We start from the raw sequence: 57,671 nt of genomic DNA, 5'->3' as shown, positions 1-57,671 counted from the left end.
TCCACCCGCGTTAGAAGCTGAAAGATTGGTTTCAACGGGCTGAGCGATTGAGAGTTAAAACCGGATCGACACTGTCAGAGAACTGGTTGATTTCTCGCACCCAAGTAATGCACCTGACAGTAGAACAAAATGTTTAGAGTATCCCCCACGCTCGAAACCTCCCCCTCCCCGTCATCTCCCTGAGGCCGAGTTCCAAAACGATCCGCCGCGCCGCCTGCGGCGTCACCTCGAGCGTCTTCGCCACCATCCCGGCCGAAACCAGCGGACGTGCCATCACAAGTTCAACGAGTTCCGGCAATTTCGAAGACGTTCGTCTTCCCGCCAGTTTGCGTTCCATCATCTGCCGGGCCAACGTCAGCCGGTCATGCTCTTTCATGCCGATCTCGGCGGCCGCCAACATACCATGTGCGATGGCCAGCAGCCGGGTTTCGCGATCACGATGCCGGCGCCGATCGACGGCGATGGTTTTGAGGCCAGGATTGATAGCAGCGAGATGAGCGCCGGTGGTAACGCCGGCCTGACGCAGGATCGACGCGGCAAACAGTCGGCCGAGCCAGGGCGCGTGCTGCAGCACGGACAGTTCATTCCAGGCATCGAGGGCGACGATCGCCTGCAGCACCGCCGGCAAGTCTTGAGCCTGCCGCAGGACGCCGCGCCATTCGTCGAGCCGAGCATCCTCATCCCAGTCGAGATCATAGATCATCGGATCTTTTTCTTGAACACGGCCACGGCCGGGCTGTTTGGCACTCTCGATCGCAGCCTCCGATCGGGCGAGAACCGCATCGATGGCCGCATAATCAACGCCGGGCAGATTCTCCGTGTCGTCAGCCGCGTCCCCCTCCGCTTCTGGATCGAGGGCAGCCGCGCGTCGAATGACCCCGGCCGTCTCCACCTCGCCCGCACCCGCCGACGTGATGTCCGATGTTTGTCGCAAAGTTCGGATACCCTCGACCGACAACGCCCAATCCGACGACTGGCCAGAAATCCGCCGGCGGGTGCGGAGCACGTCGCGGGCGATGGTGAGTTCGTGGGTTGGGGTGCGGGTATCGCGAAAGGCGTCGTGGAGGACGAGGTCTTCGAGATGGACGAGCTCGCCGTCGATCCAGAGCGAGGCGCAGGCGTCGGCGAAATTTTGCCGCTCGGGGAAGCCTGCGCCGACCGGTGAGCGTGAAATGCGCTCGTCGAGACGGGTGAGCGCAACACCGGCGTCGAAAGCCGGGCGCATCAGGGCTGTCATGCTGATTTTCGTGAGATCGTAAGCCATTGATATTATGGTAAACGATTTGCTAAACGAACTCTATAGCGATATTGTAGTTCGCCACATGGTATGATTGCTGGTTCGCTTTGTAACCATCGATAACAAACGTTTATCGATGCAAGATTGTTTTGGCGACGGCGGTTGTTTAAATTCGGCTCGGATCACGCTAAGCTCGGGGGAGAAAATCAGGAGGTTGAGCGATGGTTGACAGAGATCTGACAACGCGCGGAAATGGCAGGTCTCCTCATGACCTGTTTGTCGGATGCCTTTGGGCCCTTGCGTTCATCGGACCGATTACTTTCGCGCCATACATTTCGGTCCTCAACTGGATATCTCTCGGCTCTTTTGCGGCGTTGCTGTTCATGATCTTCGTGCTGCTTGCCCTGCTTTCCGACGTCTGGGGCATCATGCCGGCGTTTATTACACGCCTGGAGGCTAACCATCGTAATCGGCACGCGCATGAGGCTTACGATATACCCGTTCGCTTCGCTGTCGCACCGATTCGGCTGTTAGGTTTTTCACGGCTCACAGCAATCAGAACGGATACGGGTCAAGAGCTTGGCCTTTGGGCTCTGAAATCCAAACGCAAGGGCAATGAACACGAGCGGCGAGCCTGATGCCACGGATCGGCACATTAATAACGCCGGAGAGGCCGTAACCCATGGAAGATCGCGTCCATTTCGCTCTCGAAAAGCTGCTCAACGTCGCGCATCGCGATACCGGCCAGAGCTGGCGCGTCGCGAATTTTCTGCTGGCCTGTGGAATGCCGACGTGCATGGCGGTTTCGACCTCGCCGATCTCGATCCAGAAATCTGCGAGGACATGATCACCGTCTTAACCTACATCGCCCGCGAGGAAACGCTGCCCTATCCGGATGCCTACAAGCCGGAGATGGTTGCAATCATCCGCCGCTGGCGGCCGCATGTCGAGATCGACTGATGGCGCCGCCGCGGAAGTCCGCCAGCTTGAGCGGCGTCGAACGTCGCGCCGTCGAGCTCGACACGATTGCTTCGGTTCTGCCGATCGACCGCCGGGATGAACTGGCCGAACTGCTCACCGACAGCGACGTGGAAACGCTGCGCCATCTCGTCAACGAAGGCATGGGCGCCAATACGCTGCGCGCGATCACATCCGATCTCGCCTACATCGAGGCCTGGGCTCTGGCCGCTACGAAGAGATCGCTGCCCTGGCCCGCGCCGGAGGCGCTGCTGCTGAAATTCGTCGCGCAGCATCTGTGGGATCCGCAGAAGCGCGCGACCGATCCCGATCACGGCATGCCAGCCGATGTCGTCGATAACCTGCGCGGCCAAGGCTTTCTGAAATCGACCGGACCGCATGCACCGGCAACCGTGCGACGCCGCCTGGCCAACTGGTCGACGCTGACCAAATGGCGCGGGCTCGACGGTGCCTTCGCCTCCCCTCCCCTCAAATCCGCCATTCGGCTCGCTGTTCGCGCCGTACCCCGGAAGCGAACCCGCAAGAGTGCCAAGGCTGTCACCGGCGATATTCTGGCAAAAATGCTGGCGACCTGTTCCACCAACAGTCTGCGCGATGTCAGGGACCTGGCGATCCTGATGGTGGCTTTTGCTTCCGGCGGCCGCCGGCGCAGCGAGATCGCCGGGTTGCGCGTGGAGCAATTGACCGAAGAGGCGCCGATCGAGGTGGCTGACGGCTCTACCCTCCCCTCACTTGCCATCCATCTCGGCCGCACCAAATCGACGAATGGTGAGGAAGACGATGTCGTTTATCTCACCGGCCGACCGGTCGAGGCTCTCCGTGCGTGGTTGGCGGCAGCGAAAGTTGACAGGGGTAGTGTCTTCAGGGGGATCGGGCGTTGGGGCACAGTCTCGAAGCGGGCGCTCGATCCGCAATCGGTCAATGCGATCCTAAAGCAGCGGGCGGAGCTGGCCGGGTTGGATCCTGGCGAGTTTTCCGCACATGGATTGCGATCGGGGTACCTGACGGAAGCCGCCAATCGCGGCATCCCCCTCCCCGAGGCGATGGAGCAGTCACGCCATCGATCGGTACAACAGGCATCCAGCTATTACAACAATGCCACGCGACGCAGTGGTCGCGCAGCGCGGATGCTTTAATCGTATGTCGGCTCCCAAGATAACAAGCCCGCAATCATCCTAAAAATGAACGTCGCCTTGTTTGATTTTTAGAACGCCACCGCTTGCGTTTCGGAAGCCGATGCTGAAATTGCCCGTCAAACCAAGAGAGAACAAATCAATGCCCGTCCATCCTGATTTGTTGTCGTGGCGATAGGTACGTACTTCCTTGCCGTTCGCGTCAGCAAATACCCAATCGAACGGACCGGCGTTGACGAACTCCACATCCACTCCCCTCGGTCTGGTGAAGACTCGCTTGCTATCGATCCAGAGTTCGCCGGAGAATTCTCCGGGGCCGAAATGGTAGTCATCCATGCTTACCCTCCCTCGTCTTCGATAATGAGTCGAATATGCTCGGCCCTCCGAGAAAGGCCGCGGACCGCATTTGCACTTAAGGCTTCCTCAGACCCAGCCTTTCGAACATCGGGCCAGCATCAGGATCTTTTCCATAAAACTGACGGAAAAGAACGTCGTAGTCCTCGGCTCGGGCCTTGGCAAGAATGAGCTTCCTGAAGCGTTCGCCGTTTGCACGGGTCAGTCCACCATGTTCTGAAAACCAAGCATAGGCATCGTCCGCGAGGAGCGCGGTCCACGGATAGGCATAATAATTTGCGGCGTAGCCGTTCGACCATATGTGTGCGAAATAGGTTGAGTGATAGCGTGGAGGCACTCTTCTGAAATCGGTGTGCGTGTCCCTTAAGGCTACGATCTCAAACTGATTGGTATCTCGTGGCGGGTTATCGGCGGAAATCGAGTGCCATTGCTGGTCGAGCGCTGAGGCCGCGAGATATTCCGAGAGCCAATAGCCCTTATCCCAGCTCTGTGATTTTCGGAATGTGTCGACCAGATCGGAGGGTATCGGCTCGCCGGTCTCAAAATGAGTCGCATAGTTTCTCAAAACTTTGGGCTCGAGCGCCCAATGCTCGTTGAATTGAGATGGAAATTCTACCCAGTCGCGAGCAGTATCGATGCTGGATAAAGAGGGATAGGTATTTTCGGAAAACAGAAGATGTAACGCGTGGCCGAACTCATGAAACAGCGTCGTCACATCGGTAAAGCTCAAGAGAGCTTTTTGCCCAGACGCCGGAGCCGGGAAGTTCGCTATACTGAAAACGACCGGCCGTCTTGCCAACAGCTTTGAGCCTTTGACCAGGTTGCCACTCCACGCGCCTCCCTGTTTACCGGCACGAATGAAGCAATCCAGGTAGACCAGACCCAAAACTGCGCCATCTGTGTCGAACACTTCAAACACGCGAACACTCGAAGCGTAGACGGGCAAATCTTTTCGCTCTTTGAAAGAAATCCCATAGAGCTCCGTCGCCGCATAGAAGAGGCCATTCTGGAGAACATTTTCGAACTCCAAATACTCCCTGAGACGGGCATCGTTCACCGCATATTTCTTGTCTTTCACCCTGGCTGAGTAGTACTGCCAATCCCAGGGCTCGAGAGGGAAGCTCTGACCCGTCTGATCGATCTCTGCCTGGATCTCAGACGCTTCCTCCCCTGCCTTCATAGAGGCCGGCGGAACGAGATCGGCAATAAATCTTCGTACACTGTCCGGCGTTTTCGCCATCTGATCTGCCAGTGCATAGGACCCGAAATCTGCAAAACCCAGCAGTTTTGCCTTTTCCGCTCGCAGCGCGGCGATCTACGTGATGATCTCACGTGAATCGTTGCTGTCTCCCCTTTCTGCCCGCTTCACCGAGTTCGTGAACAGCTGTTCTCTTGTACTGCGATCTGTCAAAGCAGCGAGTGACGGCTGCTGAGTTGTGTTTTGCAATGGAATAAGGAATTTGCCTCGCTGACCCTCCGCAGTCGCCTGCTCGGCCGCCATATCGATCTCGCCCGCACTCAGACCGTCTAGGGCCTTTGGAGAGTCAACGATCAAAGCCCCGGCCTTCGAAGCACCCCTGAGCGCTGCCGTAAATTGCGATTCAAGGTCAGCCAATTGGATGTTAGCTTGCCGGAACTGCACTTTGTTTGCCACCGAGAGCTCAGCACCAGATCGAACAAAATCGAGATAATAGATCTCAAGCAGCCGATTGGCTTCTTCGTCGAGCCCAAGCGTGGCCCGCTTCTCGTAGATTTCGCGAAGCCGTCCAAATAGTTTCTCATTAAGGTAGATCGAATTGTTTGCGTCGGCAGTTTTTTGCGAGACGCTTTTGTCAATTGCCTCCATCGCACTGTCGCCTTGCGCAGCAAAGACAGTGTAAAAGATTGCTTCCACCCTTTGCAGGCTCTGGCCAGCCCTCTCCAGCGCCATGATGGTATTATCAAAGGTAGGAGGCTCGGAGTTGTCCGCTATGCCTGCGATTTCGGCGAGCTTGAGGCGAATTGCCTCTTCGAAGGCCGGTTCGTAATCTGACGTTACGATCTTGTCGAAGGCCGGCGCCTGCAAGGGTAGCGGACTCGGCTCCAAGAGTGGATTTGATAGAGCAAGCTGAGGCATAAAACTCCCCGAAATCGCGATGAAAATCATTGCTGTGATTGTCACTATGCGATGCGTTCCCAAAGACGTCCCCCCTTTGAGTGTTGCCGGCATAATTGTCCCAGCAGAAATCTACAACTGACATCAAACGGACGCTAGTGACCTCCCTACTTTTATTATGCGATTGCAACGCAAGAACTGCGCGGTCATGGGGGAGGGGTCATCGCTCTTGGTGGAGTTGAACAGCTTTAAAACGGCGGTGAAAAATAGAGCGTTGACGCGTACAAGCTGGATTGAGATCCAGAAATGAAGCTCTGCTGTGGGCGCCAGCAGCGTCTACGCAGTTGCGCCCGTTAAAAGGATCGCGATGAGGGTAGGGCGGACAAGAAATGCTTCGCATGTGGTTCTTAGAACCGACGAGGTGACTATCCGGCGCTGGCCTTCCAACTTCTAAGGGTTACGGTCTTAGCCGTTTGAACGCCGATAGATCGTGTCAGCACAATTTCCGCCTTTAAAATCGACATACGGAAAACGCAAATCACCAGTTCTGGATTGCTGTTGGTGGTGAATGGGGATCAATGGGAGAGCAGTTCGCCTCGACGCTTCGCCAAGTAAGCCTTTCCGTCAGCGGTAATATCGAATACGAGTTGTGCCACCATCATTCGTGGCGTGATGAATCCATGGTCGAGGAAGACCTTGACGACGCCCTTGTCCGGGCGCATCTGCTGATCGTCGAAATCAAAGCTGGCGGGGAACGAATTTTCCGCCAAAGCAATTTTTGAATGTTTGGCGATTTCGAGATACAGAGCGAGAGCCGCCACGTGACGCAGACTACCAGGACTTTCGCTTTGCGGGTCTGAAGTCCACCAGGCCAGGCTGTGAGGTTGATCCCCCAGCTTTACCACCGATAGCGGCGTGCTGTCGCCAGAATACAGCGATGAACCCAAACGTTTGGCGAAAGCCGATCGTTGCAGAATCCTCATCTTCTAATCTCCCGAAAGCAAGGTAGGTGCTGATGCCCGGCGTGCGGAAAACTTGTCAGCCGTTTTTTTTCGCATTTTACGTATACAATTCCGATAGTTATGAGGTTTGAGCATGCTTTTTCCGTTCTTTTGCCTTTACGATCTCTCACTCAATCGCGTATCAGCCAAGATCACCGATCAACCCGTCAGCCGCGCACTGTCTCCATTCGCCCTGAGCAAGGCAATTAGCATCGGGCCCAGTGAGAACTCACCGTCCTCGGCCCGCCGTGTCAGCACGCGAAGGTATCCTCCCGGTGACTTTATGTGGTTCGCTCGCTCGAAAATGCAGGCTATTGCCACTGCGGCATTTTCAGGGCCCATTGCGCTGCACGCATCCTCATAAGCGGAAGGACTGACACCCAGCATCGAGCGGATGAGGACAGCAGCGCTCATCAGGTCGCGCCAGTTTGAGATCGCTCCACCCTTTCCATAATCGATTATTTGCGGGCATGCCCTTAGAACCATACCCAGCGGAAAAGATTTGATTGGGTCGACCCTTCGCGGTTTCGCCGTAGGCTTCACATCCAACGGACCTGATCCAACTACCGGCCTTTCGCCCTGCTCTTTTTCAGAGCTCGGTTCAAATTCATGGATTAAGTCGGGTTTTGAATTCTGTATGTGACGGCCATTTTGGTCATCATTGCCATCCGTATTTTCGGATTTAAGCTGCATTTCCAGTCTGTTGACGACTTCTTCGCGTAGAAGGCTCATCTCATCGAGCGTATTTTCAAGTTGAAGGCGGGTAGGGGACCTCGGTAGGCGTCCGACAATGCTAAGATATGTGTTCTCGACAGCCTGCCAATCACCTGCCGCGCCCTCCTCTAATGCGGCAGAAATAAGCTTGCGAACATCGCGTCTGCAGATGGTAAGAGCCTCTTTTATCCGGCGAAACTTGAGATGCTCAGCGGCAACGTTTTGGGCAAGGGCCGCGAATTCTGCCGCGCGTGCCACAAGCGGGGTAAGGGCAAATCCGAAGGCATCCTCGATCGCGCCGTCACCATTGCGATGCGCGTAACGCTTTCCATTCGGGCTGTCTCGACGCTGAACAAGCCCAGCCTCAACTAGCGCCGCCAAATGCCGTCGCAGTGTAGTGCCAGTGATCCCATGAGCACGCACCGACAATTGTGCGTTCGAAGGAAACACGACAAGGCCGTGCTCCGCGTCGAGTTCGGTCTCTGGATAGAATGTAAGCAGGGCGTCAAGGACCGCAAGAGTTCGATCCTGCAGGCCAAGGCGTTCTCTGGCCTGGCAGACGTCGCGAAACACTTTCCACTTATCGACGCGAATGCTGATATTCGCGCCCGATATGTCAAGTTGATCCTTGACCAGCGCAAGCGACATCGCTCGCCGCCCGAAGGGCGTCGTCACATGTCCCGATTGCATCTCTCTCTCACCTTTCTCTAGGCAAAAGAAATACGCTCACCAAATCGGTGCCAAAGACTCTTGACTGTGATTCCGGGAAATGCGATTCTCGATCTTGCTACGGATAACGAGAGAGGCTTCCACGGTTTACCGTTTGGGGGCCTTTTTCTTTTGCGGTTCAGTCTCCGTTTGTATCTGTTTTGGACTGCCTGTACTCGTTGTAGAGTTGGTCCATTCGGCTCGAGAGCCAATCGCCAAACGGTCTTGCTTCGATACTCGTGAGTTCGATTGCAACCTTTTTGGCCTTGGCGTTCATCGATAAATTCAAAGATTGGTCGCTCGAGGTCCACTGCATGGCAGAGCTGCTGACCTTTGGCTTCTTAGCAGACGATTTCTCCTTGTACTTCTTCAGGTACTCATGAAGGTCATCAAACTTTTCATCTTCAGGAAGCGCCGCGAATTTAGCGGTCTGCGCGTAATCAGACGCGACACGCAAAAGGGCAGGGGCGAGCAGCAATTGGCGCAAGCTCAGCCATTTATCACGACCGATTTTCCTGGATGCTCCGAGGGCTCTGACAATTGGGGGAGGGACCACATCGACGACACCAAGCATTTTCGAGAGCATTGCTTCATCGATAGCAAGAGCTGAGCGGACGATCTCTTTCGTCATACCCGTCGCAATCAAGTTCTGCGCGAAGAAAGCACGTTCGATGAAAGACAGGTTGGATCGCGCGGAATTTTCCTGACCTTGGGCAATCGCAGAAGTGATATCATCGAGCTTCTTGACCACCGCCTTGACCGGGATGCCAAGTTCGCGTGCGACCTTCAGCCGGCGATGGCCGAACACGACCATGTAGCGTTGCCTGTCAGTTGAACTCGGCCGAACCAGGATCGGCGTCGTCTGTCCCGCTTCCTTGATCGCCTGCTTAAGTTCTTGATACTCTTGCCCATCGTCGGAAAGACGATCTGCGACGAGGGAGACGTCGAGTGACTGAGGATCCAGTTCGACAATGACCTCACCTTGCATCAGTTTCTTCGTGTTCTCTGCAAGATCCTCGATCGACTTGACGACCGTCTTCGCTGCACCCGTCATACCGTAGCCAGGCTTGGTCGGTGTGTTATCAGCCGTGATCGCTGCCATATCCAATTTTGCGAACGGGTTCTCACGCGCCATAGCGGGCCTCCGGGCTGAACATCAACTGCGACAAGGCACTGTAATACAATGCGAAAGCACCGATAAAAACGGCTGACAAGTCTCTCATTTCCGCCCCCATGCGGTGTGGATGAGTTCCATGATTTCACCATTGGCCGCATTCAGGCTTTCCATTGCGCGATCGTAGGTCGACCGGACAAAATCGCCGCGCTCGACCTCGTACAAGGTCTGCTTCTTGATCGACGCGTCAGAAATGGCTGTCGATTTCAAGACATGATTTCGCAGCATCTGCTGAGCGAACATCGATTGCATGAAGCCGACCATTTGCGTCTGCGGAATATCAGTCGGCTCGTAACGAGTGACGAGATAGCGAAACCAATCAACACGAATTTCTGCACCGGCTTCGGCAACAGGGGTCATGATACCCCCCAGCATCATCAGAAATTGGCTCATCGACATGATGTCCAGCATTTGCGGGTGTATCGTAATGACGATACCAGTCGAGGCCATTAGTGCGGTGATTGTGAGGTAACCAAGCTGCGGCGGGCAGTCGATGACGACAACATCATATTTGGCGTCGACCTCCTTAAGGGATTCAACGATACGCATATGAAAGAGTCGGCCCTCGTCTCCCTTTTTCGAGGAGATCGCGAGTGGTACGTCATACTCATACTCTTGCAGGACAAGATTGGCAGGGACGACATCCAAGCCTGGAATGTTGGTCGCTTGGATCACGTCAGCGATTGATTTGCGCTCATCGTCGAAACGAAGCGCTTCATACAACGAGTCCGTATTGTCGAGTTCTGGCTGAATCCCGAACAACGAGGTAAGCGATGCCTGGGGGTCGAGGTCTATCGCGAGGACGCGATGGCCGGTAAGCGCGAGATATTGTGCGAGGTGAGCAGCCGTCGTCGTCTTACCGCTCCCGCCCTTGAAATTCACGACCGACACGACCTGCATGGGTTCGCCTTCGCGCCGGCGAGGAACGTAGTAGCGCTTGTCTGACTTCTTATTGGCTTCGAGATACTCTCTCAATTCAAGCATCTGGTCCGCTGTGTAGTAGCGGCGCCCGCTGACAGATTCGATCTCCGGCCCCTTGCCCTCCGAATGGAGTTGACGAAGGTGGCTTTGCGTCACCCCCATGAAGTCAGCGACTTCGCCGAGCTGAAACTTACGCAACCCCTTGCGAGCGTCTGGAGGATATTGTTGGCTGCGCAGCATATGCAACGCGTTCGAGATCTTCGAGCCTTGCTGGGCAATCTCTACGTCAAATCGGTTGGGCTGCGGCTGGGTCATTTGGCAAACTAATTCCCGGGTGGCTACACTTTCGAAAAAATGGCCACATAGCCATCAATTGCGAAACTATCATCCGATTCTGCCTGCTCGACAAGGAAATTAAAGTTAACAAGATCTTAAGATGGTATTGCAGCGTCCCGCGCTCAGGGTGAAATCGTTATATTTCAGTAACTTACGGCAAAGCAACCCTGAGATGAGGCCATATCAATCTTGTGAGTCAGTGAACGGCGCAGAACGAAGAGCGGCCGGGATCCGGGCAAAAGTGTAGAATCACCTCTGACAATGTCAGGCTGTGACCCTACACACGACAATGCGGCAGCGTTCTAACGGACCACCATTGGTATCGGTACAAGCTCCTTTTCAGCGCAGCTAAACTTCTGCGCCTCCCGCAATAGTGTTGATAACCGGTAGGGAGGATGGCGCACCAAAAGTCGTGTTCGGTAGCTTTCGGATCTCGTCGATAAACTGCTGCAGGTGATTTGCTGTTGCTTCGTAGATGTCATGGTTTAGGACGACTGCCGCGCTAGACTGTGCCTTGATTTCGCTTATACCAAGCGGAATCCATTTGTCTGGATCCTTGCTGTCGTAATCTTTCGTGTCCACATTCCATTTGTAAATTCCGAACCCGAGATCGGCTGCGACCTTACGCACTGTCGCATCCAGCGCACCTGTTGGCGGGCGGAACCATTTCTTATAAGTCGAGAGCTTGCTGAGTGGGACGTCCGCTTTCGAGATCTCCTCCTTGATCTGTGCTTCGGGAAGTCCCTCCAAGACCCTATGGGTATAGGTGTGGTTGCCTATCAAGTGACCCGCCTTGGCAACTGCTTCAGCGGTGGACTTGTGCAGTTCCGCGAGATTGCCGACCATGAAAAACGTAGCTTTGATGTTGTTGTCCTTCAGGCATTTCAAGACGACTGGCGTCTTTAAAGGATTGGGACCATCATCGAAGGTAAGCCATACTGTGCGTGCCATTGATGTCTTCTCCATGTTAACGGGGAGGGGGTGCCAATCTCGCCCGGCGTATTTCTAGGTTCACCAGGCCGTGACGGCGGCCCTTAAATAATCGATGTCGGCGCAACGGCGGTTGACCTGCTGCCGACTAATGAGATCCAGCCGGCAATATCGGAATTGGTGGCGAAACTGATATTATCCTAGCCTGTGCCTCACTCATTCCGGCAAGACCGGCGGGCGCCACGAGCGCCGAAGCGTCACCCTCTTGCACTGAAAATAACCAGTCGAAATCGAGATCGATCGGTGGACCTGCAGTTGGCGCTGGCGGAACTGCGCCCGCCGCGGCTTGCGCAGTGGTGGGGAATTTTTCCTTGTTACTATGTAGAATGGAGATGTCGGCCCAAAACTCGGGCTCGCCTTTTCCGCCGTCCGTATCGGCATTGATCTCAAGCCAGAACCCCGGGAGGAGGCCAGAGAGGTCGAGGACAGCCGGTTCGGGGTCTGGTATCCGTTTCTCGATACCGTCCGCCTGTGACATCCAACCCTCGATGATCACCTGCTCAGAATTTTGCTGTGATCGCAGGATGAGCTTTGCGCCAGCAGGCGATTTCTCTGCAGTGGTGAAATCAAAAACAACCTCTCCGCCAGCCTTTAAAGGTTGTCCAAGCTTGACCTTGAAGCGTTTGAACTGATCAAGGTGCTGGGAGGACCCAACGAAGCGGATCGTGATGACAATGCACCCGCTTTCGCGATAACCGGTTCGCACGAGATCGAAATACGCGCTTTTATATGTGTTGGGGATGGAAGAGAGGCGACTGTCACATACGATCGACGCAGGTGTTTCAAACTCCACGATCCGGACGGCCTGCTCGTCGCCCTTGAGACTTCCCAAGAGATGCGTGCCTTGACCTCCTGCCAAACCTTTTCGGCAAAATACTTCTACCGGCCGACCCATCTCAGGAAGGGTGCGAGTAGTGATGAATCCAATATGTCGGTGGACGTGGGCAGGATAGCGATTGCCAAATGTCGACGGGCAGATCGCAATCTTCTGATCGCCATTAAGCAAGTCAAAGGTTATCTCGTCATTTGAGATGGCTGCTATCACATCATGGTAGCCAAACGGTTTTGCGACTGGACGATCATCGTCCTCGATGGCCTGACCGATGGCATTAACGACCTCGAAGTCTCGGCTCAATTGCGTCCAACGAAGGCTTGTCGTCGCACTCGCCATGGTCCCAAGGCAACTACAAACGGCACCTTCGATGCGTAGCGAGGACGGTTTCGAGGCAGGGATACGCGCTCCATCGTGCTCAACGTCGATGATGGCGACTGCTTCAGGACCAGACCACTCGAAGCTGGCCAGGACAAGTGGTGCGCCACTTTCACCGTCGGATACGTTAACGGACTGCAGAGACGCGAGAATAGACGTTGAAAAGCGTCCTGCCGCAATTGGTTGATGAAGAATTGAGAGGCGTGCGACCTGTGCCTTCTCAACGCTTGCAATCGGTACATAGAGGGCCGCGTAGCCTTTGACTTTATCGATTGGCTCTTTCCAGGCCGTGACAACGTATCGTTCCGACCCCTTGACGTCTTCAACTTTGATTTCAGCTACCGGGAAGGCTTGGTCACCGTCCTTCGGAAGATAGCTGAGCTTGACGGAAGGGCCGGAAATTTCTGTCAGATCGATCCATGTCGTCTTATCGGCAGCCAGAACCGGATCGGGCGTGTCTGTTTCATCAGCCCCATACAGCCAATGGGGATCAAGATACCGTCGCATGGTGACGGCCATCAAAGCTTCCTCGAGGGGTGGTTCGGCGCCTGTCAACGAGATCGGCCGTAGTGACAACATGCTGTTGACGAACGCGGGTGCGGGCGCGTCGGGCAGGTCGAACGTGAGGCCCAAAGGGCCTTCTCCCTGCAATGTTAAGCCAAGGACTTTTTCGATATCGAAAGGCTTATAGTCAAGTTGTGGGTTTGGACCGATTTCTTTGCGAGAGTCGAGGATTTCGACGGGGGGCGCTGGCCTGTGGGCGGCCTCGTCATCTTCGCTCTGCTTTTCGAAGCCGTATCCAAACCCGGTTTTAAGTTCGGGCGCAATTCTATCGGCGAGGCCACCGCGAGAAAATGGCGGCTCCTGAAGGATAGCGGCTATAGGGGGTATGGGACGTTTTGAACTTTCGCCGCCGGGGGCAGTTGTTTGGGGTATAAGTGCCCGCAGTTGCGGTCGCGTCAGGATCAGCCTGGACGGATCTGCAAGCATTGCGACCCGCATTGTCCAACCGTCTTCTTTGCGTATTCGGGCGCGTTTGGGCAGCCATGCGTCAACACTGCGTTTAGCCCCAGAGCGCAATGCCCCCGCATATCGCGAACGGAGCGTGAAGCGGTGCCTGAAATAGGTCGCCGAAGGAGAATCCCACGGATGCTGCTGCAGGACAGTTGGTGTCCCCAAGGGTGCAACTCTCTGGGTAATTGTCTGGGAATCAATCTCAGGACGATCAAAAAACGCCTCGCTCTCAAACTGGGCTAGACGATTGTCGGCGGCGGTCCATATCAACGGCAGAGCAGGGCCGCTATTGGTTTCATCGAGTCGATACTTTCGCGGTTGCACGAAATGATAGATTGGTCGGCCGCTTATGCGCCAGCGTTGGGTTGTGATGTCGATCTCGCTGATCAAGCGCCAAAGATCGCGTTCGACACCGGCTTTTAAGTTCCGCGTGGTCGCGATGTCGAAGCGACGTACGCCGGCGATCGGAACAGCCTCGATCATCCTTCCGGCAGCCTCAATCCATGTAGGGAGGCCTGGTACTTCGACATAATCGTAGATCGTCTCGATGCGGACTGCCGCGGATGGGAAAAGCAGATAGCCGTCAGTAGTTTTTCGCTTGGCGTATTGCTTCATGCCTTGGTGGATTACACTAACGTCATTCCTCGGTATGAAGTGCAATTCGCTCACTTCGGAATGCATCGAAATCTGAGCGACCGACCCTTCTGGCAACGTGGCGGTCATGACCACTCGACCCGCCGGTGCCTCACTGCCACCGCTGAGCGAAAAGGGCCCACTCGCTATTGTGGTGATCTGAAAGGTGAATAACTCATCGAGCGGCTTGAAGATCTGTTCACGCAATTCGGATGGCGTGCATAGAGGGAGGTCCCGCCGCTGCCCATCCAGTTGCGCATTAAGCCTTGCTCGTCTCCTTGCCTCCCAACCGGCGACGATATTTGGTATCGCTTCTTTGACGAATGTCGCAAGACGTCCGCGAAGGTTGCCGAACCGCTGGACAGCGGCTTCGGCTTGGCCGAAAAGCCTGTCGGTCGTCATCAACTCAACTCTGATTGCATCGACCGCCGGGTCCGGGAGATTGTCGAGGAATTGGGCTAGGCCAGCGTCGAGGTGACGCATGAGATAAGCAAGCAGCAGAATTCTCTCAAACTGGTCGCCGCCGTCCCGATAGGCTTCATCGCGCAACGACGAATTTGACATCCAGCGCATGAAGTCGAGGTAGCCCACCCGGGGTGTTGAGGCCCGCAGTTTCGTTGTATTGGGCAAATCCTGGCGCCATACGTCGTTGTTGGGGCGAAGCAAGAGGAGGGGGGCTTCGTCCTCCGACGGTCTGCGATCCTCGGGCTGATCAAAACTCAATGAACTCGCTTGGCCGGAACTCGAGAGTTCTATGCGGAGCCAGAAATATTCGACATCGTCAGGAAGATCGATGCTATTCGCAGCAACTTCAATGTCTCCAGAATACAAGCGGACGCGACGACCATTTAGGTTGGAAGCAACGACACGCAGGTCACTCAGGCTTTGCAAAGCTGCATTAACGCGAAGTTCCAGCCCTTTGTCTGAAGGATCATCCGGGGCCTTAGAATAAAGCGAGAGAGTGAGTGTGGACGGTGCATCACCGCCCCATTCGAGCTCAGCGAGCCGCCAGTCCAAGTTCCCCTTGAAGTTGTTGGGAATGTACATGCGGGGAAGACCATCGCCGTCCCGAAAGAGATCGATCGTGCCGGGAGCATCCTGGTCAGCGACGACACCGAGCCTTGGGTAATCACCACATAGAGGGTGGACGCCAACGATCGACTCACCAAGTCGCCGAGGCTTGCCGGGGTCCGGCTGCTCAATCACCGACATCCGTGCGATGGCCGTGCGCCGCTCATAGCGCAGGAACAAAATATCAGGCCGCTCCCAAGGACCGTCAAAGGCGCTTTCGATATCAGGCCTGGGCAGCCAAGGCTCGTCATTGCTCTTTTGCAGGCCGGGAGGCAAAACGCCAGCGTTGCTCACCGCGAAACTGAAGCTTTCGAACCCCAGACCGTATGCCAACCGAGGCAGCAGCGCGAATTGATCCTTCACAGGAAATTCGTGCGGCGCGGGCGTATAAAATGGCATCGCGGTAAAGGACGCGTCATCATTCATCCGCGACGCACTCGCCGCGTCGGCGAAGGGAAACCCCTCATATTCGATGAACATCATCGCTCGACCGTCAGCAATAGCCGGCATCATCGGATGGAGGGCGCCGGAGACGTCGGCTCCTTTATCTAAGTTGTGACGACCGGTGACCTGCGGCGCTCTCCACCGAAGATCCGCAAGGTTCGCATAGGCCCACTTCGGATCCTCATCGAGGCGGCGAACGGCGACGCAAATGCCGTTATAGGATTTTGCAAACTCGTCAAATTCGCTCCCGTCGATACCGGATGCGATCTGAATGGGGAGGGGGAGGGGGAAACTGTCCGGCATGAAGCGTTGCCGATCTTTCGGCGCTGCAACTACCGGCGCAATGGCGTCTTGATAGGCCTCTTTGAGTCTTTGCCCCATGCGTTCAAAGTCCGGCCTGAAGTCCGAATCGGTGATCGTCAGCGGAAGCGTCAAGGCATGGAAGCAACTCGCGCGGCGGTCTTCTGGACCGAGTAGCCGCCACCTGAAGAAATTGGCCTCAGCCATCAAGCCGTATAGATTGGCAACTGGGATGGGGATTTGAAAATCACGAGCGGTTTTGAGGAGGGCACTCACGAAGCTCGCGCTGACCGCACGTCGAATGGCCTCGGCTCCGTTAAAGGGACCATTCAGAAGTGCCTTGTAGTTCTCCCAACCGGTGTTGATGGCCCCGACGAGATTGGTATCGGGGGGGCTGCTAGGGTCCTTCGACGGCATTAGGCGTAAAAGAGCGACCGCAATGCGGTGGGCAAGGCGCTGATCAGCCGGGACGGGAGAGTTATTAGGAACGGTGGGCTCGATGCTTTCGAACAGGCGGATCAATGCCCGCTCGGATCCGGACTCGTCCTGCAAAGTCTGCTCTAAGTTTGTCAGCGAGGCCGACAATGTCTCGATCGATTTTCCCATCAGGTCCGCAACCACATGGCTTGCCTCCTCTGGGACTACATCATGCCCAGGCGCACGAAATGCACCCAGCATGCTCGCAATCAGATTGTCCGTATCTGTCGGATTGAGATACCCGTCACGCGTGGTTGCGGGCGAAAGATCGTAAATTTTAAGAAGAGTATCAACGACTGCATCCCTGGTCTTGTTGTCTCCGTAGCGGATCAAGGGGCAAAAATCGATCAACGCATTACGTGTAGCCAGCGCAACAGTTTGCCCGTCTATAACAGCGTAATCGTCGAAATTTTTCAACTCTTCCAAGATAGCAGTAACGAATGGCGCGAGCACCTCCCCCTCGCTTTTTGGATCCGGTTTCCATCCTTCGACGTCGTGGACTGGTTTCAATAGCGACAAGATATGATTATCAAGCGCCGCCAACAAACTGCTGACGACGTACCAGATCGTCTTCCCCCAGTGATAGGTAGCGGGTGACGTGCTCGAAGTAGAGAAGCCCATGAGGGCCTCGAGATCGAACTCTTCATGCGGCCCATTATCGCGTAGTGCATCGGCGCTCGACATAATCGATCCGGCACGCGCTTCGAACATTCGGAGGAAGCGATGAATCTCTTCCGCATCGCGGTTCATTTTCATGAACCCCTCGTCGGTCAACACGTCACTCACAGGAAAGGTCGGCGGGGCAGGGATGATCGGATTCCCGTCAACGCGCCCGATCAGGTTCGTTCTACATGTCCAAGAGCCCAATCCGCCGAGCACGTCGTAAGTGCAATCAATTGCCGCATCATGCCATTGCCCAGGAGTAGTTTCGTGGGTGATGACCTGAATTTGAGGAACATCCAGAACATCGCCGAAGAAGGGCAGGACGACAAAAACTCCATCTTTCTGATGATCCTTGACTTGCAACAGATGCGTGAGACCCTGCATGTGCCCCGCCGGCGCGTTCCAGGCCTGCGCGGCGCGGAGGCGCGAAGAGGCACCAGCTTTTTCTGCATCAACTGTTAAATCAGGATCGAAAGCATCGTTGCGAGAGGTCCAATAGGCCGCCCCCAAGCTCGGCGTATGCTTTTCCAACCAAGCAATGACATCTCCCTCGTCCGAAACGATCTGGGGTGCCGAAATCGTGCGAGGTTCGAGTTCCACATCGGCAGGTGAAACAGTTCTAGGCGCCGATGCCAAATCGATCTTGAACACATGCAGGCTGGTTGATGACAGCGCGGCCAGAATGTTTCTGAATTTTGCGTGTGCGTCATCCTCTTCCGCTTGATCGAAGGTCGTTAGATCAGTCTGGACTTCGAACGAAAGGTTTACTGCATAGGTGGCGGTCAGATCCACCGCATGAAACGCCTGGGGCTCTGGATCGACCAGGCAATGAATGATCGGGTTCAGCGTCATCTTACTTCATTGCCCCCTGTAATTTGTTGGCTGCTTTCTCGATCTCCGCTGCCTTGCCTTCCAGCTCGGCAGAGGTCGAGGTGCTGACTGAGGATTCTGATTTCCCACCACGCAATTTGTAGTTGGCCTGAGCACGCGCGCGCAGGGTGAAGAACCGGCTGATCCGGATCGATACGGTTAGCGTGCCATCGGCGTCGATTTGACCGGATTCCCTGTAGGTCATGCGCAGAACCAGTGTGATCCCGACGGTCGCAATCCCAGCTACGTCGACATGACCAGCAATGACCAGGACAACTGCGATCGACAGGCCGCCGCCGGACTTTCCGATGGTTTTGCGGTATGACAACACGCCTGACAGCGTGATGAACACCTGACCGGATATCGGGCCGAACGCAAATCCGAGTTGGGCCGACCCGCCAGCCCCTGCTTCGACCAAGACAGTCAACTCGCTGTTGATCGGTTTGTACTCGGCCTCAACCTGCATATAGCCGGTACCACCGATAACAAAAATTGAGAAAATGAACGGCCGCTCGACGGTTGAAAGATTGAAGCGGTTCGCCAACATGAAGTCGGGGAATGCGACGAGCTTGAAATGGTTTTCCAACGATATGTTGGAAACGCCGCTCGTACCGAAATTCAGCGACAGATTCGGGATCGCAAAATCGTGCTGGACACCAATTGGCACGCCGTTTTCGCGAATCCACTCCAGACCTCCTGGCAACTCTGGGAAGATCGACGACAGGAAATCCTGAATGAACTTAAACTGTGGATTGAGCTTGACGTTCTTCGGATCGAACTGGATATCAAGCCCGCTCTCCTTCGTGAAAGCCAGACCAAAATTGTCGAACCGGACCATCGACTGGCCGCTGACGACCACGTCGATCGCGGTGCCAATTCTGCCAAAACCGGTAACCGCCACTTTTTCCTGGTCTTTTGATGCGTCGAGGCGAACCCGCCCCGTCAACTGCATATCGACGAAGTCGGCCTTGAACACACCGAGAGAAAAAAGACTGCGGCGCCCAGGGAAGGGGGCATTGATATCTACCTGCACCCAGGCCCGCGCCTGCTTCTCGTCGAAGTCATGGGTGACCTTGATGGCGTCAGCGACGCCTTGAGGAATCTTGTACCCCTTGAACAGGTTATCGAGTTTGGCCCCGCCAAAGTTTCGAAAGACGCTCCCGATATCGAAATCATTCAGATTGGCCGGCAAGAGGCTTTCACCAATCTTGTCGAACGGCAACGACAATCCGATCGCCTTCAATTCGTCACTCAGACGGTCGAAAAGGGCATTGGCCTTCGTTGTGTCGATGATGTCACTGAGTTCATCATAGCCGGACCGGATACGATCGATATCTGCTTTAAGAGCGGCGAGTTCTGGCGCACTGGTAACTGCGGAATAAAGCTTAAGGACGTTGTTAGGGGTGGCGAGAACCCCGCCTTCGGTCAACTTCCCGGCAGAATCGAAGACCCGATCCGCATAGGCGCTCGCTGTCTGTTCTACGCGGCCAAGGTCATTGTATAGACCACGAACCGTTCGATCGAGATTGCCGACCGCTGCGATCAACTTCTGCGCGGCATCGACAGTCTGACCGTATTCGTCGTAGACCTTCTGCAGTGCTTCGCCGGCAGCCGTCAGTTTCCCCTTGAGATAGGCTTCCGCATCGTTTGCCAGTTGAGCAAAATACTGGTCCACTTCGGCGACGCCTTGGGACACTGCGCTGCAGGCGTCGGTCACCTCTGCCAACGCTCCGAGACCCGCAACACTGAAATCTTCAATCTGTTGCTCGACCTCACTGACAACAAGCTGAATGCGGTTACGAAGGATCTTGATCTGACCGGTCACCGCGACCGGATCGATCAGCTTCGTGTCATCCAAGGGGCCTAGGACAATTTCTAGGCCGTTGTCGATGAACCTAGAGACATATTTCTCAAGCAGAGCTTCCGGCGCCAATGCGTCTTTAACGCCCTTGAGCGTGCTCTGCACGTCATCGATGACGGGCTGCATTTTTTCTGGGATCGCTTGCAGCGCCTCGTTTGCCTCAACGAACTGTTCGTCGAGCCAACGGCGAGTTGGTACCAGGACTGCATCGACTGCGTTCCCAATCCCACTCAAAAGATCATCGATCTCCTGGACAGGACCATCGAAAGGGACTTTTGCAAGAACATTGGCAATCGCCGAGACATCAATTTGAAGCTCGAGAAATTCCGCGTCCGCCAGCTTCTGGGCGACATCGACGAAGTCTTCCGTTGCTTGTTTTAATACAGCCGCCGCATTCGTAATCCCTGTCATAAGGTCTTCAACGAGTGTGGTGACCTGATCAACTGCGCTGTCGATGGCTCCATCAAATTCAACAGCACGATTGGCGAGATCGCCAATGTCACCGACCGCTTCCTGAGCCTGTTGCAAAACTAGAATTACACGCGCTTTGAGCGCAGGATCCTTATTTCCGAGATCTTGATTTGCTTGAATTTTCGCGAGGAGGTCGGGAAGCTTCCCGACAGGCGGCAATGTCCCGTCAGGGGGTTGTGGGAGCGTCTGCAGATCGGACAGTGCGACGATGAGATTTTGCAACACGTCACGAACCGCAACGCCGATGCGGCTAACTTGATCTGCGGCCATGCCTCGAAAAGCATTGACGTCCTGAAGAAATTTTGTGACGTGTCCCGCAATCGACTGACCGGCGTTATTCAGTTCAACTGCAAGCCTTTGCGCCGCCTCATCGATTGCGGCATCCACATCGGCTTCGACGCTTGCAATGCAAGCGACCAATCCGGCCCTGTAAGCCTTGCGTCGTTCGGCCGACCAAGGTTTGTCCTTTTCGTAACCGGCATTGAATTGGTCAACGCGCTGATGGGCGCGCTTTATTACCTGCTCGAGTTCAACCTCAGTGTCGAGCAGAATGGCTTTTGCTTTTTCAACACCCTCTTCGACGCGCGTGACATCCTGAGAAGCCTCAGCGAACAAGGGCCGTAGATGGCTGATGATCTCCGTCGTGAAGCGATTTCGTAGGTCGGCTTTGCTTTGCCCAAGAGCCTGGCCAGAATCTACTTCCCATTGAGCAAGGTCGTTACTAACGTCGGCGACCCAATCTCGCAAAGCTGTGGAGACCAAATTTTGCTTGCGCTTGATCACCGCAACGGCATCGATTTTCAGTTTTTCACAAAGAGCCCCAGACGAGAGTCCGGACGCAAAACTCCTCAGTTTTTCGAGCTTTGATTTGTCTATCCCCGCCAATTTTCCCGTTACGGCGGCAGAAACCGTGCCCGTTAACTGTCCTTTCAAATCGGTAATGGCATTTTGGATTGCAACAGGATCATTGCTCTTGATGATATCGATCAGCGTGCCCTGATCGCCGTTGCCAACCTTCTTCGAGAAGTCGAGCAAAGCATCATCAACGCCAGAACCGTCATTCGTCCAGTAATCCAGTTTCGAAAGCTGCCCCAGTTCAAGCGACTGCTTTGCGGAAGTCAGTGCGTCAAACAGTTGGGGCGGCAGACGCTTTTGCGCTTCCTCCGTATGTCCGGCGCGCATGAACGAGATACTGTCTACGCCAACATAGACCGGCTTGCCTGAACGCCCAGCGTTGATCGCCGTCTTTTGCGCTGCCGGCGCCAGACGCCATGTGAATCGGCGGAGTCCTGGTAGCAGCCGGCTTACCGCCCTCCGACGGCCGTCGGATCCGTATTTTCTATCTCCACCTTGCTGCGTATTCGAAGTGACATCATATGAATCTGCAATCGCTTTTGCATTTGGCAGGTTCACATAATCAAGACCGATCAAAGGTGCCCACTGATCAGTGTCGCTGGTGGACGCCTTGAAGTCGGCAAAAAAGTACAGCAGGTCAGGATCCCGGCAATCTTGTGCGACATTCGGTTTCTCGCCCTCCCCCTCAGCGGTACTGACAAAAGCGATATCAGGTAGGGGATAGACTTGGGGGCGCTCCATCGACGCTTGGCGGTTCCACAAAGGTACCTGCCAACCCGTCTTGCCAACTTCACTGGACCAAGCGCTGTCGACATTGATGACATTGGAATTGAAGCGGACGCTTTCGAGGAAACCGGCGCTGCGCTGCGTGGCCCTGTCAAAGTCTGGATACTGGCGCACAGGCTGCAGGAGTTCGATATATTCGCGTACTTTTCGCAGGATTGGCCGGCGGCTCCGAGTTCGTTTGTCATCGTCTTTGAATTTTGGTGCGAACTGCGCCGAAGGATTTACCGTCCGCTCGTAGACGACGACATGTTTGGCGCGATGCCACAGCGCGCAGACGCGCCCGATAACCTCAACCTGCTGGCGTTGCACACGACCATTGCGGGTTTCGCTAATGATCGCAAATTTGCCGCCGAGAAACTCGGCTTTCTGAACAGCGTCCCCGCCAAGGGGCGATAACGCGATTTGTTCAATTGTCCCACCATCGGACTCCGGCTGGTCGAGAAGCGCCCTTAACAAGTTGAAGGATTCGACCGGCCAAAGCGCGCCTCCGCTCAAGCCCTGCGGATGATGTCGTGGTTTACGCGGTGTCGCGGTGTCGACCAAGGAAATAATCTGCGGTGCCGCGAGACCCAGCCGTGGCCAATTTTGGAAGTCAGGTTCATCTTCCGCAATAAGGGCGTCGTCTGAATGATCGATCACCGGCGGGCGGTGAAGAGCGCTGCCGCGCAAGGCGAAGCGGACGCCATCCGAGAACCGGGCTGGTGTGAACTCTGTTGTCGATTTAAGGTCGCGCGCCCAAACTTCGAGCCGCTCTGGCCGGCGCGCAGCAGACGACCGGACTGCGTCCCAGCGGCTGACGAGTGCCCGGTCATTATCTGTCTCGCGCGCAGGTCCGGTCAGCCGCCCAACAAGAGCTTCGATCTCCGCGATACGGGCACCGCGGGCAATACCTGTTTCCTTGGAGACGTCGATGCCAACTGGCAAACCATAGAGAAATTCGGCACGCAAGAAAGAGAGAGCGGCCCCGAGACCGTAGGCGCCTGCCTGGCGGAAGATTTCGTAGCTGGTTGCTTCGGGCATGAAGTAACCACGCTCGACGTCACTTGGAGCAATCCATATCTCAGCAGGCGGCGTCAACGCCTGTTCGACCGCACGTCGCCTCAGGTTGGATCTTAGCTCATCGTATTTCTTGTCTTCGCCATGTTCCTCAAAATTGCTTTGAAACGGCCTCGGCGGCATCTCCACTTCGTCAACGAGATCATGGATCTCTAGTCTTCCGGGCTTATCAGCACTTTCCCCGATGGCCTGTGCAGGCAACATATAATGGTAGTACGGGGCGACTTTTCTATACTGCCAGATCCGGTCGTCGCCGGAATAGACAGCCACGGCCGCAGTGTCGTCCCTACCGCGATTTGCGAGTGGTTCTTGTCTAAACCTAAATACGCTGAATGGCTCGGACGACAGAACGACATAATCGTTTTTGTCTTTACCATCCGGCGTGTTTTCATAAATGCTGGCAGTCAGTTGGCGATCCTGCCGCGCCGATAGAACCTCCGTGGCGTCTAGCCAATACTGGCCAGAGCGAGAATCGGGATTCAGTGGGATGAGAAGCGGGGCGACACGCGCACTTCGATCGAACCGTAAGGTATCAACGCCAACAGGTCGGACGGAAGTGAGCGGAATGACAAGCCTAAACTCCACCGAAATACGGCCCTCAGGATATCTGAGATTTGCGCCGTCCTGGCTGCTTCCGTCGCGCGTGCCAGCACCGCCGATGCGTAGTCGAGCCTCGATTTCGGTTGGCTTTTCGGAATTATCTGGCTTGCCGACAGCGTCGAATTCCAGAGAAGCAAGACGGCCATGCCAAGTGGCCGGTGCATCGACTAGAGTTGCGGTGTAAGACAGAAAAAAGGAAGGACCATCGTCAATAGTGTCCTCTGTGATAGGGACCCATTGCTGGTCATGCTGCAGTTTGATACGGAACGCCGCCTTGGGATCCTCGAAAAAGCTCATCCGTGCCGCTGAGATGACGATCGTTGTGCTGTCACCTTTTGAAAGGTCGTTGCTCATCAGAGCCGTCGGAGAGGCAAGGCTCAAACGGGTCGGTGGGCGCCTCCAAGGTCCGATGAGTTTACCCCGGCCGTCGTCTGGTCGACCCCAGGCAATCAGGCCGGTGTGGGGATCGATTTGCGCTTTGAGTACAGATCCAAAAAGCGTGAACCAAACGGATTGCTTCCTCAGGCTTAACGACGGTAAAAACGACTGGGGTTGACCGGCTTCGCCTGCCACCAACGCTTTGCGGGCTTCTTCGAAGCTGAACTGAGCCATGGAGAGCAACCCGCCTGAAAACAGGGCGTCGCGCTCGACGGAGCTTGCCGCAACCTCACTTATCGTTTCGCGCCAACTCCATTGCAACGCGACATCAGCCGACCAGTCCTTCCGTCGGTCGCCGCTCCAAACGTCATCAGGCCCGATTTTCCAAGAAAGCGTACAATCTGCTGAAATACGATCGCCGAGATGCAGCCATCCGGAGATGAGCGCCCGCTGATCTGCGCCATAGTAAACCGAATGGGCGCGCTTACCGCCAAGTTCTTCGCTGAGGCGCAACCTAAACATCATGATATTCTGGTTGTCGGATACTTTGACGGTGTCGACCTGCAGGTCGTCTTCATCCGCGGAATTTGCGGGGATCTGCGGGATCACGCGCACCCTGTAGGTCAGGCCAGCTACGACACCATCAAGGGAGAAGAACCGAAGGCTTAGGTCTTCAGGTTCGTTGTTTGAAAAGCGCAGCCCGTCTTCTCGTACATTAAAGCCGTAACGGGAAAGCAAATCGTTCGAAAAAGCCGTCGCGTTCTTTGGCCATGTCTTGTTCGGATTGATCTTCGCATTGTCCTGATAGCTTACGAAGCCGGCCGGCTTAGTGCCCCTTTCGGAAAATCCAAATGAACCGAGCTTGAAATTCTTCACTCCCGAATGATTGGACAACTCGACATAATTGTCCTCTTCACCCGGGACCGCGTCGTTGGTTCCCTCATCGGTCCACCCACCGAATAATGTCGCTAGTTGAATCGGATCGCCTTTCAAGCCTTTCGATGTTTGATAGACCGCCGTAAATGGAAACGCCCGCGCCTCAGAAATTTGCGACTGACGGAGGGGCAGGGGCAAGTTGATACGCAGCGCGAACAAATTGCTCTTCAAAAGGCGCAACCCTGAATAGACAGGGTTTATCCCGTCATATGCAAAACCGTTGGCCAGCGGCAATCGAAGGGTCAATGCGCCCTTTTCATACTGCTCGATCAGGAAAGCGCCGCGGAAGGCGAGCCAGTCAGCAGCTGCGACTTGATCCACCCAAAAGGTCTTCGTTTCTTCCCCGTCGCCCAGAAATTCTATCACGTCTTCGGGACGTACGGTTGGTATAACCTCTAGTGCTGGATCGTCCCGAGAGGGTATTGACCTTCCAGACGACCAGCGAAGGGCGGCGCGCTGGGTTTTCCCATCAGAGATGAAGAATAGATCGACCACGCCATCAAGAGGTTTTTCCGTTCCGACGGCCTCGGGCAAGGGCGGCCAAGCGAAGTGACCAAACAGGCGAAATGCAAGCATTACCCACCTCCCACGCGCTCAAAACAGCGCGAGGGGATATTGAAAAACTCGCGAACTGAAGTAAACTGCAGGTAGCAGTGAAGGCAAAGTTATCTACAGATTTTTATTTTAAGTGCGCAAGTGTTATACCTTGCAGCAGATAATATTTTATTTTTAAATTTGAATATCACCAATATTGATGACGCTTCGAACAGTTATCAAGAGGCATCCGCCGGAGATATATCGGAGAATTCAAATCGCATTCGACATCGGGACTTATGGTGCAAGCGGCGTTCCATAAATTACCAATTTTAATACGTCAGAGAGCGCTGTTTAACTGAAATCGACGTAGAATCTCCATTCCTGTTGCGATTTGCGAGCATTTATCAGAGCCACCCGTCACGGCAGCCTACAACCTGACCCCTCGCGTTTTTCATGCGCGAGCCGGCAAAGCCAGAAACGCCAAAGTCTCTCGGAAGTAGAGTGCCGCATACCGGTCAGGCGACACCGCAATATTTCATGACATAGATGTTGTCTGCGCCAAGCACGTTTACTTTGTAGGGTCCCCACGCCTGCGTGATCTTGTCCTTTTCATCGTATGGCCAAGATGCCGGCATGCTCGACGGGGTGCGAGAAGGCGTTCTTCCATCGTCGGAATACCAAATAACGAAGTGCTTACAATTTCCGACGTCGTCGGCTGCGGCGTCTTTTGCAGCCTGCCCGCATCTTTCCCAGGCCTTTTTGATAAACGGTTGCTTCAATTCGTCAGCGCTTGGGTATTTTGGCTTAGCAACGCCGCTTCCGCCGCGTTTGTAGGCAACTCCTGCAATGAACCTGCGGGCAGCGGCAAGATCAGGAAGCTTGCTGTCATCTGTAACCTCGACTGTCCCCGTCTCCGCATAGACGATCGCCTGGCAAACCATTTCCGTAATCGTCGCCGTTGCCAGGATCGAGGCCAGACCTTGGCTTGCGAATTGATTGGTATCAGGACCGGATTGACCGATAAAAAATTGCTGCGTCGTCGTCGGAAAGTGAGTTGCAGGCGATGTCGGTAGCGACATTGGTCGAATTGTGGTTGCTGTATCACCAGGGATCGAGATCCCTGGTCCAGGGTCTCTCCGCCGCCCGTCTAGAAACCAGTCGGCGTCAAAATTGGGAGACTGACGAACAAGAATAATAAGGCTCACGAAATAGCCGAAAAAGCCAAGCGCGAGCCCAATCCCATAGTAGCCGAACAGTTGCGATCTTTCCGGAAAGAGGCTGAGGACCGCACCCCCGCCAATAGCTGCTACGAGCGTGGTAATGTCGCCCAGCTGCAAGTCGCCTTTCCGGTATCGGTTCACATAATAGACATACCAACCGATGATTAGGCCAAAACCCAGCGCTCCAAGATTGATCGCTTCCATCTATTCCCCCTCACTTCGATATCGTCTGTGCAAGACCTTTAAAAAGCTCAAGTTACATCCGGCCCCCAGAGTAAAACCCATTCCAAACGGAACAAGCTCGGAGAGCCCGGCAATATGGACAATTCCCAAAGTTGGAGCCCCCAGGAATATGGCGGCATAGAGAACTGAAAAGCGCGTCACCGGACGATCAGCCGAAATCAGCCGGGTCGCAAGTAGGATCGCGAGCCATCCGAAGACCGTACCTGTCAGTGCAGCGCCCGCCATACAACGCACTTTCGGTTGTCGATTTTAGTGATGACAAGACCAACACCTTGGTCCCGAAATCGCGCCCACGCCCTTATTTTTTCCCTTAGCAGGAGTCGTTCAGCGCAGCGTTACGTCGTAAGCATTGCCGACATGCTTGGAGTCGTCAACGACTACAATCTTCTCTTGCAACGAAAAAGCAAGTACGCGTGGAAAATTTTTATGTGAGTAGTTCTCTGCAAGTTTCGCTGCCACTATCCGCTGAACAGAAGATTCCCAATTGTCTGCCCGGACTAGCACAAAGGTCAGACATTAACCTGAGAAAGTGACCTCAAAATACGCCAGCTGCCGTCAATGCTTGTGCGACACACGAAGGTGATTACAGGAGAGGCGTCATCGGATCCCAACTCGCGTTATGCTTTCGCATTAAATCGTCGGTGACAGTATGTTCATCGCTGAATTTGCGCTCTTCGACAGTTTGCACTTGCGATGCCAGTACGCGATCATAAAGGGCATAGCAAATCTGGCCATTGTTGTGCCTTGCGCGGTAGGCGATGCCATCGACCTCAGGATAACGGCGGTGCAATTCGCCTGCGAAGGCTTGGGAGTTCGCGTAGTCGTCACCAGCGCAAATGTCGGCGGTGACGCCATGATAGGCCAGCCCCTCGTCGAAAAGTTTGATCAGCAGGAGTTCCCGCGTGACACTCAAGACCGTCCATTGTCGGAGTTCCACGTAGTCTCGCGACAGAATGCGGCGCGCACGTCGCAAAATCGTTTCAGCGAAGGCACCTTCGAGAGATTGGGCGACATACAGCGTTCGATACTGACCGGCGGGTGCGTCAAATCGGTAAGAGGGACCGCTTCCCGGGGATGGCCCGAACCAAATCGGGCCGTCCTTAATTTGATGGATGCGCACAAAAGTGGAATGGGCTGGAACGGTCAAGGTCAGCAGATCTGATTTTGCCGTGCCCCCCGCTGAACTCATGATTCATCCAGCCCCAGATAAGCGCGCGCTGCTCTAATCACGAGTTCGACGTTCCCGCCTTTTAAAGCATCGAGTGGCTTGCCGCCCACCACCGGATCCGGCTCCACAAGAAATTGCAAAGCTGACCAGTTTCCGGCCTTGCTCTCTTCGAACAGCGAAAGCACGCGACGTAAGTCTGGGACGATCTTAACGCCGTCAGCGCTTTCTACGAACTGAGCAGATGGGACGATCAGCTCTCGATCGCGCATAAGACCGAGCGCGGAACCACTGCCCACGCGTTTGTGCAGGTTTTGATGCGACATCCCCAACCGGGAAGCTGCCTCCCGCAATCCGAGCGCTTCACCCGCCTGCGCCAGAACTTGAGCCTGATTGGCGGCAAGTCGATTTGCATCGTCCTCATGCGCCTTGTCACTGATCTCGTGCTCCGCGTCTGCTGCCAGTGCAAGCGCATCCTGGATCAGTCCCGCCGTCAAGTCGAGTTGCTTGACGAGCGACTTGATCGCATGCTCGCGCCTGATGAAGAACAATTGCTTGAGCGAGTGAGATGACGCCGGTGTCAAATCGCATAAGCTGTGAAAGGCCGAGTAGGTTAGACCTTCGACTTCTGCTGGTGGCGTCCACTCATACATCAGCGCCTGCCGCAGAACTTTGAACCGGCTGAACGTCGAGTCCGCGAGCCAGGTAAACCAGCTCAACTTCGCTCGCCGCTTAGGCTGGATGCTCTCGAATTCAACGTAAAAGTCTCGGATCCCGGCTTGTTCGAAGGCGACACACATATGGAACGTCGCAAGTTCGACACGATGCGCGAAACGCGCGAGCGAGGCGACATCCGGCCGCTGGCGTTCGAGTAGGACATAGGATGCTCCAAAATGCATCGCTGCCGGTTCGGGTCCGAACGCATCGTAAATCGGCATCCCACGGGGTGGCGCGTCGTCAGCCGGGATATACGACTCATCGGAAGCAAAAACGCTTTTGGAAAAGACTGAACCACCCCCGTGAAGCATCCCGCCATGCCCTGATCCGCTATCAACGATACGCGAACGGGGATCGTGACCGCCGATCCCGAACGCAGCAAAGTGGCCTGTCGCAGTGAGAGGAAACTGGCCTGAAGACATCTACCTGTATTCCCTGACTAGGTTGACAAAAACGTGTTAGATATCGTTGACATGACCTTTGTCAACTAAAAAAGCGAATAATTTCTTAATGCCCCATCGCTATTGCGCTAGATGTCAACATTAATCTTGTGCCCTCGCATTGCAATTCGCCAAATTGGATGAAGACAAAAGGTTGACGCTTCGTTTTGTCAACTTGACATATGGTGCCGGACTGCTACGTTGTCAACCGACACAGGCTTGCAGAAGGAGCAGGCAATGACGCGAGCAGGCAAGCCGAAAGCGGCGGCGCACGATACCAAGCCAATCAAGGCCGTTCTTGCGCGCTTGTTCTGCATTTCTCCCGACTGGCTTGCGCTTGCTTGTGATGGAATACGGGTCGTATGCGCCAACGCCGCCAACTGGGCGCCTCCGCTTGGAATGCAAGAAGGATGGATGGCTACCTATCCCTACTTCGGACTGCAGTTCGAATTCGTCTACGGGTGGGTGCAAGGCGTTGAGAGAGTGCTCTTTACGGGCCTCTGCTGGCGAGATCCTGGATCCCCACGTAATCTGGTCACCCACATTGGATATGTTTCCCTTGCTCCGGGCAGCCCATATGTCCGAGGTGATCTCACCGCTCCAACCCTGAGAGCGCCCTCGGCCGAATTGCCTTTCATGCCTCGCGACGGCTCGGCCTTACTTTCCAATCTTGGTACGAAGGCGGTGCCTGAAATACTTACGATTCTTGTCGAAAAAGTCGGACCGCATGCCAAACAATCAAGCCTCATTGTCGTGAAGCGCGACACGCGGCAACGACGTATCTTTCTCCCACAACATGTCCCTCGTTCTTGGCCTTCAGAGTTACCAGAAACGCTTGTTCAACTGCTATTCAACTCAACGAAGGAAACCACAATGAAAGAGATCATCACAGGCACCCAGGTCGTCAAAACTCTGCCTCACTGGTTTATGTGTCACCCTCCAATAATCCTGGCGGATTTCCACGTGTATGGGATCGAAAGATCCTTGCCGCAAAGCCGCGACGTTCGGAAAGCGCCCCTTACAGGGAAACAAGGCGGCCGCTTGACATCGTGCTTGGCAAGCCATGTGGGCAGTGGCGCCGATTTTACGGCGACGCGCTTGATTGGTCATTCTGCAAGTGCCGCTGATCCGCAGCGAGCCACAAGGCATTAAGTCGAATGAGCCGCCCCGGTCAAACGGGGCGGCTCAAATCCGCTCCTGCCGTATGACGATCCACGCGATGCGATCACAACATCACGCGGAGTTTTGGGTGCTGCTCGGCTGGAAATGTGCCATCACAACGTGACGATCCCCGGGATAGGTAAGGGAGGCAACTCACGTTGATGATATCTGTCTACGCGGAAAATCTGCTGCACGTTGTCGATAATAGCACTTCCTGACCTCGGACTCGTGGGCGGCGACGTGAGGTTAGGTATCGGCCGACAGTTGACGATCGTAAATTTGCGCGGCGCGTTTCTGCTGGTGCCGAGCGCTGCGGCGTTTCCGGCGATTGCCCGGTCGGTTAGTTCGCGGTCTATTTTTCAGCCATGCAAAGAGATTCAGACTTGCTGCTTTTTCCACTCTTCATAGCGCGCCTTGTTTTCCGCGTTGGCGGGATAAAGACCTGGTAGAGACGCCCCTTCAGTGACTTCCCTCATGATCCAACCCTCCAGTCGTTCTTGCTCAACTGCATCATCGAGAATTTCATCCGCTAGTGCGGCGGGAATGACCACTCCACCGTCTTTGTCGATGACAATCAGATCTCCTGGGAAGATCGCGACACCGCCGCAACCGACTGGCTGGTCCCATGCTACAAAAGTCAGGCCAGCAACTGATGGAGGGGCTGCCGCTCCGGCGCACCACACCGGAAGGCCGGTCGCCAGCACACCGTCGAGATCGCGCACGACGCCGTCGGTGATGAGTGCTGCAACATTTCTCTTTTGCATGCGGGCGCATAGGATATCTCCAAAGATACCCGCGTCTTTTGACCCTTGGGCGTCGACCACTGCGACACAGCCTTCTGGCATTGCTTCAATGGCCGCTCGGGTAGAGATCGGTGATGACCAAGAGGCAGGTGTTGCCAGATCCTCCCGAGCAGGAATGAAGCGGAGGGTAAACGCGCGGCCTACGATGCGACCTTGGTCCGGCCTCAACGGCATTGCTCCTCTGATCCAGACGTTGCGCAGACCTTTCTTGAGCAAGATAGTTGTCAACGTTGCGGTCGTGACGTTCGCAAGGATCGACTTGATTTCATTTTCTGTGGGCATGGGCGTAACCTCTTAGATATACGTAATTAGATGCTAGCGATCATGCCGCCGTCGATGCGGATGATGCTACCAGTGAGGTAGGAGGATCTGGTACTGGCGAGGAAGGCGACGACGTCGCCATATTCTCTAGGCTCGCCATATCTGCCCACTGGAATTGACGAGATACTTTCGGCGGAAATGTCTTCAACGGATCGGCCTTCGCGTTTCGCCCTCTGTTCATCGAGAAAGGCGATCCGGGCCGTGCCAATCCGACCTGGAAGCACGATGTTTGCCGTCACGCCGTCAGCGCCAACTTCTTTCGCAAGTGTCTTCGACCATCCCACTAGTGAGCTACGCAATGCGTTGGAGAGGCCAAGGTTTGGAATCGGCGCCACTACGCCTGAGGACGTCGACGTGATAATGCGGCCCCACTTCATCTTGCGCATATTTGGCAAGACACGATCCGTCAACGCGATCACTGACACGACCATCGATTGGAAGAACTGAGACCATTGATCTGGTGACACGCCTAGAACCGGGGTAGGCGGCGGACCGCCCGTGTTGTTCACGAGAATTGCAACGGGGCCATAACGCTCCTCGATTTCGGCAACCTTCGCTTCAAGAACTGAAAGGTCGGCGATATCCCAATGCAACGCGAACGCTTCTCCACCGGCACCATGAATGCTGCGTACCGTTTGAGCGGCAGCGTCACCATTGATATCGGCGACAACAACCTTGGCTCCTTCATCTGCAAGGCTATGCGCTATCGCGCCTCCCAAACCACCGCCGGCACCCAGAACCAGGGCGCATTTTCCGGCAATTCCAAGGTCCATAATCACTCTCCATAGGTCCATTTCTCTGGTCGCTTTTTGCGCATCCGGTAACTGGCCCAGACAGGACGCCTGAAGATTGACATCGAAAGAAACTACACAGAACCTGTATTATTGTGTCTTCGAAATTCAGGAAACCTAAATATGGAAACGCGATTTCTCAAAACGTTTCTCCACGTCGTAGAGACCGGATCTATTGCGGGCGCCGCACGCAAAGAAAATGTAACCTCGTCGGCAGTAGTGCAGCGGCTTCGAGCCTTAGAGTCGGATTTAGGACAAGTACTTGTGCGCCGAGCAGGCCATTCAATGCAGCCGACCGAAGCCGGACGAGCAATCCTGGAGGCTGCCAAGCAAGTCGTTGACGTCACCGAGAGCTTGCAAGGCCTTGCGCAAGACCAGCAGGATGTCGGAACCATCCGTGTTGGTGTGATTCATTCGATGATTACCGGGCTTATGCCGGAAATCCTGTCCTCGATGGAACTGAGCGTGCCAATGATCAAAGTGGAAGTGATCCCTGGCCAATCGTCTCATTTGTTTCAAAGGCTCAAGGAAAAGACATTGGACGGCGCAATCATGATAGAACCGCCTTTTATGCTGCCAAAAGAATATGTTTGGCACGAGCTCAGACAGGATCCACTGGTTGTTCTGACGTGTAGCGCTGAAACGTCAGAGGACCCGATCGAGCTTCTGAAGAGAGCTCCCTTGATACGATATGACCGAAAGCATTGGGGAGGCCGGTTCGGCGATCGTTACTTGAAGAAAAATCGTTTGAACCCAAATGATCGACACGAGTTGGATTCACTTGAGGCGATAGCGGTTTTGGTAGACCGCGGGTTGGGAATCTCCCTTGTGCCGGATTGGCTGCCCCCTTGGCCGGAGGGTCTATCGCTTAGAAAGCTTCCGCTGCCAGACGCTCCCTGCCGTAAAATCGGGATTATTTATGCGCACAGCGCAAACAATCGTCGGCTGATGGCATCTCTGGCAGATCACGCTCAAAAGGCCGCGCAAATAAAGGGGGAGGTGGCGCGAATGCATGCGACGAACCGGTAGTATTATCTATTTGCGAGCCGTATCAGGTCGCCTCGCAGCATTCAGTAGGCTGCTGATATACTCTCGATATTACGAAGTTTCGCTTTCGCGTAATAACTCCGAAACCGCATCGTAGCGATTGATAAGGTCAATACGGCTCCCTGATCGGCTCGATTCCATCACAGCCTCGGCGACGATCTGCGTTCGGGCGGCATCTTCCGCCGAGATAAGGGGGGCTTCTTCGCCGCGTGCCACACGTGCAAAGTGGTCCCACTGAGCGACGTAAGGGTTCTCCGGGGCGACGGTAAGCCGCCTTTCTTCAGTGAGCGGCTCTCTCCAACTACGAATTCCATCATAACGCCAGATGCGCAAGTCCGGCAGAGACAAGCTGCTCGCGGGTAGGTACCAATTGGCCAATTGATCGCCATCGGGTGGCAGACCTCCTTGGCCACGATTCACTTGTCATGAACGCTCAGGATCAATGCTATTACAGAAGAGACCATCTTTCCGAGTATGCGGCCGTGACCAGCATAATGGCGAATAATCTCGCGCGCCTCGCAACAGACATCGACGTTTGGCATGCTGAAGAATTCGACATGTTCGAATTGCCGGCTGAATATTGCGGATCCAGCAGCATTATGCCGCAAAAAAGGAACCCTGAGCCACTGGAAAGGTGCCGTGCCGTCGCGGGCGAGTCGATTGGCTGGATGCCTGCTGCGCTCGGGATTTTCAAGCTGCCGCACACCTCTGTTGCGGACCCGTCCTATTCCGTTGTGAGTGAAGGCCGCCTGTTCGACGATGTTTCTGTTTCTCTGACCAGCATGGTAAGGCTTTGTGCAGAGGCGCTCCCGAAGATTACAATTAAAAAGGATCGTATGGAAAGTCTTGCACGGGATCGGTGGAACATTGGTAGTCGCCTGGGTGACATCATTGCTCAACGTACAGGCATGCCTTTCGGGAATTCGCACGTTATCGTAGGCGCACTGGTCAAGCATTGCATTGAACTGGGTATTAAGCCGTCGGAGGTCACCTCCGCGCTTCTTGATAAAGTAGCGACCAAGGCTGTTGGCTTTCCACTCGGCTTTGATGAAGCGTTGGTGGCCGATGCGATGGATGCGATGGCATTCGTAAACGCACTGCAGGGCCCTGGGTCCGCAAATCCCGACGTTGTCCTTGAAGCGGTTGATGAAGCAGAAAGAGAAATGCAGGATAATTTAGCATGGTTGGCTGCGTCGCAGGCAAAAGCAGATGGCGCTCGGGAAAAGCTTGATAGAGCGGTGGACGAGATCATCAGCAAGCCTTCAATCTGATAAAACTCCGATGCCAATAGTGTGACCCAATTCACGCAAGAGCCTGATAAAGTTGCAGGTCACATCCCGGGATTCTATAGCGAGCGGAATGGAGCGCAAGTCGCTTCATTCCCTTCGCGCGAAACAGGGGGCGTCTCTCTGACAAATCAGCTTATAGCCAGAGGGTTCGAGCGCACGCCCGGCATGGGAAGTGATTTTCGCTGAGTTGACAAGCTTTTTTCACTCCTCATGTTTCAAGTAGTCCCCGCTCAAAGCTTCAAGAGATGCTTTGATATCGTCTATCAATTTCGCGCATAGGATGGACGGTTGGGAGAACTGCGAAGTGATGAGCCATACAGGCAGAACAATCGGTCTTCGCAACGGACGGAAGACGACGTTATCGTCGTGTAAGCCGAGCAGGCTGATTGGCGATCCGATACTCACTCCGCAACCGGCACTAACCATCGCAAACGCCGCCTGCGCTAGCTGCACTTCTGCTGTTACGTTAACGCGGACTCCGTCGGCCTCAAGGGCCGCCTGGATGAGTTGCTGCGAAAGATCCTCCCGGCCGAGGGCAACAAATCGCTCGCCGTCCAAATCCTTGCAATCGACAACTTGTTTTGCAGCGAGCGGATGGCCTGCAGGCAGCACGCAGGCCATTGGAATGGATTGAAACGGCACGCACTGTATTGCTGGACTGGCTGACTTGACCAGTGTCAAGCCGAAATCCGCCACACGCGTTGTAACGGCGTCTTCGATCGTCCTCGACGGCCGGGTCACCTGGGATACCATTACGCTCGGCCTCGTTGATAGAAATTTTGCGACGACGCGCGGCAAGAATTGCAGGCCAAGGGAAGGAAAAACGGCCACTGAGACGTCGCCGCGTTCAAGGTCACGGATTGCGTTGGCGGTCTTGTGAACCCGGTCTACACCAAGCTCAAGCCGTTCCGTCTCGACAAACATATGGTGAGCCTCCGGCGTCGGCAAAAGCCGTCCGGTCTCCCGCAAAAAAAGCTTGAAACCACAGGAAAACTCAAATGCTTGGATCAGCTTTGTTAGAGCCGGCTGGCTTACGAACAGAGCCTCCGCCGCCTTCGTCACGCTTCCACTTTTCATGACAGCATTGAAAGCTTCGATCTGGCGGACGTTGGGTCGCGGCATGGGGATCACCGAATAACCGTGGGTTATAGAGCACTTATTTAAATTCATTTGAGTGGCCGACGGAAGCGCTTATTCAATCACTCGGTCCGGATAGGTTGGTCGTAGCCCTGCAATGTGCAGGCAGCCTGTCACAGTTTCTTATCAGGAGGCGTGATGTTGAGGCGCATTGCGGGGCGGATCAGCCCCGATATCGTGTTTGAGTTCGACGGTCGTCCAATTCACGCAGCACCGGGCGACACCGTCGCTTCCGCTTTGCTTGCGGCCGGTGAAACCATCTTTAGGTCAACGCCAAGCTCTGGAAAGCCGCGCGGACCCTTCTGCATGATGGGAGTGTGTTTCGAATGCCTTGTAGAAATCGATGGCGTCACCGACCGGCAAGCATGTTTGACGCCGGCCAGAGATAAGATGCAGGTGCGCAAGCAGCGTGGCTTCGACGCGACGGCGTCGTCATGACCCATTATGATGTCGCAATTGTTGGCGCAGGGCCGGCTGGGATGTCCTCAGCGATCGAGATTTCGCAGGCAGGTTTTACAGCACTTCTGCTAGATGACCAGCCGGCGCCGGGCGGACAGATTTATCGCTCGATAGAGAACGCACATACCGACCGACTGGATATTCTTGGCCCAGACTATGCTGAGGGTAAAAGACTTGTCGCTGAATTCCGGTCCTCATCCACCACATACATCCCCAATGCCACTGTCTGGAACGTGAGTCGCGACCTGACACTGGCATATACGAGAGAAGGCGTATCCCATGGAATTTCTGCCGATGCATTGATCGTCGCGAGTGGCGCCATTGAAAGGCCCACACCGATGCCAGGGTGGACGCTGCCTGGAGTGATGACTGTTGGTGCCTTACAAATTTTGTTGAAAGCGCACGGTCTCCTAGCCGATGCGGTCGTCTTGGTCGGAAGTGGGCCACTCATCTGGCTCTTGGCGGCGCAAATGATTAAGGCCGGAGCAAAGCCCTCGGCCATTGTCGAAACCCTGCCGCTCAGTCACTATTTCAAGGCTCTTCCGAAGCTGCGTTTTAACCGCCCCGCGTTCAGCTATCTAAAAAAGGGTCTCCTCATGATGCGGTCCGTTAAGGCGGCGGGCGTTCCCGTCTTCCTCGGGGCCCAAGGGGTAGCCATAGAGGGCTCATCTCGTGCGGAGGCTGTTTCTTTCGAGATCCGCGGCCGAATGCATCGTCTACCGGCGGAAACAGTAGCACTCCATCAAGGGATTGTACCCAACCAGCAGATCACACGCCTCCTGCATTGCGACCATCGATGGAGTGAAAGTCAGCGAAGTTTCCTACCGGTGTCGGATTGTTTTGGTGAAACTAGCGTCGCCAACCTCTACATCGCAGGAGACGGCGCGGGGATCGGTGGCGCCAAGGTTGCTGCCATGCAAGGTCGGCTCGCCGCGCTTCGCATCCTCGAGAAGGCGAGCGCGGTCCAGAACACCGCCACGTCCGAACTGCTGGCGGAAATAGAGAAAGAGATTTCGATCCGGCCATTTCTCGAAGAGCTCTATTTACCGTCAGCAGAGATCAGAGATCCGAAGGAAAACACAATCGTGTGTCGGTGCGAAGAAATCACTGCTGGCGAGGTTCGAGCGTCATTGGCAAGCGGTGTTCCAGGACCCAACCAGATCAAATCACTGCTTCGCACAGGTATGGGTCCGTGCCAGGGACGTTTTTGTGGCCTCGCACTTTCAGAAATCGCCGCACAATATCTCGGCAAAACGCCCGCTTCGGTCGGCTATTACCGTATCCGGGCGCCGCTTAAACCTCTGCGCCTCACCGAACTTGCAAACATGGGCGAAGCTGAGGTTCCTCAAGCGCCGGTCAAACAGGAATTGCAGAAATGATCGCGACTGCTGATCTATTGATCGTCGGTGGAGGTCTCCATGGCTGCTCTGCCGCTCTCAACGCCGCTATAAGGGGACTTTCAGTTATTGTTCTGGAAAAGGATACCGTGGGCAGGCATGCGTCGGGTGTGAATGGTGGCGGAGTGCGGCGTCTTGGGCGTCACCTAGCTGAGATTCCAATTTCGAACCGTTCGATGGAAATTTGGCGCCGGATAAACGAACTGGTCGACGACGATTGTGGATTTCAACCTGCGCCGCAGATTAGAGTAATAGAACACGAACAAGATCTCGAAGCCCAGAGTCAACGTTCTGCCGAAGTCAGAGCGCTCGGTTTTTATCACGAGGTTATGCTGGATCAACAGGAGCTTCGCTCATACCTTCCCGCCGTCGCGCCACATTGTGTTGGTGCCCTGGCGAGCCTCGACGACGGATTCGCACTTCCATTCCGAACGACCTTTGCATTCAAGAGAAAGGCGCAGCAACTTGGCGTGCAATTTTATGAGGAAACAATTGCATTGACGATCACTCGCGAAGGACAAGGATGGAAGGTGTCATGTGCCGGAGGTCAGAGTTTTTCTGGGCGATACCTCCTGAATTCTGCGGGCGCATGGGCCGGAGAATTCGCTCGACAGGCCGGCGACAAGGCTCCGGTCGAAGCCGTGGCGCCGATGATGTTGGTGACGCAGCGAATGCCGCATTTCTGTGATGCAGTCGTCGGGGCTGCAGGGCGCCCCCTTTCCTTTAAACAAATGCCGAACGGCACGGTTGTGGTGGGTGGCGGTACGCGCGGCAAGGCCTTTCCGGAAAGCAATATCACGGAGATGAGCTTTAACGAGCTGCGCCGTTCGGCACAGACTGCGATCGACATATTTCCGATCATGTCCAAAGCAAACGTCGTGCGCTCTTGGTCGGGGATTGAAGCTTTGATGCCAGATCGTGTCCCTGTGATCGGGCCATCCTCGCGCGAAGAGAACCTGTTTCATGCCTTTGGTTTTTCCGAACATGGATTCCAGATGGCGCCGGCCGTCGGGGAAATAATGGCGGAATTAATTGCAAATGGCACGACGGATGCCGCGATCGAGCCATTTAGCATTGCACGTTTCGGTTAACGGCGTGATCCCGCCACTTACGGGCAGATCGATTTTCCCAGGACCACAATGATACCGGCAACACGCGTTCAGATCGCAAGTGATCTTTTTTGTCGTGCCGAATTCAGAGGGATTGCGACGGGAGTAATGCTCTCATCGAGTGTAAAAGCCCGGATCAGATCCAAAAGCCGCGCTGCCTCGGTGTCGAGGGAGTGGCAAGCGGCTGTCGACTCCTCTGCCATCGCTGCCGTCTGTTGCGTAGATTGGTCGATTTCGCCGATAGTTGTCCCGATCGTGGCCAGGTGCCGAGCCTGATCCGATGCGGTCGCTGCAATGTTTGAGACCACGCTTTTGATATGTGTGATCTGGCTCGCAATGTTCTTCAGTTGATCACTCGTCGAGCTGACGAGTTGGGTCCCTCGCTTCACCCGTTGAGACGACGTCGCGATAAGATCTTTTATTTCGGTCGCGGCGTCGGCCGAGCGTTGGGCAAGGGCGCGTACTTCTGAAGCGACAACTGCAAAGCCTCTTCCTGCATCGCCCGCGCGTGACGCTTCAACACCGGCATTCAAAGCAAGAAGGTTGGTCTGGAATGCGATCTCGTCGATCACGTTGACGATCGTTGCGATCTGTCGTGACGATTCCTCAATTTGCGTCATACCTTCAATAGCCTGAGAAACGACGGCATCCGATGAGGAGGCTTCCCGGTGTACTGCCGAGACGATGCGATCAGCTTCGTCAGCAGCATCCGCCGTTCGATTGATGTCCGAAGAAACATTATTTAAAGCCCGTACCGCGTTTTCCAGGACCACGGCCTGCTGTTCCGTTCGCTTCGCAAGCTCCCGCGTGCCAGCATGCATCTCATTAGCAATCGAGGTCATGCTGTTGGCTTGCCCGGCGACTGCAGAGATGGTCTCCCTCAGTTGATTTACAGCGGCGTTGAAATCCTCCCTTAGCTGCGCATATTCTGCAGGGAAGGTTGCTTCAATCTGGCGGTTCAGAACGCCCTCGGCCAGCGCCGAAAGAGAGCGTCCGATCTCTTCGAAGACGGCCGCCTGGGTTGTAAGTCGCTGGCGACGCTCAGTCTCCGTCGCACCGCGCTCTGCTTGAGCAGCGAGTTCGAGATTTTTAGCTGCCTGTTCGGCCGTCTCCTTTGCCAACGCGTTCTGCTTGAACACGAGAACGGCTCTTGACATATCACCAACCTCATCGCCGCGCGAAATGCCTTCGATAGTTCCTGCCGTAACGCCGGATGCAAGCCGCTTCATTTCCGCGACCAGTTGCACGATCGGCCGGGAAATCGACCTGGATGCAAAGTGAGAAAGGAGAAAGGTCGCAAAGATCGTCGTGCCTGCCAGCAGAATGATCTTCCAGAGTAGGTCCGTCGCCGGTGCCAGCATTTCCGACCGCGGCTCAAGAGCGATAACCGTCAACGCCTGGTCACCCACTATGAGATTTTCCGACGCAGCCATCATGGTAAGGCCGCGATAGTTTGCCTCCCCGCTCTGAGTGCCGAATTTGATGGACCGCGCGTCTGCCCCGCCAAAACGGGAGGTCGAGCGCAACACGCCGTCGCCGGCGACCACGATTGCCTCTCCATGCGGGCCAAACCCGTTCGTATCATGTAGGACACCATCGAGTGCTGCTGTGCCAAGGCCTACAATCAAAGTCCCTGCTCGTTGATTTGACGATCGACCAGCGGGTGCAGGGATAGGAACTGCGATGTAAGCTCCACCACCACCGGCGATATCAGGGGGTGCAAACCCCGTGATGAGAGGTCCTTGTTGGCTGATAGACTTCTCTAAAGCGCTCTTCAAAACGTCTTCGACGTCGAGTGCACCAAGAGGGTGGCTAGCAGTGCTATAAATCAGTTGACCCTTTTTATCGATGAGTGCAATCGTTTTGAAACCGGCCTGACCAGCCAAATTCTGCAACCACGGCTCCGCTTGGCGATAATTTTCAAGGTAATAATCTGCTCCGCTAACTGCGGCCTCTCTGAGTGACCCCGACCGCATTCGGATGTCTGACAAAGTTTTAGCTGATTCCGCCGAAAGCCCAGCGTATCCAAGATACAGGCCATCGAAAACTTGGCCGAACCCAGGATTGTTGGCGAGTGAGGCGACCTCAGACTGCAGTGCTTGCAGCTTCGAGGAAAGGATGTCTCTGCGGGTAGTGGCGATATAATTGAGGTGCTTTGCGATCAGCGTCTGCGTCGTAGAAAAAGACGATTTCGAGGCAAATAGTGCTACAGCACCGCACGAGATGGCGGCGATAGCAACCATGAGTACAGGTATCTTTCGGCCAATTGTCCAATGGAATCGAATGGATTGAATGCGCTTGATCATCAAGGTCCCCTCGTAGCGCTAGCGATAATTGTTCGACATCGCGGCAGTCTGTTCGACGTCTAGTAGCCCGCTTCCGCGTCCACCCGGTTCAAAAGGTCGTCGTTCGAGAGAGCACGCCTGATATTCTCTACGACTTGCTGTAGAGCGGTGGATGGATCTGTGGCGCTCGAATTATGCGGGGTAACAGTTATATTGGGATGGCTCCAAAACCGATGGCCAATTGGCAATGGTTCGGTTCGAAAGACGTCCAAAACAGCGTGCCTTATGTGCCCGCTGTCAAGCGATGCAAGCAGATCTTCCTCCACCAAGAGATCGCCGCGCCCGACATTGATCAGCGCGGCGCCGGCACGCATGGCGTGAAAGAAGGAAGAATCAAGCAAATTGCGCGTTAGGCCCGTAGATGGAAGAAGCGAGACCACGATATCTGCCTTCGATAAAAATAAAGGCAGCCCCTCTCGACCGTCGAATACGTCGAAACTCCCAAATGTTGCAGGGGAGCGCTTCCAACCGACGACGCGGAAGCCGATCCTGCTCAACAAATCTGCGCAAGCGCGTGCGAGTTTGCCGAAACCGAGAATGCCGACGCAAGTAGTGTCAGGCGGTGTCGGAGCCATGAAATTCCAACGGCATTCACTTTGAGCAATTCTCGCTTCTGGGAGTTTTCGATGAAGCGAAAGACAATGCATCAGCACATATTCCGACATTCGATCTGTCAAACCAGGGTCAACAAGCCTGACGATAGGCACGCCTGCCGGGAGATCCGGATCGCCGACGATATGATCTACGCCTGCACCAAGATTGACGATGAGGCGCAGTCTGTTGAAGTGTCGGAGCGCGCCGTACGGATGTTTCCACACCAGGGCAGCGATGGTGTTTGCTGGATCCGCGCTCTCAAGCTGCGTTGCGATCTGGTAACCGGGGAAAACCTCTGCGAGGGCAGATGGCCAACTTCTATTGCTGGTGTCGCTCAAAAAAAGAATCGTTGGCGGTTGAAGCATGGCAATTCCCGAGGTGACTTTCTTGACATTAAAAGCGAGAGCGGTTCAGGCCGCCATCAACCAGCAAACCTTGACCCGTGATATATGAAGAGGCCGGCGATATGAGAAAGGCGATCGTCTCTGCGACTTCGTCCAATGTTCCAGCACGTCCGGCCGGGATGGATCGCAAGCGCTCGTCTCTGGCTTGTACCGCGTTTTCGAGCATGCCAGGCAGCACGCAATTCATACGTATCCCGTCTTGCGCGTACCGATCCGCATACAACTGCGTAAACCCGTGCAAAGCGGAGCGGACAGGGCTGAGCGGATAGTGTAAGCGAGGTTCTGCTGCTTCCATCCCCGAAACGGCGACCATTGCAATGCGGCGTCGCAAACCGCGCCAAACCAACAACGCTCATAACCAAAAGATCCAGCACGTCATGCCAAGCCGCGCGTGGAGTTGAGAAGATGTCCGGCTTGTAGTCGGAATCAAATGTAAGGCTTCCAACTGATCTAGCTTCCGCTATCGCGCCGTGTGTTTCCAGGATAGATCTGTACCGCCCAGTGCTCGCGACAATCGCATCAAGCCTGCCATACCGCTCTACTGCGCCGTCCACAAAAGCTTGTATGTCGACTTCGTCGGTCAATGAGCCCGAGAAATCCCAGGCTCCCAGTTGATTGGCAAGTTCACCGTAGCCAGATCGTGACATGAGGCACAACCGATAGCCACGACTTGCAAGCAATCGAGCCGATGCCGCTCCAATGCCGCGACTGGCTCCAGTCACAAGCGCGACAGGGGCCTCAATGCCCTTCGACATATGCCCCTCCCGCTTCTTGATCGTTTTCTAGTTTGCAGTCGCGTCCACCAGGAGGAAATCCTTAGGCTCCCATATGAGATGAACAGTTTCGCCAGGCTGACGAGGCGCGCCGCCATCGTTGACAGCGACAACGTCGATACGTTGTTCCCCAGCGCGCGTCGCGTAGCGGATCATTGTTCCTCCATAGAGGACCGACTCCACGACTGCAGGAACGGCTAGGCTATCATTCCCAGTCCCGAACCGAATGCGCTCCGGCCGGACAATAGCTGCTTTACGCGCACCTTCTTCGACTGCGCCATGCATTTGAAGCGGAATCGTTGTTCCGGTTTCAGAGACGAAGGATTTCGCGCCTTCATTCGACTTGACGAAGCCAGGAATAACGTTCGCCGAGCCAATGAACTGTGCTATGAAGGCATTGCGAGGGCGTTCGTAAAGCTGCGCGGGCGGCGCTGCCTGCTCTATCTGTCCCTTGCTCATGACCACGACATTGTCAGACATCGACATAGCCTCTTCCTGGTCATGGGTGACATAGATCGTCGTGATTCCAACGTCGCGCTGAATTCGTTTAATTTCGACCTGCATCTCTTCTCGGAGGTTTTTGTCGAGCGCCCCTAGCGGTTCGTCCATCAAAAGGATCGCCGGCTCGAAGACCATCGCTCGAGCGAGAGCAACACGCTGCTGCTGACCGCCACTCAACTGAGCTGGGAAACGGTCTGCGAATACATCGAGATGGACTTTCTCAAGTGCGCTTCTCACCCGACGCGCGATCTCAGCCTTCGCGACATGCCTCATTTTGAGCGGAAACCCGACATTTGCGGCGACGGTCATATGAGGGAACAGCGCGTAGTTCTGGTAAACGAGGCCAATATTGCGCTTGTGCGGCGCCAATTCGGTCACATCGCGGCCATCGATACTGATATGGCCACCACTGGGCGCCATGAAACCAGCGAGCATCATCAGAGAGGTTGACTTTCCTGAACCACTCGACCCCAAAAGGGTAACAAACTGGCCGTTTTCGACCTTAAGCGAGAAGTCTCTGACCGCCACGAAGTTGCCGAAGCTTTTAGAAACGTTGTTGAATTCGACTGCAGGATTCATGTGAGCTCCGGGATATCTTAGGGCTTTTCGCCGGCCAAGATCCTGCTCCGATGGTTGAAGACCTCGGTGATGCCGATAACGGCGCAGGATATGAGAATAAGGATCGATGAGACGGCAGCGATCACGGGCGTTAATTCGAAACGTATGCCGTCCCAGATGCGGAGTGGCAGCGTCGTCGTCGCCGGGCCTCCGATAAACGTTGCCATCACAACCTCATCAAACGAGTGAAGAAATGCGAAGAGCGACGCGATGATGATCCCCGCTCTGATGATCGGGAAGGTTACGAAGGCAAATGCCTTCAGCGGAGTGGCCCCCAGACTGACAGCCATCTGCTCCAGACGCGGATCGAAGCGTTCCAACGCGGCGCTGATAACGACAACTGTGTAGGGAAAAGTAATGATTGTGTGGCCGAGGATTATCCCGGTGAAGGTACCGTTGAGCTTCAGCATCGAAAACACTGAATACGTCGCGACGGCAATCACAATGCCAGGGATTAGAAGCGGCGACAGTATCAACGCTTGCAGAAGGGCTTTCCCTTTCCATTTTGTCCGCGAAAGGCCGTAGGCAGTTGCCGTACCTAGCGCAACTGAGAGTATCGATGTCGCGCAAGCAATTATGACACTGTTCAGGGTAGCGTTCATCCACGCACTATTGAACAGATAGGCCTCGTACCAGCGAAGCGAGTAACCCGGAGGCGGCAGTCGCAAGAGCGAAGAGCTGCTGAAAGACATCGGAATGATGGCTATCAATGGCAGTAGGAGAAACGCGACAACAACCCAGCTGAAAATTGCGAGGGGGTTCAACCGACGACCATCACTCATGGCTGTTTACCCCCTTTAGTCTTCGAAAGAGCTTGGTAATACACCCCGATACCGACTAGAGTCATAACCAAAAGAACCATCGAGATGGCTGCCCCAAAATGCCAATCAACAGACTCCGTGAATTGGACGTTGATGAGCGTCGCGAGCGTCATGTCTTTCAAACCGCCAAGCAGGGCGGGTATGACGAAAAAGCCGAGACTTAATATCAGAACCAGCATTGTAGCGGCCCTGATGCCCGGCATGCTTAGCGGCAAGAAGACATGCCGAAATGCGCGCGACGGACTTGCACCAAGACTGCGGGCCGCCCCGACAATACGAAGGTCGATATTATGGTTAATGCTGTAGAGGATTAGGATCGCCGGTGGCAGCAGATAGTGCGTCATGCCGATCAGCACCCCTGGCAGGTTGTATACCATCTCGATCGGGCGGTCGATCAGGCCGATTTGATCAGTTAAGAACGTGTTCACAAGGCCTCGCCTTTGAAGAATGGCCATCCACGCATAACATCGTACGAGAATATTCGTCCAAAACGGTATGATGATCAAAGCCATGATGAACGACCGCATCGCAGGGCCGGCAAGCATCAAGTAGCAGGATACCGGGTATGCAAGCAGCATCGTTGCCGCAGTGGCCAAAACGGCCATCCTCAAAGTGATCCAGACAACAGCTAGGTAGCTCGGCGAAGCAAGGATCATAGCGAAATATCGGAACGTGAAGCCTTCGTCGTAAAAGCTTTGTGAGAGCAATATGAGCAACGGCACGACGAACGCAACGGCCAAGAAAACCACACCCGGCATGACGAGCCACATGGCGCTGGGCCGAAGCGAGCGGTGGGCTCGCTTCGACTTGAATTTATTCGACGCCAGCACGCCGTTTTCAGCGACTGTCATTTTCATTTCAGCTTCCAGCTGTCCCAGCGCTGGATCATCTTATCGCTATTTTCGGCCCACCATGCGTCGTCGACTAGGCCCATCTCACCATTTTTGTAGTGCACACTTGGAAGCTTTTGTTGCTCTTCAGCGGACATCAAGGAGATTGAATCGGCATTGACGGGTCCGATGTTCGTCGCCTGTGCAAATTTGGCTTGCAGGTCTGGGCGGCTCATAAAGGCAATAAGTTTCATAGCGTTGGCCGGGTTTTTAGCCCCTCTGGGAACCACAAGCCAATCAACGGTCATAAGTCCCTGATTCCAAACGATCTCGAGCGGAACTTTCTCTGTGGCAACGATATCTTGAATTCGAGCATTCGACATGTTCGACATATTAATTTCGCCTGAGGAGAGAAGGATTGGCACCTGTGGCCACTGTTTCCACCAGATCGAAACCTTGCTCTTTATCTTGTCAAGACTGGCGAATGCTCGATCGACGTCAAGCGGATAAAGATCTTTGGGCGCAACGCCATCCGCCATTAGAGCGAACTCGAGAATGTATCGCGGTCCATCGAAAAGCCCCCGTGGGCCGGCCTTCCCGCTAACATTCCAAAAATCCGCCCAGGTCTTCGGAGCATTCACCCCACCGCTGAGCTTCGTGTTGTACGCGAGGATTTGACCGTAGGCAGCATTGCCGATGCCGTAGTCGTTGCGGAGTTCCTTAGGGATGCCTGCGGCGCCGACTACCTTCTGGTCCAGCTTTTCCCAGAGGTTTTCCTTGATCCCTTGGTGTACGTACATGCCAAGAGTGTTGGCTACGTCCCACTGAACGTTGCCGCTGTTCACCATGGCTTTGATTTTTGGGAGTCCCGAATCGGGAACGTCAATCACTTTAATGCCAGTCTCTTTTTCGAAGGCATCAAAGTAAACCTTACGCTGCGCGGCCATGATGCTGCCGCCGAACCCCGCGAATACGACCGTCTCCTGAGCGAAAGCGGCCGGCGCTGCTGGCAGAACCGACGCGAACAAAGTCGCGGCGAGAACGTTAGCCAATCGGCGTTTCGAAATGAAAACCATGATCAGTTCCCTTTTTATTCTGATTGTGTTGGTACGATAACTTGTCACCAGCAAGAGCGACTTGCGCTCTCCGCCTCCTGTGTAGATCGTCTTGACGCGATCTATGACAATCTATCTGCCTAAGAAGCATCCTTTTCGTCAAATGATAAAACTTCTGAAATTCATTCGCCCAGGTTATACGTTAAGGGCGTTGCAGAGTTTACTTACTGAAATTTCCATCGAGGAGCATGTCATGAAAGGCTGCGCGCGCATCGAGAAATGAATTGCATCGATCGAACTTGCCGCCGAGCAAAGCTATTTTCGCCTTGTGACCTCATCGATTCTAACTCTCAAGGCCGACACAAATTCACGGCCGATGCCCGAGAGCGGAAACATTTCTGGATACAAAAGTCCGAATTCATAAGGTATCTCCGGCTCAAAAGGCTTAACCGTTGTCGGATCGTCAACCAGGGTCATTGCCGAGAACGGGTCCACGATCGTGGTTCCGAGACCAAGCTTGGCAAACTGCACAGCGCTAAACGAGTAGGGCGTTTCCATGATCATTTTTCGTTGAACGCCAGCGGCTTGAAAGGCAGCATCGGTTCGCAGTCGTATAGTGCTGTTTGCAAACAGTGAGATGAACGGCAGATCTCGTAGGTCTTGTGGTGTGATGACATCTCTGTCCTTAAGATCGCTATCGGGGGGAAGGACACAGTAGCAAGCAGGTGAGGGGAGTAACTCAAACTGCGCCACCGTTTTGTCGATCGGCAGGGCAGCGATGCCGATATCCCACTGGTCAGATCCGAGCCAGTCAAAGACGGTGTCTGAGGTTCGCACATTTAGCGAGATGTGAATGCCCTCGAAAGCGGTCATAAACTGGGTTATGAGTTGTGGTAGAAGACTGAACGAAAGAGCTGGCATAGCAGCGATGCGGATCGATCCCGTTCGAAACGATCTGATCTCTTCGGCTCGAGATGCAATCTTTTCCAAACCGACAAAAGTCTTCTTTATCTCGTTGAAAAGCATATGCCCTTCCGGCGTTGGGATAAGACGGCGATGCTTACGCTCGAATAACTGAAAGCCGATCGCTAACTCCAAATCTGCAATCAATCGGCTCACGGCGGGCTGAGAGACGTACAATCGCTGCGCTGCGGCAGTTATGCTGCCTGTGACAAAAACCTGGTGAAAAGCCTCTACTTGCTTGACGTTCATTTTCATCGTGACACCTCTCCTCAAGTCTACACCTAGATCGCGCTGGACATTTGCCCAAAAAACGAAGGCGACGTGTTCGTGAGGCTGTCGCCCTTCTTCATCTCGGCGAGGTAAACTCTGAATACCGGTCTAATTCAACGGAGAATTAAATCCGTTGCGATACATAAGTCTAGGACATGCAAAACCAAAAAACACTGATTTGACGTTATGCTGATCGGAAACAAGAATGGCGCACAAAGTCACTTTAAAGGCATTGGGATGCGCAAAGAAACATATATTGGCCGCGTTGCTGAGCTTCAGACTCGGATCCGCAAAAGAGGCCTTGATGCGCTGTTGGTGATCAAGCCGGAAAACGTTCGTTATGTCACCGGATTGTGGGGCTATAGCAATCGTAGTGAATACGCGATGCCGCGTCGGTTAGTCTGCGCCGTGGTGCCTGCGAATGGCGACCCGGTCCTCATTGTTCCAAAACTCGAATATCTATTTGCGCAGCGAAGGTCCTGGCTGCCTGATATCCGATATCATGTTGAATGGGGAAGCGAGACGGAGTGCTTTGGCGGACTGAACCTACTTAACAAAGTTTTGCAAGAAAAAAGCCTACTCGGAAAGAAGGTGGCCGTAGAGAAGAATTTCATCTCCGCGGCACTCCACGATCTCCTCAACGCCGAACTCGGCGTTTCCGTCATCGAGGCAAGCAACGGCTTGGTCGAAGAAATGCGGATTATCAAATCTTCAGAGGAAATCGATATCCTCCGCATCAGCGGCAAAATGGCGGTCCAAGAATACTTTGCAGAATGTGCCGCGATACGACCAGGCGTCCGAGAGTACGAGGTTGCCATGGTAGGTCGAGACCATGCTGCGCATGAATCCGCTTGGCATTGCGATCATCGCAACTGCGGCTGCTCCCTTGATCATCCCTTGGCTGAGACGTCGCAGATTATCACCTCCGGACCACGGTGCGATATGGTCCATGCCTTGGCCTCCACGCGAGCGTTCGAACCTGACGATATGATCCTTTTGGACTTTTGCCGAATTCCCCAGTTCCAGAACTACCGAATTGGTTTCGCGCGTAACGTTGCGCTCCGTAACGCGAACTCGACAGAACAGGATATGTACCGAACTGTTTTGGACGCATACGACAAAGCCGTGTCGGTGCTACGGCCAGGCGTCGCGGCCGAGGTACCCGACCTTGTAGCGCGTGAGGTGCTTGATAAGGCAGGTATCGGGGAAACCTTTGTGCACCGTACAGGCAGAGGCGTCGGAATTGAAGCTGCAGAACTTCCGGAGATCGGGGCGGGGGATAAACTTCCGCTGCAAGCAGGCATGGTCATCACCATAGAACCCAGCATCTACTTGCCTAATTTTTCTGCTCATCCCGAAGATACGTATTTGATTACTGACGACGGGGCTGAACTGCTCACCCGATGCAGCAGGGAACTCAACGTACTATCGCGGTAAACTCTCGATACGTCGAGCTACTGTGGGTGATGATCCCGGAGACCTTCACCCACATCGTGCGTTTCACCGACTAATCGATAGAGTCGCGGAACGAAACCAAGGTTTGCCGTTCCCGATTTACGATAAGGCGTGTGACATCGGGCCGTGAATAATGGCCGGTCTGGTCAAATGTCTGTCTCTCGCGTCGTATGACGCGATGATCCAGCGTTGCGACAATCAGATCTTCATGCCCGGTCACTGGTGGTATAATCCAATTCCCGTCGGGTCCAGCAATGCACGAGCCGCCGTTGGCCAATATCTCGGGGCAGTTCTCTAACATCGCCTTCGCGGGACTGTCTGCGGGTATATCTGCCTTTCGTAAAAGTCCGCAAACGCCGAGTACATAGCTTCGGCCTTCCCGAGCAAGAAAGCGTGTTGTGGCCTCCGTATTCTTCACGCTGCCGGGCCAAAGGGCGACATGAAGGTCTTCACCTTGCGCATATAAGGCCGCCCGTGAAAGTGGCATCCAGTTTTCAAAGCAATTAAGCCCGCCGACATGGAATGGTCCGACGCGATGTACCTGCAGACCGTGACCATCGCCTATGGCCCAACTCAACCGTTCCTCATAGGTAGGCATCAGTTTGCGATGCACCGATTCAATTACTCCGTTTGAGCTGATGTGAACCCGAGAGCAATATACACTATGCCCCCCCCGATCGGTGGGACGTTCGATAATGCCGAGCATAACCGAGATTCCCAGTTGCTTGGCTACGTCCGTGATGGGCTTCAGATGCCCCGCTTCAATCTGCACCGCCTGTTCAAGGTAGTGCGCGTGAAGTTCTTTCTGCAAATTCGACTCGTAGCGAGCGCCATCCGTCAGGGCAATCCAGAAGGGATAACCAGGAGCAAGGGCTTCGCCAAATGCTACAAAGTCACAGCCACGCTTCGCTGCCTCTTCGCACCACCTCGCGATTTTGTTGATCGTAGCGTCCCGGTCAAGCCAAACCGGCACGATCTGCGCCAGCCCTACAGTTAGGTAGTCTGCATTGCTGGGGCTTTTATCGGCGGTCATCGATATTCCTTTCAACGGTTCTCGAGAAGATTATATGCGGAATGTTTTATGAACGACGTTGTATGCCGAGCGGCAAAGCCGTTATTTCGCCAAACGGCTCGACGAAAAAGCTGAGAGTTCGTGGGCGGGGACCATACCCGCGGCGAGTTGCGCCAAGGCACGACCAACGGATGGCACAAGTTGAAATCCATGCCCGGAAAATCCGAATGCGTGTATCATACCTTCCAATTCGGGAGACCACCCAAGCACTGGAATGTGGTCTCTCGTCATAGCCTCCATGCCAGCCCAGGTGCGCACAATCCGCAACCCCTTCACCCATGGAAAAAGATTGACAGCAGTCTGTGCTGTCTCTGACAACGCCACCATATCGACCGAGGACGAGTTTCTGTCTTTCGCCAGTTTTCCTTGCGCCCCCCCTCCCAACAGTATCGTCCCTTCGGTTGTCTGTTTGAATGATAATTTGCGTCCAAACGAGCCGACAACGGGTGCAATTCGAGGATGAACCCGCTCTGTGACGATCATCATTGACGTCCGTATTTCATGCGATACGCACTCACCTGCCATTTTCGCAAGGTTACTTGCCCAAGCGCCGGCCGCGTTAATCACCAACGGGGCTTCAATAACGCCAATCTCCGTCTGCGCCGACCAGATACCGCCCCGTCGCTTGAGACTCGATACCCTACATTCCTCAATGATCCGCACCCCAGCTTTTTCGCAGGCTGCACGGAAAGCACGGATCGTGCGATGGGGGTCCGCCGAGCCGTCACCGCTCACCCAAGCGCCACCGAGACAGTGTGGAGGCAGATCTGGAATGATAGCTCGGAGATCGTCTGCGCCGAGCAACCGCTCATGAGACATACCGGCCGATTCTAGCCCATGCACACGGGCGCTTACAGCAGCTAAAGCTGCCTCATCCTCTGCGACTTGAAGCTGACCGGCAGCCCGAAATCCGCAATCATCGCCAACAAGCTCGACCATGTGGTGCCAAGTCTCTGCTGCTTCAAGGCTCAAAGGCAACTCTTCAACGGCTCTTCCGAGAGTGCGCACGCCTGCCGCGGTCGAGCCTGAAGCATGCCTTCCGACGAAATCGCGTTCAACCACCGTTACCTTTAGTCCCAGCCTCGCTGACTGCAGCGCTGCTGACAGACCATGGAGACCGCCACCAATGACTAGCAAATCGGTGCTCTTGTTCATTACTTTCCTATCTCCGGCCGAGCACCTTCCAATTTTGGGATGCGATGCGTTCATAAGGGATCTGTGCGATCGACAAGTGGCGCCCACTTGATGCGGTTATCTAGGCTAACGAGCCTGCCCTAGTGCGGTCAAAGTCGAAATCGTTGCGCCAATATTCGATCAAGTTATAGATCAGATTTGCGAATCGCTCGGCCTTTGAGACAGCCGCGTCGCATAACCTAAGGGAATAAGGCTTCAATTTTTTCGACTTTGACTTTGAAAACTCGGCTACTTAGCGTTGCGACATGTAAGTCAGCGGCCGAGGAGAGATAATGTATATATTCGACCATAAGAAACGCATCATGCGCTTGCAAGAAAGCCTTAAGGCAGCCGGCACAGGTGCCGCTATCGTCATCCTGCCTAGCAATATCAGGTATCTCACCGGCTTCTGGGGTTATGCTGCAAGGGCAGAGTATTACGAACCTCGCAGGCTGACCTGCGTGGTTATTCCGAAAAATGGCCGGCCACTGCTTGTGGTCCCAAAAATCGAACGAACGTTTGCGCAGGCTGCGGTGGCCGGTCTCGATTTGCGCATAGAGCATCATTGCGAGGTCACCATCGAAGGTGAACGTAAAGACGCTTGGGGCATTGTCCGTGACTTCATTGTTGAAAACGGCCTGCAAAATGAGCCAGTCAGCGTAGAGAAAGCAGATCTTACCAACCGTGCGTACGCGGCCTTGGTAGATGGTCTAGAGGGAATTCGACTTGTCGAGAGCGACAGGGAGGTTGAACGTCACCGGTCAGTGAAGGATGCAACCGAAGTAGAAGTGCATCGTGCCTCAGGGCATCTTGCAGCGCGAATGTTCGATGTTGAGGTTGAAGCAATCAAAGAAGGCGGCCATCGCGAATATGAGGTTGCGATGAAAGGTTGGGCACATACTGTAAAGGCCTGCGCCGCCTGTATCGATTCCGAGACGCCGAACCACGACCACGTCGACTCCCCGATCGGCATGAGCGCACAATTGTTGACGTCCGGGTCGCGCCTCAATCGTGCTCACGGTACAGCGTCAACTAAGATGATCGAGCCAAACGATATTGTGGCGATCGACTTTTGTCGGGTACCATTCCTCTTAGGTTTCCGCACAGGCTTTGGTCGGATTGTTGCGCAACGCCCGTTGAGTTCAACGGAGCAAGACATCAATGCGGCCGTCAGAAAATCTTACGACGCCGCACTCGATATGTGTCGTCCGGGGGCCGTTGCGTCGGATATAAACCAGGTCGTAACCGACACGCTCGTCGACGCGGGTCTGGGACCTTACATTGTGCACAGCTGCGGACGAACCTTCGGCGTTGAGACCGAAATGAAGCTGGCGGAAGGCGTTGGAGGCTCGCTGAAGGCCGACATGATTGTCTCCATCGAACCTTCCGTTTACATGGATGGATATCAGTCGAGGATTGAGAGCACGTTCCGTATTACCGACGGAGCGCCAGAACTGTTGACGCCAATCCATGAAGGGGTGGTTCAGTTATAGCTCGACTTTCAAGAGACGGCGGACATTGTTCAACAATGTCCGCCAACTTCATGCTACGGAAAATACACCTAGGTTCGCGGCGACAGCGCCTTGGACTTCCTCAGCGAATGCGTCAACGAGAGCTTTGTTCCTACATTCGAGTGGGTGGCAAAAATGAAAGCCGAGCGAGGTTGATGGATCGAGACGCAATATAGAAACTTCATTGCGCAACGATTTGCTGATAGTGAGTGGGTGAAGTATAGAAACTCCCAAACCTGCGGCCACAAACTCGCAAGCATTTTTGGCCGTATCGGCATCGAGAATAACGTTCGGGATCACACCTTGTCCCTCTAGCAGTTTGTCGATCTCGAGCCGAAGTATACTACTTGAGGATGAGGCGATAAAGCGCGCGCCTTGAAGTTCGCTTAACGGAATTGAGGTGCGGTGGCCCAAGGGGTGATCCCGCGGAACGACGCAGACGAGGGGCTCCACGCCGATATCTTGGGAACGGATACGCACTTCGTTCGCGGAGGCAGAAACGATCCCGACGTCCAATTGGCCTCGCACCAACCAGTCGGATATAAGCTGGGAACTACGCTCCATTACTGAAATAAAGACGTCTGGATATCGATCAAGAAAGCTAGAGACAGCCGAGCGGATAACTGGGCCTGAGAGGGCTGGGATCACGCCAATCCTGAGACGGCCACGTTCTTCCCGCCGTATCGCATCGACGGCGCGCGCTATCTGTTGCACCCCTGTGAACACACGATCAATCTCCTGATACAAACGCATCCCCTGAGGTGTCAGAACAAGACGTCTTCCGTCTCTCTCAAAAAGCTGGAGTTCGGTATCCATCTCCAGTGTACCCAACAACTTACTGGCGGCCGGTTGAGAGATTCTCAGCGCATCTGCGGCACGACTTACTGTCCCAGATTCGACGAACGCTATTAGAGCTTCGATCTGACGAAGGCTAGGGATCCGCATGGTTGGCCTCAAACGAGATTTGAACACAGAACAGTCTCATATAACCTACGCGAATGAATTCCAAATAAATCCGACTTTGACCGCTCAAAACGATAGCCAGTATGGTCGGTACGAGCAAACCGAAATGATTGACCCAATCAGGTCGGAAGAGAAGCCAGATCGAGCTTTTGCCGCAACCGCTATCCGCCGTGACCTCACACAGAGCATCTTATGTTTCGAAAACTGCATGATCCAGAAGTGGTCCTCACTGTTTTTATTGACGGTATCGCTGTCCCAGCGGAGACGGGGGAGAGCGTAGCCGCCGTGCTAATGAGGCAGGAGGACTGCTGGTCTCGGTTGACGCCAGTAAAGAATAGCAAGCGGGCACCATATTGTATGATGGGCGTTTGTTTTGATTGCCTCGCCGAAGTTGACAATGTCGCGTCGGTCCAGACCTGTCTCACGACTGTCCGGGAGGGCATGTGCATCACGAGGCAGCGCGGGAAGAGGGGTCTCAAACCATGAATTCGGTCGAACTCCTTATCGTCGGCGCGGGCCCCGCCGGCATGGCTGCAGCAATCACTGCGCGAAAGGCCGGTCTTGAGGTTCTGGTCGTGGATGAGCAACCCGCCCCAGGTGGGCAAATCTGGCGTGGGATCGAAACAATTGCCGCAACTAAACGCGGGTTGCTGCTTGGATCAGCCTATCTTGAAGGGCATCCGATCGTAGAAGCGTTTCGCGCGAGCGGAGCGGTATACGAACCCGGCATGCAACTGTGGCAGGTCGAACCCGGATTCCGAGCGTTCGTTTCCAGAGCAGGCGTTTCCAAAGTTATTGAGGCCGAAGCGGTCATCCTTGCGACCGGAGCACAAGAGAGACCAGCGCCTTTCAAAGGGTGGACATTGCCCGGAGTTCTAACCGTGGGAGCAGCCCAAATCCTGTTGAAGAATTCGGAACAGATCCCTGCTAAACCAGTGATAGTCGCGGGCAGTGGGCCACTAGTTCTTCTCTACATGCGACAGCTATTAAAAGCAGGCGGGAAAATCGCTGCATTTCTCGACACTACTCCGCCCCAGCAATTGAAGTCAGCGATCCGCTTTCTGCCATCTGCGCTGTTGAAGGCACCGGATTTGCTGAAAGGATTGTCTTGGAGTTTCGCGCTAAAACTGGCAGGTGTCCGTCGCATTCGCGGCGTGAATGACATCGAGGCCCTTGGCACGGACCGCCTAACAGCAATCCGTTTCCGGACTAAAGCTGGTGTTGAGGAGACAGTCGAGACGGAAAACTTATTAGTGCATGAGGGCGTGGTGCCAAACGTCCACGCATCGTTTGCAGTTGGATGCGCGGTGGAATGGCGTGCCGATCAGCAATGTTTCGCTCCCACAGTAGATGAGTGGGGAGAAACTTCTCAAGCCGCAATTTACGTCGCGGGCGATGGTGCAGGTATAGGGGGCGCTAAGGCCGCGTACCTGCGCGGGGAGATCGCAGCATTGGGCGTTGCCACAAAACTTGGTCGGTTACCGTCAGTTGCTGCAAACAAAATGGCGGCATCTGCGCGCTCCAGTCTTAGACGCGAACTGGCTCTTCGCAGGTTCCTGGATGCCCTTTTTCGACCACGAGAAGCCGTCTTCAACCCGACAGACCAAACAGTGGTGTGTCGTTGCGAGGAATTGACGGCTGGGGAAATTCGCAACGTTGTTCGCCTTGGCCGCCGCGATCCAAATCAGATCAAAGCTCTGACGCGTGTTGGAATGGGTCCCTGCCAAGGAAGACAATGCGGCTACAGCGTGACGCAAATTGTCGCCGCTGAAGAGAGACGACAAGTAAGCGACGTTGGTTTCTACCGATTCCGTCCTCCGCTTAAGCCTATAACGCTCGGAGAACTCGCTTCGCTACGTGACGAGGATCACGCGATATAGGCGTTATACTTGCGGTACCTCGACGAGGTGACATGCCTCGTCCACTCGGGCTCCGGTCATATGCTCCAAATAGAACAAGGATTTCACGTGACAATATATCCGCAGACTTTCGCAGTCATCGGTGCATCCGAGGGAGCACTTGGACTGGCGGTAGAACTCCGTTTGGCCGGACGGCGTGTTATCGTTTCGCACGGAAGCCTTGATGATCAGACCTCCGAAGAGTTATCGGTCATCCAAGACATCAACGTCGATTGTCAGGTGGAAAGCTTCGTAGGCGGTCGGCAGCAAGTGTCGGTGCAGGGCATCGAAACGACCAATAGTCTCGCCGTTGCTGCCCGAGAAGCAGACGTCATTGTGTTGATGACACCTCAGACAACATATGAAAATATAACTCGAGAGCTATTGCGATCGCTGCGAGACGATCATCTGGTGTTACTCTGCCCGGGCGGCCTAGGTGGGCCGCTGTTGATTAGCCGGCTTGCGGCGGAGGCGGGGATCCAGAACCTCCTTGTTGCTCAAACAGCATCAATGCCTATCGGAGCACGCCGAACGGGCAAGGATAAACTTACCGTTGTCAGCAAAAAAAACGTGCTTCCCGTTGGTGTCTTTCCAGCGCGCCGTACGCGTGAATTGCTCGACCGGTTAAAGATCGACTTCCCTCAGTTAAAGCCGACAATGAATGTCCTTGAGTGTGGCCTTGCCAGTGCAGCCCCGGGTCTCCATCCCATCCCTATGATCATGAACGCTGCGAAGATTGAGGCGGATGGCCCGTATGTTTATGACGCCTACGATATCACGCCGACGATTGCGAACGTAATCGAAGCGTTAGATGAGGAACGACAACAAATTCTCAGAGCGATCGGGGCCGAAGTTATGACGATTTCTCAACTCCTTGAGGAGTCCTATGGCACGCAGGGCGATAATTTTTACGACATCGTCCACGGCGTCCAAGCGTACCGACAGGTCAAAAGCCCACCCCACCTCGACTACCGATATCTCACGGAGGACGTGCCAACCCAAATCGTGCCAGCGGTCCTGCTGGCCACCAAACTGGGTGTTGAAACTCCACTGCTAGCGGCGACTGTTGCTTTCGCAAATGCGATGCACCGCCGGGATTATTGGAAAACTGGCTGGAACCTGGAGAAACTCGGCCTGTCTGACCACTCTCCTGACTCGATCCTAACATTCCTTTTGAAGGGTCAAGATTGATTGAGCATAAGATGACGCCACGGTAGCGCACCAGATCGCTTTCGTGAACCGAGTCCATGCAGAAAGTACGATCTCGAGCAGATCAACCTGATGGCAGATCAGCCAGGACAATTGATATGAAGAAACCCCGAA

Annotated in this window: 42 protein-coding genes and 2 pseudogenes; 14 read left to right on the top strand and 30 right to left on the bottom strand. The window is 54.7% G+C overall.

The window, feature by feature from the left end; all coding sequences use genetic code 11:
- Positions 1-133 precede the first annotated feature (133 nt).
- Positions 134-1,273 (bottom strand): RHE_PE00001 family protein, encoded by a 1,140-nt coding sequence (locus DEM27_RS24710; protein ID WP_109460908.1) that lies wholly within the window; start codon positions 1,271-1,273, stop codon positions 134-136.
- 185 nt (positions 1,274-1,458) lie between these two features.
- On the opposite strand from DEM27_RS24710, the gene DEM27_RS24705 reads away from it, so the two are divergent.
- From DEM27_RS24705 to DEM27_RS24695, 3 genes and pseudogenes are all read left to right on the top strand, one after another.
- On the top strand, positions 1,459-1,875 hold the full coding sequence (locus DEM27_RS24705; protein ID WP_109460907.1) for a hypothetical protein: 417 nt from the start codon (positions 1,459-1,461) through the stop codon (positions 1,873-1,875).
- Between the two features lie 44 nt (positions 1,876-1,919).
- Positions 1,920-2,197, top strand: a pseudogene (locus tag DEM27_RS35275) (DUF7673 family protein).
- On the top strand, positions 2,197-3,351 hold the full coding sequence (locus tag DEM27_RS24695) for a site-specific integrase (protein WP_109460906.1): 1,155 nt from the start codon (positions 2,197-2,199) through the stop codon (positions 3,349-3,351). The pseudogene DEM27_RS35275 and the gene DEM27_RS24695 overlap by 1 nt, the downstream one beginning before the upstream one ends.
- Positions 3,352-3,390: 39 nt before the next feature.
- On the opposite strand, the gene DEM27_RS24690 is transcribed toward DEM27_RS24695, so the two are convergent.
- From DEM27_RS24690 to DEM27_RS24625, 13 genes are all read right to left on the bottom strand, one after another.
- Entirely contained in the window at positions 3,391-3,684 is a 294-nt protein-coding gene (locus DEM27_RS24690; RefSeq protein ID WP_109460905.1) for a hypothetical protein, read from the bottom strand.
- A gap of 76 nt (positions 3,685-3,760) precedes the next feature.
- Positions 3,761-5,008 carry a M3 family metallopeptidase gene (locus tag DEM27_RS24685; RefSeq protein WP_280954533.1) on the bottom strand — a complete coding sequence of 416 codons (1,248 nt, stop codon included), beginning with the start codon at positions 5,006-5,008 and terminating at the stop codon, positions 3,761-3,763.
- A gap of 9 nt (positions 5,009-5,017) precedes the next feature.
- The gene (locus DEM27_RS24680; RefSeq protein ID WP_128755564.1) at positions 5,018-5,863 is read right to left on the bottom strand and encodes a hypothetical protein; all 846 of its coding nucleotides are present in this window, start codon (positions 5,861-5,863) and stop codon (positions 5,018-5,020) included.
- 509 nt (positions 5,864-6,372) lie between these two features.
- Positions 6,373-6,780, bottom strand: a complete 408-nt coding sequence (locus DEM27_RS24675) for a hypothetical protein (RefSeq protein ID WP_109460902.1) — start codon at positions 6,778-6,780, stop codon at positions 6,373-6,375.
- A gap of 177 nt (positions 6,781-6,957) precedes the next feature.
- Positions 6,958-8,202: a plasmid replication protein RepC gene (gene repC, locus DEM27_RS24670; protein ID WP_109460901.1), complete on the bottom strand. Its 1,245-nt coding sequence runs from the start codon at positions 8,200-8,202 to the stop codon at positions 6,958-6,960.
- 157 nt (positions 8,203-8,359) lie between these two features.
- On the bottom strand, positions 8,360-9,355 hold the full coding sequence (gene repB / locus DEM27_RS24665) for a plasmid partitioning protein RepB (protein ID WP_109460900.1): 996 nt from the start codon (positions 9,353-9,355) through the stop codon (positions 8,360-8,362).
- Positions 9,356-9,439: 84 nt separating this feature from the next.
- Positions 9,440-10,630, bottom strand: coding sequence for a plasmid partitioning protein RepA (gene repA, locus DEM27_RS24660; RefSeq protein ID WP_109460899.1), 1,191 nt, complete (start codon positions 10,628-10,630; stop codon positions 9,440-9,442).
- A 369-nt stretch (positions 10,631-10,999) separates the two neighbouring features.
- Positions 11,000-11,602, bottom strand: coding sequence for a polysaccharide deacetylase family protein (locus DEM27_RS24655; RefSeq protein WP_165823577.1), 603 nt, complete (start codon positions 11,600-11,602; stop codon positions 11,000-11,002).
- Positions 11,603-11,729: 127 nt separating this feature from the next.
- On the bottom strand, positions 11,730-18,305 hold the full coding sequence (locus DEM27_RS24650; protein ID WP_109460897.1) for a hypothetical protein: 6,576 nt from the start codon (positions 18,303-18,305) through the stop codon (positions 11,730-11,732).
- Between the two features lies 1 nt (position 18,306).
- A complete protein-coding gene (locus tag DEM27_RS24645; RefSeq protein ID WP_109460896.1) occupies positions 18,307-25,842 on the bottom strand; it encodes a hypothetical protein in 7,536 nt (2,511 codons plus the stop codon).
- Positions 25,843-26,318: 476 nt separating this feature from the next.
- The gene (locus DEM27_RS34425) at positions 26,319-27,227 is read right to left on the bottom strand and encodes a hypothetical protein (RefSeq protein WP_205908955.1); all 909 of its coding nucleotides are present in this window, start codon (positions 27,225-27,227) and stop codon (positions 26,319-26,321) included.
- A 622-nt stretch (positions 27,228-27,849) separates the two neighbouring features.
- Entirely contained in the window at positions 27,850-28,455 is a 606-nt protein-coding gene (locus DEM27_RS24630; RefSeq protein ID WP_109460894.1) for an RES family NAD+ phosphorylase, read from the bottom strand.
- Positions 28,452-29,570: a hypothetical protein gene (locus DEM27_RS24625; protein ID WP_128755563.1), complete on the bottom strand. Its 1,119-nt coding sequence runs from the start codon at positions 29,568-29,570 to the stop codon at positions 28,452-28,454. Before DEM27_RS24625 ends, DEM27_RS24630 begins: the two co-directional genes overlap by 4 nt.
- A gap of 255 nt (positions 29,571-29,825) precedes the next feature.
- Here DEM27_RS24625 and DEM27_RS33665 point away from each other — a divergent pair, with 255 nt between their 5' ends.
- Positions 29,826-30,740 carry a hypothetical protein gene (locus DEM27_RS33665; RefSeq protein WP_128755562.1) on the top strand — a complete coding sequence of 305 codons (915 nt, stop codon included), beginning with the start codon at positions 29,826-29,828 and terminating at the stop codon, positions 30,738-30,740.
- A gap of 386 nt (positions 30,741-31,126) precedes the next feature.
- Here DEM27_RS33665 and DEM27_RS24620 read toward each other — a convergent pair whose 3' ends face one another.
- Both DEM27_RS24620 and DEM27_RS24615 read right to left on the bottom strand, forming a co-directional pair.
- Positions 31,127-31,834, bottom strand: coding sequence for a ribonuclease activity regulator RraA (locus tag DEM27_RS24620; RefSeq protein WP_109460892.1), 708 nt, complete (start codon positions 31,832-31,834; stop codon positions 31,127-31,129).
- Positions 31,835-31,860: 26 nt separating this feature from the next.
- Positions 31,861-32,646, bottom strand: a complete 786-nt coding sequence (locus DEM27_RS24615; protein ID WP_109460945.1) for an SDR family oxidoreductase — start codon at positions 32,644-32,646, stop codon at positions 31,861-31,863.
- A gap of 141 nt (positions 32,647-32,787) precedes the next feature.
- Between DEM27_RS24615 and DEM27_RS24610 the strand changes: the two genes are divergently transcribed.
- Positions 32,788-33,693, top strand: a complete 906-nt coding sequence (locus tag DEM27_RS24610; protein ID WP_109460891.1) for a LysR family transcriptional regulator — start codon at positions 32,788-32,790, stop codon at positions 33,691-33,693.
- A 69-nt stretch (positions 33,694-33,762) separates the two neighbouring features.
- Here DEM27_RS24610 and DEM27_RS34175 read toward each other — a convergent pair whose 3' ends face one another.
- Complete coding sequence (locus DEM27_RS34175; protein ID WP_165823575.1) at positions 33,763-34,059, bottom strand: hypothetical protein; 297 nt, start codon at positions 34,057-34,059, stop codon at positions 33,763-33,765.
- A 44-nt stretch (positions 34,060-34,103) separates the two neighbouring features.
- Between DEM27_RS34175 and DEM27_RS24605 the strand changes: the two genes are divergently transcribed.
- Positions 34,104-34,982, top strand: a complete 879-nt coding sequence (locus tag DEM27_RS24605) for a lyase family protein (protein ID WP_109460890.1) — start codon at positions 34,104-34,106, stop codon at positions 34,980-34,982.
- 219 nt (positions 34,983-35,201) lie between these two features.
- Here DEM27_RS24605 and DEM27_RS24600 read toward each other — a convergent pair whose 3' ends face one another.
- Positions 35,202-36,122 carry a LysR substrate-binding domain-containing protein gene (locus tag DEM27_RS24600; RefSeq protein ID WP_165823573.1) on the bottom strand — a complete coding sequence of 307 codons (921 nt, stop codon included), beginning with the start codon at positions 36,120-36,122 and terminating at the stop codon, positions 35,202-35,204.
- 153 nt (positions 36,123-36,275) lie between these two features.
- On the opposite strand from DEM27_RS24600, the gene DEM27_RS24595 reads away from it, so the two are divergent.
- Genes DEM27_RS24595 through DEM27_RS24585 form a run of 3 tightly spaced genes read left to right on the top strand, consistent with a single transcriptional unit; the run spans position 36,276 to position 39,084 of the window.
- Complete coding sequence (locus DEM27_RS24595; RefSeq protein ID WP_109460888.1) at positions 36,276-36,575, top strand: (2Fe-2S)-binding protein; 300 nt, start codon at positions 36,276-36,278, stop codon at positions 36,573-36,575.
- The gene (locus DEM27_RS24590; RefSeq protein WP_109460887.1) at positions 36,572-37,975 is read left to right on the top strand and encodes an FAD/NAD(P)-dependent oxidoreductase; all 1,404 of its coding nucleotides are present in this window, start codon (positions 36,572-36,574) and stop codon (positions 37,973-37,975) included. Before DEM27_RS24595 ends, DEM27_RS24590 begins: the two co-directional genes overlap by 4 nt.
- Complete coding sequence (locus tag DEM27_RS24585) at positions 37,972-39,084, top strand: NAD(P)/FAD-dependent oxidoreductase (RefSeq protein ID WP_109460886.1); 1,113 nt, start codon at positions 37,972-37,974, stop codon at positions 39,082-39,084. Before DEM27_RS24590 ends, DEM27_RS24585 begins: the two co-directional genes overlap by 4 nt.
- Before the next feature lie 68 nt (positions 39,085-39,152).
- Here the strand turns inward: DEM27_RS24585 and DEM27_RS24580 are convergent, their stop codons facing one another.
- From DEM27_RS24580 to DEM27_RS24545, 9 genes and pseudogenes are all read right to left on the bottom strand, one after another.
- The gene (locus DEM27_RS24580; protein ID WP_109460885.1) at positions 39,153-41,408 is read right to left on the bottom strand and encodes a methyl-accepting chemotaxis protein; all 2,256 of its coding nucleotides are present in this window, start codon (positions 41,406-41,408) and stop codon (positions 39,153-39,155) included.
- 59 nt (positions 41,409-41,467) lie between these two features.
- On the bottom strand, positions 41,468-42,406 hold the full coding sequence (locus DEM27_RS24575) for a 2-hydroxyacid dehydrogenase (RefSeq protein WP_109460884.1): 939 nt from the start codon (positions 42,404-42,406) through the stop codon (positions 41,468-41,470).
- A gap of 28 nt (positions 42,407-42,434) precedes the next feature.
- Positions 42,435-42,758, bottom strand: coding sequence for an SDR family oxidoreductase (locus DEM27_RS35270; protein ID WP_205908954.1), 324 nt, complete (start codon positions 42,756-42,758; stop codon positions 42,435-42,437).
- A gap of 172 nt (positions 42,759-42,930) precedes the next feature.
- A pseudogene (locus tag DEM27_RS35265) lies at positions 42,931-43,200 on the bottom strand (SDR family NAD(P)-dependent oxidoreductase); the annotation flags it as partial.
- A 27-nt stretch (positions 43,201-43,227) separates the two neighbouring features.
- Entirely contained in the window at positions 43,228-44,298 is a 1,071-nt protein-coding gene (locus DEM27_RS24565; protein WP_109460882.1) for an ABC transporter ATP-binding protein, read from the bottom strand.
- A gap of 17 nt (positions 44,299-44,315) precedes the next feature.
- A complete protein-coding gene (locus tag DEM27_RS24560) occupies positions 44,316-45,119 on the bottom strand; it encodes an ABC transporter permease (RefSeq protein WP_109460881.1) in 804 nt (267 codons plus the stop codon).
- Positions 45,116-46,015: an ABC transporter permease gene (locus DEM27_RS24555; protein WP_109460880.1), complete on the bottom strand. Its 900-nt coding sequence runs from the start codon at positions 46,013-46,015 to the stop codon at positions 45,116-45,118. The genes DEM27_RS24560 and DEM27_RS24555 overlap by 4 nt, the downstream gene beginning before the upstream one ends.
- Positions 46,012-47,064: an ABC transporter substrate-binding protein gene (locus DEM27_RS24550; protein ID WP_109460879.1), complete on the bottom strand. Its 1,053-nt coding sequence runs from the start codon at positions 47,062-47,064 to the stop codon at positions 46,012-46,014. Before DEM27_RS24550 ends, DEM27_RS24555 begins: the two co-directional genes overlap by 4 nt.
- Before the next feature lie 294 nt (positions 47,065-47,358).
- On the bottom strand, positions 47,359-48,261 hold the full coding sequence (locus tag DEM27_RS24545) for a LysR substrate-binding domain-containing protein (protein ID WP_109460878.1): 903 nt from the start codon (positions 48,259-48,261) through the stop codon (positions 47,359-47,361).
- Positions 48,262-48,462: 201 nt separating this feature from the next.
- On the opposite strand from DEM27_RS24545, the gene DEM27_RS24540 reads away from it, so the two are divergent.
- Complete coding sequence (locus tag DEM27_RS24540; protein ID WP_109460877.1) at positions 48,463-49,713, top strand: M24 family metallopeptidase; 1,251 nt, start codon at positions 48,463-48,465, stop codon at positions 49,711-49,713.
- Between the two features lie 70 nt (positions 49,714-49,783).
- Here DEM27_RS24540 and DEM27_RS24535 read toward each other — a convergent pair whose 3' ends face one another.
- Together DEM27_RS24535 and DEM27_RS24530 are read right to left on the bottom strand one after the other, a co-directional pair.
- Positions 49,784-50,764, bottom strand: coding sequence for a carbon-nitrogen hydrolase family protein (locus tag DEM27_RS24535; protein ID WP_109460876.1), 981 nt, complete (start codon positions 50,762-50,764; stop codon positions 49,784-49,786).
- An 81-nt stretch (positions 50,765-50,845) separates the two neighbouring features.
- Positions 50,846-51,958 (bottom strand): NAD(P)/FAD-dependent oxidoreductase, encoded by a 1,113-nt coding sequence (locus DEM27_RS24530; RefSeq protein ID WP_109460875.1) that lies wholly within the window; start codon positions 51,956-51,958, stop codon positions 50,846-50,848.
- 311 nt (positions 51,959-52,269) lie between these two features.
- On the opposite strand from DEM27_RS24530, the gene DEM27_RS24525 reads away from it, so the two are divergent.
- The gene (locus DEM27_RS24525; protein WP_109460874.1) at positions 52,270-53,469 is read left to right on the top strand and encodes a M24 family metallopeptidase; all 1,200 of its coding nucleotides are present in this window, start codon (positions 52,270-52,272) and stop codon (positions 53,467-53,469) included.
- A 48-nt stretch (positions 53,470-53,517) separates the two neighbouring features.
- On the opposite strand, the gene DEM27_RS24520 is transcribed toward DEM27_RS24525, so the two are convergent.
- Positions 53,518-54,432, bottom strand: coding sequence for a LysR family transcriptional regulator (locus DEM27_RS24520; RefSeq protein ID WP_109460873.1), 915 nt, complete (start codon positions 54,430-54,432; stop codon positions 53,518-53,520).
- A 210-nt stretch (positions 54,433-54,642) separates the two neighbouring features.
- On the opposite strand from DEM27_RS24520, the gene DEM27_RS24515 reads away from it, so the two are divergent.
- The 3 genes from DEM27_RS24515 to DEM27_RS24505 all read left to right on the top strand — a co-directional run bounded on the left by DEM27_RS24515 (position 54,643) and on the right by DEM27_RS24505 (position 57,539).
- A complete protein-coding gene (locus DEM27_RS24515; RefSeq protein WP_109460872.1) occupies positions 54,643-54,936 on the top strand; it encodes a (2Fe-2S)-binding protein in 294 nt (97 codons plus the stop codon).
- The gene (locus DEM27_RS24510; RefSeq protein ID WP_109460871.1) at positions 54,933-56,330 is read left to right on the top strand and encodes an FAD/NAD(P)-dependent oxidoreductase; all 1,398 of its coding nucleotides are present in this window, start codon (positions 54,933-54,935) and stop codon (positions 56,328-56,330) included. Before DEM27_RS24515 ends, DEM27_RS24510 begins: the two co-directional genes overlap by 4 nt.
- A gap of 87 nt (positions 56,331-56,417) precedes the next feature.
- Entirely contained in the window at positions 56,418-57,539 is a 1,122-nt protein-coding gene (locus DEM27_RS24505; protein ID WP_165823571.1) for an NAD/NADP octopine/nopaline dehydrogenase family protein, read from the top strand.
- The last annotated feature ends 132 nt before the right edge of the window (positions 57,540-57,671 follow it).

Source organism: Rhizobium album (assembly GCF_003122325.1).
GTDB classification, from domain to species: Bacteria; Pseudomonadota; Alphaproteobacteria; order Rhizobiales; family Rhizobiaceae; genus Metarhizobium; species Metarhizobium album.
Note: the sequence above shows the minus strand (reverse complement) of the source record. Positions and strands in the feature narration are given on the sequence as shown.

Excerpts from the sequence above, each read along its gene's own strand:
- DEM27_RS24705 (WP_109460907.1), top strand. The coding sequence starts at position 1,459 with ATGGTTGACAGAGATCTGACAACGCGCGGAAATGGCAGGTCTCCTCAT.
- DEM27_RS24695 (WP_109460906.1), top strand. The coding sequence starts at position 2,197 with ATGGCGCCGCCGCGGAAGTCCGCCAGCTTGAGCGGCGTCGAACGTCGC.
- DEM27_RS24690 (WP_109460905.1), bottom strand. The coding sequence starts at position 3,684 with ATGGATGACTACCATTTCGGCCCCGGAGAATTCTCCGGCGAACTCTGG.
- DEM27_RS24675 (WP_109460902.1), bottom strand. The coding sequence starts at position 6,780 with ATGAGGATTCTGCAACGATCGGCTTTCGCCAAACGTTTGGGTTCATCG.
- repC (WP_109460901.1), bottom strand. The coding sequence starts at position 8,202 with ATGCAATCGGGACATGTGACGACGCCCTTCGGGCGGCGAGCGATGTCG.
- repB (WP_109460900.1), bottom strand. The coding sequence starts at position 9,355 with ATGGCGCGTGAGAACCCGTTCGCAAAATTGGATATGGCAGCGATCACG.
- repA (WP_109460899.1), bottom strand. The coding sequence starts at position 10,630 with ATGACCCAGCCGCAGCCCAACCGATTTGACGTAGAGATTGCCCAGCAA.
- DEM27_RS24655 (WP_165823577.1), bottom strand. The coding sequence starts at position 11,602 with ATGGCACGCACAGTATGGCTTACCTTCGATGATGGTCCCAATCCTTTA.
- DEM27_RS24650 (WP_109460897.1), bottom strand. The coding sequence starts at position 18,305 with ATGACGCTGAACCCGATCATTCATTGCCTGGTCGATCCAGAGCCCCAG.
- DEM27_RS24645 (WP_109460896.1), bottom strand. The coding sequence starts at position 25,842 with ATGCTTGCATTTCGCCTGTTTGGTCACTTCGCTTGGCCGCCCTTGCCC.
- DEM27_RS34425 (WP_205908955.1), bottom strand. The coding sequence starts at position 27,227 with ATGGAAGCGATCAATCTTGGAGCGCTGGGTTTTGGCCTAATCATCGGT.
- DEM27_RS24630 (WP_109460894.1), bottom strand. The coding sequence starts at position 28,455 with ATGAGTTCAGCGGGGGGCACGGCAAAATCAGATCTGCTGACCTTGACC.
- DEM27_RS24625 (WP_128755563.1), bottom strand. The coding sequence starts at position 29,570 with ATGTCTTCAGGCCAGTTTCCTCTCACTGCGACAGGCCACTTTGCTGCG.
- DEM27_RS33665 (WP_128755562.1), top strand. The coding sequence starts at position 29,826 with ATGACGCGAGCAGGCAAGCCGAAAGCGGCGGCGCACGATACCAAGCCA.
- DEM27_RS24620 (WP_109460892.1), bottom strand. The coding sequence starts at position 31,834 with ATGCCCACAGAAAATGAAATCAAGTCGATCCTTGCGAACGTCACGACC.
- DEM27_RS24615 (WP_109460945.1), bottom strand. The coding sequence starts at position 32,646 with ATGGACCTTGGAATTGCCGGAAAATGCGCCCTGGTTCTGGGTGCCGGC.
- DEM27_RS24610 (WP_109460891.1), top strand. The coding sequence starts at position 32,788 with ATGGAAACGCGATTTCTCAAAACGTTTCTCCACGTCGTAGAGACCGGA.
- DEM27_RS24600 (WP_165823573.1), bottom strand. The coding sequence starts at position 36,122 with ATGCCGCGACCCAACGTCCGCCAGATCGAAGCTTTCAATGCTGTCATG.
- DEM27_RS24595 (WP_109460888.1), top strand. The coding sequence starts at position 36,276 with ATGTTGAGGCGCATTGCGGGGCGGATCAGCCCCGATATCGTGTTTGAG.
- DEM27_RS24590 (WP_109460887.1), top strand. The coding sequence starts at position 36,572 with ATGACCCATTATGATGTCGCAATTGTTGGCGCAGGGCCGGCTGGGATG.
- DEM27_RS24585 (WP_109460886.1), top strand. The coding sequence starts at position 37,972 with ATGATCGCGACTGCTGATCTATTGATCGTCGGTGGAGGTCTCCATGGC.
- DEM27_RS24580 (WP_109460885.1), bottom strand. The coding sequence starts at position 41,408 with ATGATCAAGCGCATTCAATCCATTCGATTCCATTGGACAATTGGCCGA.
- DEM27_RS24575 (WP_109460884.1), bottom strand. The coding sequence starts at position 42,406 with ATGCTTCAACCGCCAACGATTCTTTTTTTGAGCGACACCAGCAATAGA.
- DEM27_RS35270 (WP_205908954.1), bottom strand. The coding sequence starts at position 42,758 with ATGGTCGCCGTTTCGGGGATGGAAGCAGCAGAACCTCGCTTACACTAT.
- DEM27_RS24565 (WP_109460882.1), bottom strand. The coding sequence starts at position 44,298 with ATGAATCCTGCAGTCGAATTCAACAACGTTTCTAAAAGCTTCGGCAAC.
- DEM27_RS24560 (WP_109460881.1), bottom strand. The coding sequence starts at position 45,119 with ATGAGTGATGGTCGTCGGTTGAACCCCCTCGCAATTTTCAGCTGGGTT.
- DEM27_RS24555 (WP_109460880.1), bottom strand. The coding sequence starts at position 46,015 with ATGAAAATGACAGTCGCTGAAAACGGCGTGCTGGCGTCGAATAAATTC.
- DEM27_RS24550 (WP_109460879.1), bottom strand. The coding sequence starts at position 47,064 with ATGGTTTTCATTTCGAAACGCCGATTGGCTAACGTTCTCGCCGCGACT.
- DEM27_RS24545 (WP_109460878.1), bottom strand. The coding sequence starts at position 48,261 with ATGAAAATGAACGTCAAGCAAGTAGAGGCTTTTCACCAGGTTTTTGTC.
- DEM27_RS24540 (WP_109460877.1), top strand. The coding sequence starts at position 48,463 with ATGCTGATCGGAAACAAGAATGGCGCACAAAGTCACTTTAAAGGCATT.
- DEM27_RS24535 (WP_109460876.1), bottom strand. The coding sequence starts at position 50,764 with ATGACCGCCGATAAAAGCCCCAGCAATGCAGACTACCTAACTGTAGGG.
- DEM27_RS24530 (WP_109460875.1), bottom strand. The coding sequence starts at position 51,958 with ATGAACAAGAGCACCGATTTGCTAGTCATTGGTGGCGGTCTCCATGGT.
- DEM27_RS24525 (WP_109460874.1), top strand. The coding sequence starts at position 52,270 with ATGTATATATTCGACCATAAGAAACGCATCATGCGCTTGCAAGAAAGC.
- DEM27_RS24520 (WP_109460873.1), bottom strand. The coding sequence starts at position 54,432 with ATGCGGATCCCTAGCCTTCGTCAGATCGAAGCTCTAATAGCGTTCGTC.
- DEM27_RS24515 (WP_109460872.1), top strand. The coding sequence starts at position 54,643 with ATGTTTCGAAAACTGCATGATCCAGAAGTGGTCCTCACTGTTTTTATT.
- DEM27_RS24510 (WP_109460871.1), top strand. The coding sequence starts at position 54,933 with ATGAATTCGGTCGAACTCCTTATCGTCGGCGCGGGCCCCGCCGGCATG.